We start from the raw sequence: 56,223 nt of genomic DNA, 5'->3' as shown, positions 1-56,223 counted from the left end.
TACAATGCCGGCATCCGGCCGTCGGAAGGTCACGGGCTGATGGTCACCAGCCATCGCGTCAATGTCGAGGCCTATCGTAGATATGGGCTGATCGGGCTGGACGACGACACCCACAAGGACATTGCCGGTTTCCATTTCAACAACACCACCAGCTATGTCTGGTGGAACACCGCATACGAGAAGGGCGAGCTGGCCACGGATGAAATGCTGGCAAAGCTCTCCGGTGCCGACCTGCTCGACCTGCTGGTTTCGAAGATCGGCCACTGGCATCCGGAGATCCTCAACCTCATCCGCCACACCGATCCGTCGACAGTGGCGCTGCTGCATGTCCACAGCTCCGAGCCTGTCGATCCATGGCCGACGAAACGGGTCACGCTGCTTGGCGACGCCATCCACGCCATGACCTATTTCCGCGCGCTCGGCGGCAACACCGCGATCTACGACGCCGGCTTGCTGGTGCCCGAACTCGTGGCCGCCAAACGCGGCGACAAGCCGCTTCTCCAGGCACTGTCGCACTACGAGGCCAGAATGCTGGAGCACGGCGCCAAAGCCGTGCGTTCTTCGCTGACGGCGATGCAGAAGAACGTGCTCTCAGGCCGCCGCCGTCAACAGGAAGCCGCCGAATAGCAGCCCGAAAAATCGCCTGACAGTGCTCCTACCTTACGCCGCTTCCACCAGGCTCGCCGACTGGAAGTCGTGCAAGAGGATGGCGATCTCGAAGCCGCGCCGCTGCAGCCAGTGCGCCGTCGTCGCCGCGCGGACGCCAAGCAGATCGTCGATCAGCACGATGCGGGCGCCGCGCACGGCGATGGTGCGATAGGCGACCCCGAGCAACTGCCCGCCCTCCGACGTGATCGACCCCGGAATATGCGCTTCGGCGAACTCTTCCGGCGTACGCACGTCAAGCAGGTAGGTTGTCCGCTTGTCGTCCCTCGCCCAGGCTGCGGCCGTCGCCGCATCGATGCGCGGAAAACCGTCGCCCTCGGCAAGCTTTGCGATGTGCTCCCCGGCGAAACGCTTGGCGTCCTCGCTGGCCGGACCATAGGCAGCGGTCCTGCCGGTTTCCAGCTCGAGGCCGGCCTCGCGCCACGCCTTGGTGCCGTCGTGCAGATAGGCGACCTTGTTGGGCACGCCGGCGTCGATCAGCGTCTGCGCGCCGATGATGGCGCGCGGCAGGCCGGCGCAGGAGACGACCACCTGCGTCTCCGGCGACGGCACCAGGTCGGCGAAGCGCAGCACCAGTTCGGCGCCCGGCACGCTGATGGCGCCCGGCACATGGTCCTTGTCGAACTCCGCCACCGTTCGACTGTCGAGGATCACCACGTCGGCGCCCTGGCCTTTGAGCGCTTCAAGTTCGTCTACGGTGATGACCGGCGTTCCCTTCTCGTCGCGGATCGCCAGCGAAAAATCGACGCCCGGCGTGTCGAAGGTCGGCAAGCCGTCCACGCCGCCTTTCGTCCATTCAGGAATTCCACCGGCCAGTGCGAAAAGCTGGCTGCGACCATGCCCGGACAACCGTTCGACAAGTTGCTCGGCAACGCAGCTGCCGTCATCGGCCAGCACGGTGCGCACCGATTTGCGCGGGATGAAGCGGTCGATCTCCGCTTCGACGTGATCCGCCGGCAGATTGGTGGCAAACAGCGGCGACGCGTATCCGACTGCCGCTCTGTCCCGGATATCCAGCACCGCCAGTTCCTCGCCATCGGCCAGCCATTGGCGAAAAATTTTCGAATCGATCGTGCTCGCGCTCATGAGGCCTTCCTCTGCTGATGTTCGGCAACGCCACGGACCGGACGCGCAAGGCCGAGATTCTCGCGCAGCGTGCTGCCTTCGTAAGCGGTGCGGAACAGGCCGCGCCGCTGCAGCTCCGGGATGACGAGATCGACGAAATCGGTGAGGCCCGTTGGCAGGATCGGCGGCATGACGTTGAAGCCGTCCGCCGCACCGCCGGTGAACCACTCTTCCATCATGTCGGCGACATCCTTTGGCGTGCCGACGATCTGGAAATGGCCACGTGCACCGGCAACGGCGAGGTACAATTGCCGGATCGTCAGGTTCCGGCTCGTCCCAGAGCTTCTGCGCCACGGCAACGAACTCTTCCGCGCGGTCGTAGCGGTCGGCATGGACGGGATGCTGGTCGCGGCTGAAATTCGCCGCCGCCGGAGCGTCGGCCGAGGTGACGACGTTCCAGCCTGTCCTGCCGCCGCTCAGATGGTCGATCGAGGCAAACAGCCGCGCCAGGTGGAACGGCTCCCAATAGGTGGTCGAGGCGGTTGCCACCAGCCCAATCCTCCGCGTGATGGTCGAGAGCGCCGACAACAGCGTCAGCGGCTCGAAATGCACGACATGGCCGGTGCGTTCAAAAGTCTCGATCGGCTGCTCGCCATTGCGCGCGCTGAGGCTGTCGGCAAGAAACACCATGTCGAAGAGGCCGCGCTCTGCGGTGCGCGCGGCGTCCGCGTAGTGCTGAAAACTCAGGCCCGGATTGGCCGGCACATCGGGATGGCGCCAGGCAGCTACATGATGGCCCGGTCCGCGGACGAAAGCGCCAAGCCTTATCTTTCGATCTTCAGTCATCAGCGGCTTTCAGGTTGATCGCAAAAGGGCGTTCCTATCTAGCGCCTGCCACCCCCACTGCGCGAAAGAATGCCTTTCGCCGACTGGCAATTATTGTTTTTTGACATCGGGTTGGGGCACAGCACGATGGTCGCCGCCGCAGTGATCGGCTAGAGCCACGCACCGTCGGCGTCACAAAGGTCCTTGATGCTTCATACCCCGTCCTCCCCACCGCGTTCGACCCCTCGTTCAATCATCATCATTGGCGGCGGCTTTGCCGGCGCGGTTGCCGCGATCAAGCTGCTCGACCGTTCGACCGAACCGCTGGCAATCACCATCATCGAGCGACGGGCAGAGCTCGGCCGCGGCGTCGCCTACAGCACCGTCGATCCACAACACCTCGTCAACGGCGCGGCGCGCATCTTCTCGCTGCACCCGGACGACCCAGATCACCTCGTCCGCTGGCTCCTGGCGAATGGGCCCAAGCATGGCTGGACACCGCCCGCGGATGTGCCTGACTCCAGCCCGCCGCGCTGGCTGTTCGGCAGCTATGTCCAGTCGGAGTTGACCAGAGCCGTCAGAGAAGCAGATCCGCGTTCCTTGCTGCGCCACATCAAGGCATCCGCCGTCGACATGCTGACCGGTCCGTCCGGAGTCTGCGTCGGCACCAGCGACGGCCAGCAATTGCTGGCCGATGAGGCCGTGCTGGCGACAGGTGTTTTTCAGAGCGAGCCGTCGGCCACCGAAGCACCAATCATCAACGATCACCGCTATGTCGCAAATCCCTGGGATTCGGCAGCACTGGACCGGCTCGCTGGCAGCAGGCAATTGCTGCTGATCGGCTCGAGTCTCAGCATGGTCGACTTCGTTGCCAGCATGGAGGCGCGCGGCTTCAAGGGCAGCTATCGCGTCGTGTCGCGGCGCGGACAGATCGTCGAGCCTCGGCGCAATACCGAAGCGTGGCGCGATTTTCTTGCCGGGCGGCCGCTGCCGAAAACCACGAGGGCGCTTCTTGCCTTGGTAAAGGCCGAACGCCGGGCCATCGAGGCCGCCGGGCTGGACTGGCAAGGGCTGCCTTTGACGATCCGGCCGTGGATCCTGGCTCTGTGGCAAGGCGCCACCGACAAGGAGCGCCTGAAGTTCGCACGCCATCTGCGCGCTTTCTGGGACGTCACCGCGCATCGAGCGGCGCCGCCGAGCTTTGAGCGCGTCGCACTGGCGCAAAGCCAAGGCCGTTGGGCGGGCGGCGCCGGACGGGTGCTGGCACTGCATCCGCGAGCCGGCGGCATTGTCGCCGAGATCCGCTGGCGCGATAGCGGCGCGGTCGAACGGCTGCGTTTCGACGGTGTCGTCAACTGCCGGGGCCATCAGGAGCATGACTGGCGGCGGATCGCCGATCCGTTTGTCCAGAGCCTGCTGGAGAACGGCATCGTCAGGCCGCATGCGACCGGGTTCGGCATCGACGCCACGCATGACGGCCAGGTGATTTCCGGCGACGGCAGGACCCACGGCAATCTGTTTGCCATCGGCCATCCGCTGCGCGGCGTCGCCTGGGAATCGAGTTCCATCGGCGAACAGCTGGCGCAAGCCATGGCCCTTGCCGGCCTTCTGGTCGGCTCCAGCCCAAGGCTGCGTGCTCTGGCCTGACCGTTCTGCACCTCAAGACCATAGAAACGAAAAGGGCCGCGTCGAGACGCGGCCCCTTTTCTTGCTGATGTCCGCCGGGTTCAGGCGTTCGGATCGATATATGCGTCTGCGAAACTGGCCGACAGGCCTTCAGCACCCGGCGCGTAATTCTTGACGGTCTTGCGGGCAATGATGATGGTCGGCGGTGCGATCAGATTGATGATCGGCAACTCGTCGGCGATGATCTCCTGGAACCTGAAGAACAGTTGCTTGCGCTTGGCATCGTCAAGCTCCACCGATGCGGCCTCCAGCAGCCGGTCGACCTCAGGGTTCTCGTAGTGCGCGCCGTTGGAGAATGGCAGCCCGATCTTGATGTTCTTCGACCAGTAGAGCCGTTGCGCGCCGGCGCTGGGGTCAAAGATGTTGCCGCAGGATTCCGTCGACAGGTCCCAGGTGCGATCGGTGTAGATGGTTTTGACATAGGTGCCGAAGTCGAACTTCTGGATCTCGGCGTCGATGCCGATCTTGGCTAGCGCCTGTTTGAGGAAGTCAGCATAGCCCCATGGGTTGTAGGGGTTGTTGGTGAGCCTGAGCTTGAAGCGGATGCCGTCCGCTCCGCGCTTGAAGCCAGCCTCGTCGAGCAGTTTTTCCGACAGCGCCGTATCGACGGTCGCCGCCTTCACATCGGGATCGAAATACTTCTTGTTGACGACGCTGATCGGTGTCGGCGACACTTGGCCATAGCCGTAGAACACGATGGCATTGATCGCATCCAGATCGATGGCATGCGCGATTGCCTGACGGACCTTCTTCTCCTTCAGGATCGGGTTTTCCAGGTTGATGATCAGCTGGTGCAGCGGGCCGCTATAGGCAAAGACGGTGCTATCGACGACGAACTGCGGCAACGCCTTGAACCGCTCCAGATCGGCAAACGCCACCGGGTTCGGGCCGATGTCGACTTCACCCGTCTCGAGTGCCGCGGCGCGCGCGCCGGGATCGGTGATGAAGCGGAAGATGATCCGGTCGAGATAGGGTTTTGGCGCATCCCAATAGGTCGGGTTCTTCTCGACGATGATGTGGCTGCCCTTGACCCATTCCTTGAGCACGAACGGTCCACTGCCGATGATCTGCTCGAAGGACGGATCGTCCGCCGGCTTCAGCTTCTCGTAGATGTGCTTGGGCACGACGGGCGATTCCGTCGCGGCCAGCCCCGAGATCAGCGCGGCGGACGGTTTAGACAGTTTGATTTTCACCACATGCGGATCCGACGTGTCGACGTCGGTGACATTCTGGAAGGTGATGCGTCCACGCGGATGCGCTTCACGCAGTCGCGAGATCGAAAAGGCCACGTCTTGCGATGTCAAATCATGGCCATCGCTGAATTTCACCCCCGGCCGCAGCTTGAAGACATATTCGAGCCCGTCATCGCTGATCGACCATTCGGTGGCCAGTTGCGGCCTTGGATTGAGGTCGTAGTCGTAGGCGAGCAGGCCGTCGAAAATCTTCGGCCCGATGGTGGCCGGTCCACCGGCGCTGGTGTTGATGGAAACGATCTGGTTGGGCTCGGGATAGTAGACGAAATTGAGCGTGCCGCCCGCCACCGGCTTGGCGTCTTCGGCAAAGGCCCCGGCAGGTAGGGCGGTACTCGCGCCGGCCAGCAGCAGGAACTGATTGAACAAGCGTCGGTTGATGGTCATGGTCGGTACTCCGCGTTTGCGCGATTTGTCTTTATGGGGAAAAGTCGGGATCGGTGGTTTCACGCACCGATCCAAGGCAAGGCAATCCGAGCGCCTATGCGTTTGGCGCGAGCCAGATCTGCGCGAAGCTGTTGTTGATGCCTTGCGCTCCGGGTGCGAAATCCCTGACCTTCTTGTTGGCAACAATCTGGGCACCGGCCGCAACGAGGTCGACCGACACCACGTCGTCATGGATGATGTGCTGGAACTTGTACCAGAGCTCGCGCCGTTTCGTTTCGTCGGGCTCGATTGCGGCGGCTTCGAGGATCTGGTCGACCTCGGGGTTCGCATAGTGGCTGGCGTTGGAGAAGACGAGGCCGATCTTGAAATTCTTCGACCAGTAGGCGCGCTGGACGCCGAGCGTCGGATCAAAGGTGTTCGACAGCGACTCAACCACCAGGTCCCAGGCGCGGTCGGTGTAGACGGTCTTCAGGAACGTCGACAGATCGAGCTTCAGGATCTCGGCGTCGATGCCGACCACTGCCAGCGACTGCCTGATGAAATCGGCATAGGACGCCGGCAGGAACGCGTTGTAGGCGAGCCGGAGCTTAAAGCGCGTGCCGTCGGCGCCGCGCGGATGGCCGGCATCGTCGAGCAGTTTCTCCGCCAGTTTGGGGTCGGGTTCGCGCGCCTTGATGCTGGGGTCATACCATTTGGGCAGTGCCGTGCTGATGGGACTTGGCGATACCTGCGCATAGCCATAGAGCGCAATGTCGACCAGCTTCTGCAGGTCGATCGCGTGGGCGATGGCCAGACGCACGTCGCGCTTGGTCAGGATTTCGTTCTCGTAGTTGAAGAACAATTGCTGCTGCGGGCCGGAATAGGCATAGGTGTTGGTGTCGACGACCAAAGCGGGGTTGGCCTTCAGCCGCTCGATATCGGCCAGCGGCACGGGATTGGCGCCGATATCGATCTCGCCGGTTTCAAGAGCCGCCGAGCGTGCCGCCGGGTCGAGAATGACATGCAGCACGACGCGGTCGAGGTAAGGCCTTGGCGCATCCCAATAGTTCGGATTGCGATCGAAGATCAGATGGCTGCCGGGCACCCATTCCTTGAGAACGAAGGGGCCGGTGCCGATCGTCTGTTCCAGCTTAGGCTGTTCTGCCGGCTTGAACGTTTCGTAGACATGCTTCGGCACGATCGGTGATTCCGAACTGCTCAGCGCCGTGATCAGATAGGGCGCCGGCTTCGAAAGCACGACAATGGCGGTGTGCGGATCGGGCGTCTCGACCGCTGTCACGTTCTGGTAGGTGATGCGGCCGCGCGGATGCGCCTCCTTCAGCCGGAAGATGGTGAAGGCAACATCTTCCGAGGTGAAGTCCTTGCTGTCATGCCACTTGACACCCTGGCGCAGCTTGAAGGTGTAGCGCAGGCCGTCATCGCTGATCGACCACTCCGTGGCCAGCAGCGGTTTCGGGGTGAGGTCGTAGGCGAAATCAAGCAGGCCTTCATTCACCTTGGGGCCGATCGCCTGGCCGGTGCCCGACGAGGTGTTGATGGCGATCAGCGACGTCGGATCGGGATAGTAGGCCCAGTTGAGCGTGCCGCCCTGAACGGGCGTGCCTTCGGCTGCAAAGGAAAGGCCGGGCAATGCGAAACTCGCACCCCCAAGCAGCAAGAGCTGGTTGAAATGACGACGATTGACAGACATGGTCTTGGGCTCCGGAAAACGGATTGCATCCGGCGGCCGAACGCACTCCGGCGCCTCGACGCAATGATCCCTGCCGTCGCGCAAAACCGGAAGAATGATTTTCTATCGTCGGCCGAAAGCGCCGCTTTGCACGACTGGTTCATTCCAGGCCTGCGAAGCCGACCGACACCCAAATCGGTGCTGCCCGTCTTATTTCTACAAGAATAGTAGACATTGCGATTTTTTAGATTTCCGTTCCCGCTGGCGCGACGCTGCGGCAAACGAAATTTTCCGCCGCGCGCTTTGGCGCAAAGCCCGCCCTCGTCGCGCCGGGTCCGAACGTGTTGAATGCGCCTCATGGTTGATGTCATTCGCGCCAAACCGAGGAAGCTACGACCGACGCTGGCGAGACTTCCGCCGCTGACCTCGCTTCGCGCCTTTGTCGCAACCGCCCGCCATCTGAGCTTTACGCGAGCGGCGGAAGAACTCCATGTCACGCCCGCCGCCATCGGCCAGCAGATCCGCCAGCTGGAGGATCACCTGGGGCAACCGCTGTTCCAGCGCAACCGGGGCGAGCTTTTGCTGACCTCGGCCGGTCAGGCGCTGATGCCCGGGCTCACCGAGGCTTTCGACGTCGTTGTCGAATCGGTCGCGCGTATTTCCGGCGACGAGGAGGATGCGCCGATCAAGGTGTCGGTCGCGCCCTCCTTCGCCAGCAAATGGCTGATCCCGCGCCTCGACGCGCTGCGTGAGGCGGTGCCCGGACTCGAAGTACTGGTCGATGCATCGACAAGGCTTGCCGACTTTGCCAGCGAAGATATCGACTGTGTCATCCGCTACGGCTCGGGCGCCTATAGCGGCCTCATCACGGAACGGCTGTTCTCGGAAGCGGTGCTGCCTGTCTGCAGCCCCGAATTTGCCCGCACGCACGGCCTCTTCCGTGGACCGGAAGGGCTGCGTAACGCGCCGATCCTGCATGAGGACGGGCCGGAGCGCGATCCAAGTTGCCCCGACTGGAAGGGCTGGCTGCGATCCAACGGCCTGTCCGGCCGCCTTGTCGACGGCGGCATACGGCTTAGCCAGTCCTCGCTGGTACTCGACGCCGCGGTTGCCGGCAAGGGCATCGGTCTCGGCAAATTCCGACTGGCCGAGCCTGACCTTGCGGCAGGGCGGCTGGTCAGCCCTTTCGGCTCGCCGCAGCCGGTCGAGTTTTCCTATTACTTCGCGACGACGCCACACAAGGCGAAGCTCGCGACCGTCGAGCGCTTCCATGGCTGGCTGAAGGCTGAGGCGCGAAGGGTTGGCGCACTCGACTTCACACCGCCGGCAGCACTGCCGGCGCGCATCGCCATCGTTGCCGCCGAATAGCCTTGGCTATTTAAGCTTGAAGCCCAGCGCCTTGAGCGCATCACCCAGGCGATCACGGCCTTTCAGCGCCGCAGTGCTGCCGATGCGGTTCGACATCAGTTCGGTCCAGTCGACAACGGGCATCGACTGCTCTTGCTGAAAGGTGCGAAGCGTCAGGTTGTACGCTGCGAGATCGTCCTGATCGAAGCCTGACTGATAGCGCTCGCGATGCAGCACAACACGCTGCGGCAGTCTGGGCTTGATGTCGGTCGCAGCCAGGAGATCGGGACAGCCAACGGTCAGGCCGAACACCGCCACGGTTTCCGGCGGCAGGCCGAGCTCTTGCGCCACGGCCTCAGGATGATTGCGCATGGCGCCGATGTAGCAGGAGCCGAGCCCGAGCGCATCGATTGCCACCACGGCATTCTGCGCGGCAAGTGCTGCGTCGATCACGGCCAGCAGAAAACTCTCATGATAATCGAGCCCCTCGCCCGCCCGGCTGTTTGCCTCGGCAATGGCGCGCAGCCGTGACAGGTCGGCCAGCCAAACCAGCAGCAACGGCGCCTGCTCGATATGGCGATTGACCGCCGCCAGTCCGGCAAGCCGCGCCTTGCGCGCCGGATCCTCGACGGCGATGACGCTCCACGCCTGCAGATTGGACGAGGTCGGCGCCGACTGGGCGGCAGCGATGATCAGTTCGAGCGTCCCTTCGGGCAGAGGCCTGGCGAGATAGTTGCGGACCGAGCGATGTGAAAGGATCGCCTCGAGGGCTTCGTTCCAGTTTGCAGTGTTCGCCTCTTGCGGCGCCCGGTAACGCCGCCTTAGTGCTGCTTCACCGCGCAGGTCGGCGTCGGAAGGGCGGATGCTGAAAGCGGCTGGCTGTGGCATTGTCGTCCCTATTTGGCGATCTGGCTCGTTCGGTGTTCTGACAACCCACGTCATTCAACAAACGCGGCTTGGACCCTATTGCGCAATAGCGGGAGCAACTGGTCGCCTTGCCGCTTGATCTCGGAAAGATACGGCGTGTCCGAGAGCACGAAATGCGTGATGCCCAGATCCCGGTACTTGCCGAGCGAACTGGCCACGTCGGCGGCCGAGCCGACCAGCCAGGTGGTGCCGGCGCCGCCGCCGCCATATTTGCCCGGCGCAGTGTAGAGATTGTCGTCCAGCACCTCGCCGCGCGTGTGCAGATCGAGCAGACGCTGCTGGCCTACCGCTACCGCCCGACCATGATCATTCCAGCCGGCGCCCTGGCCCTTTGCCATTTCGGCGACCTTCGCCTCGGCGTCCGCCCAGGCCTGCCCGGTGGTGTCGCGGACCAGCGTGGTGACCCGCAACCCGAATTGTAGAGGCGGGAGGTCCCGGTCAAGTTCCCGGCTCAAGGCCTTGAGCCGCTCGATCCGCTCCCGGACGCCGTCGAGCGGCTCGCCCCAGAACAGCTGGACATCGGCCTCGCTGGCCGAGACGCGCTCGGCCGCCTCCGACGCGCCGCCGAAATAGAGCCTGGGATGGCGACGGTTTCCACGGACAGGGATGCGGGGCATGACGGTAGACCCGGTGACCTTGAAGTGCTCGCCGGCAAAGGTGACGTTCTCTTCGGTCCAAAGTCTGCGAACCAGCCGCATGAACTCTCTGGTGCGGGCATAGCGATGGTTCTGCTCGCCTTCGCTGTCGCCATAGGCAGCGAGGTTGTCCTTGCCCGACACTATGTTGATACGCACGCGACCGCGGGTCAGCTGGTCGAGCGTGGCGACCGCGGATGCGAAGTGCGCTGGCCGCCAGTAACCCGGGCGGATCGCGATGAGCGGCTCGAAGGAGGTGGTCCGCGCGGCGAGCGCGGCGGCGACGGTAAACGTGTCGGGCCGACCCCAGCCGGTACCGATCAGCGCGCCCTTCCAGCCGTGTTCCTCAAGCGCCTTTGCGTGGCTGGTCAGCGTCTCCAGGCTGTTGTGGTCCTCGACGGCCGGCTCGCCGCGGTGACCGGGATCGACCTGATTCGGGATGTACCAGAGAAATTCGGGATCAGCGCTCATTGTCGGGCCTGTATTTTTGTCGGGCGTGGAGGTCAATGGCGGTACCTTCCGCGCCGTTATCGTTTGATGATCGTTCAATGGGTGGCCCCGAGCAACCCTGACGCCTTGTGTGGCTGCGGCGCGAAACGGCTTTCAGGCCTGATAAGGCCGAGATGGTCGCGCAGCGTGCGCCCTTCATAGTCGCTGCGAAACAGGCCGCGCCGGCGCAGGATCGGCACGACCGTATCGACAAAGACTTCCAGCCCGGTCGGCAGCACGTCAGGCATCAGGTTGAAGCCATCGGCGGCGCCGGCGACAAACCATCTTTCGATATCGTCGGCGATCTGCTCCGGCGTGCCGACAACGGTGCGGTGGCCGGTACTGCCGTTGAGCGCCCGGATCAGTTGGCGAACGGTGAAATCGTTGTTGCGGGCAAGTGCCAGCGTGGCCTTGAAGAAGGTGTGGCCGCCGTTGGGCGGCAGGGGGATGACGTCAGGCAGCTTCTCGTCGAGCCTCAGCCGCTCGCGGTCGATGCCGAGCACGCCCGACAGCCGCGTCAGGCTGTAGTCGAGCGGGATGCGGTCCCACAGTTCTTCCTGCCGCCGCTCCGCTTCCGCCTCGGTGCTGCCGATGATGGTAGCCAGACCGGCGAGGTTGAGCGGCACGCCGCCGCTTCTGCCACGGGCGACAGCCCGGGCCTTCAGCTCCTTTGCGTAGGCGAGCGCCTCCTCGAACGATTGCGACGCGGAAAACACCGCTTCGGCGTGGCGCGCGGCGAGCTCCTTGCCGTCATCGGAACCGCCGGCCTGGATGACCACCGGATGCCCTTGCGGCGAGCGCGGCACATTGTGCGGCCCATGCACCGAAAAATGCGCGCCCTCGTGCTCGATGGCGTGAACCTTGGCGGCATCGACGAAGCGCCCACTGGCGACGTCGCCGATGAAGGCATCGTCCTCCCAGCTGTCCCACAGCGCCTTGACTATTTCGGTGAATTCGGCGGCCCGCTCGTAGCGCCCGCCATGATCTATCGCGCCGGTCAGGCCGAAATTGCGGGCCGAGGCGGGATCGGCCGTGGTCACGATGTTCCAGCCGATGCGCCCGCCGCTGACATGGTCGAGCGTCGCGAAACGACGGGCGATGTTGTAGGGCTCGTTGAAGCTGGTCGATGCCGTCGCAATCAGGCCGATGCGCTCGGTCGCGGCGGCTATCGTCGCCAGCACGATGGTCGGTTCCAGCGATGTAATCGGCCGATAGTCATCCGAAATTGCCGCCTGATCGGCAAAGAATATAGCGTCGAGCTTGGCGCGCTCGGCGATCTTCGCCACCTGCACATAGTGGTCGACGGTGAAGGCGGCATAGGGGTCGACCCCGTCCATCCGCCATGCCGCCGGCGAGAAGCCGGCGTGCAGGATGTTGACATTGAGGTGGAGCTGTCGGCCGCTCATCGAAAGACGCCGGGCTCGGGATAGGCGCCAGTCAGATACCAGGTGCCGACGGTGCGGGCCTTGTATTCGGCGGGGTTGTGCAAGGTGTGGATGCGCGCATTGCGCCAGAAACGGTCGAAGCCGTATTTGCGCACCGCCGAGCGCGCGCCCATCACCTCGAAGATCTCGGCGGTGACTTCGAGCGCGACATTGCCGGCCAGCACGTTGGCCGCGGCAACTGCAACCGCCGCTTCCCCGCGCTCTTGCTCGGTCAACGCCTTGCCGCGCGCGATCGCATGATCGATCGCCGCCGCAGCGCGATCAGCCAGCACCGTTGCCGCCCGCGTCTTGACCCAGAGCTCGCCATATTGCCGCTTGATCCATGGATCGTCGATGTGGCGCTCGACGCCGGAATACATCCACGGTCGCGAGCTGTTGAGCGTGTAGTCGCGTGCCGCTAGCAGTGCGCCCTGGGCGGTACCGATGAAGACATTGAGCAGCACGCTTTGCTGCTGCAGCGGGCCGATGGTGCGGATCGGCAGCGACGCGTCTACCCAGCCGCGCACCAGTTCGTTGTCATGGATCCTAACATCCTTGTAGGCGACCTTGCCACTGCCGGTTTGCGTCTGGCCGATGCCGTCCCAGTCGTCGAGAATGGTGATGCCCTCACGATCCGCCGGGATGGCCGCGAACTTCCGCTCGCCGCTGACCTCGTCTTCCCAGGAGGTCGAAAGATAGTCGGCGACATGCGAGCCGGAGGCGAAGGGCTTGAAGCCGCTGACGATCGTCCACTCGCCATCCTTGCGGCCGAACAGCGTCTTGGAAAAGCTGTTGCCGGTGTTGCCCCAGAACCAGTCGCCCGCAGCCGAACGCCGCAGCAGATCGGCTGAGCGCGGTTCGTCCGAATTGAGCCTTGCGGCGATCAGCGCGCTGAAATGGTAGCCGTAGATGTGGCCGATCGAGCCGTCGACCTTGGCGAACTCGCGGCCGATCTTCAGCGCCGTCGAATAGGGTTCGCCGGCGCCGCCGAATTCCTTGGGAATGACGATACTGAGCAGGCCGCTCTCCTTGAGCAGGCGGATCTGTTCGACGGGCCTGCCGCCAAGCTGGTCGCGCTCGACCGCGTCGCGGGCAAAGATGTCGCGCAGCTCGACCGCCTTGGCGATCCATGGATTGGAGGTATCGGGATCGAAGCTCATCAGGTCACTCATGCAGATGCGGGAAGCCGTGGCGCTCGGCAAGCAGCGCAAGAATGCGCCTTGTGTCGTCGGCAAAGACCTTGCCCTTGGCGGTCGGTAGGTCGGCTGGCGGATCACTGCCGACGACCAGCACCGGCAGCGACTGGTGGCGTTCGCCGAGCGCATCGATCACCTTACCCCTCGGCCTTGCGAACGGCACGCGCTCGACGTCCAGCCTGGCAGCAAGATCGGGAAAGGCTGCGAGCAGCCCTTCGACCTTGTTGGAATAGGGGCAGACGAAGGTCTGGCCCGGATGCTTTGGGTCGGCGAAACCCGGCTGGATGAGAAAGAGCGTGTCGCGCGCCATCGGCTCATTCCTATTCCGCCGCCGCCGCGGCATGCCGCGAAAAACGGTTTGCCGGCCGCTTCAGGCCGAGATTGTCGCGCAAGGTGCTGCCCTCATACTCCCGACGGAACAGGCCACGGTGGCGCAGTTCCGGCACCACCAACTCGATGAAATCCTTCAAGCCGCCGGGCATGATCGGTGCCATGATGTTGAAGCCGTCGGCGCCGTAATTCTCAAAGCGCTCTTCCATCGTGTCGGCGATCTGTTGTGGCGTGCCGACCACCTGCCAGTGGCCGCGAGCGCCGGCGATGCGCAAATAGAGCTGCCGGATCGTCAGCTTCTCGCGCCGCGCCAGATCGATGACCAGCGCCTGCCGGCTCTTGCCGGCATTGGTCTCCGGCAGTTCCGGCACCGGCCCGTCGAGCGGATAGGCGGTCAGATCGAAGCCGCCGGCCAGCGCCGAGACCAGACCGAGGCCCACTTCCGGCTGGATGAGATCCTGCAGCTGTTCGAACTTTTCCTGCGCCTCGGCTTCGCTGCGGCCGACGACCGGAAAGATGCCTGGCAGGATTTTCAGATCATCCTCTGAACGGCCGTACTTACCGAGCCTGCCCTTGACGTCGGCATAGAAGGCGGTGGCTTCATCGAGCGTGATCTGCGCGGCGAAAATCGCTTCCGCGGTGCGCGCCGCCAGCTCCTTGCCGGGGCCGGACGCACCCGCCTGGACGACGACCGGATGGCCTTGCGGCGTGCGCGGCGTGTTCAGCGGACCGCGCACCTCGAAGTGCTGGCCCTTGTGGTTCAGCACATGCAGCTTCTCCTTGTCGAAATAGCGCCCGCTCACTTTGTCGCGCGGGAAGGCATCATCCTCCCAGCTGTCCCACAGCCCAAGCACGACATCGGCGAATTCCTCGGCGCGATCGTAGCGGTCGCCGTGCTGGATATGCGTATTGTGGCCGAAATTGAATGCCGCATCCGGATCGGACGAGGTGACGAGGTTCCAGCCGGCGCGCCCGCCGCTCAGATGGTCGAGCGACGCGAACTGGCGGGCCAGATTGTAGGGATCGGAATAGCTGGTCGAAGCCGTGGCGATCAGGCCGATGTTGGTGGTCACCGCCGACAGCGCCGACAGCAGCGTGATGGGCTCGAACGGATAGACGCCGCTATGCGCCTTGCGGCTGGCAGCCTCGAGATTGCTCAGCCGCGCCGCGACGCCATCGGCAAAGAAGATCGCATCGAATTTGGCCGCTTCCGCGAGCCTGGCCAGTTCGACATAGTCGCCGAGGCTGGTCCCCTCGGCCGCCTGTGGATGGCGCCATGCCGCCACATGGTGGCCGGTGAAGAGAAGAAACGCTCCAAGCTTGAGCTTGTCCTTGCGCCTGGCCATTTTCCGCGCCTCCTCAGCGATACAACCCGCCGACCGGGAATTCCCCGGTCAGCAACCAGGTGCCGATGGTGCGCTTCTTGTATTCGGCCGGGTTGTGCAGCGTGTGCGTGCGCACATTGCGCCAGAACCTGTCGTAGCCATTGGCCTTGGTGGCCGAGCGGGCGCCCATCACCTCGAAAAACTCGCTCGATGCGTCGAGACCGATTTGCCCGGCATAGACATTGGCGGTGGCAAGGTCGATCGCCGTCTGTCCGCGCTGCTCCAGGGTCAAGGCCTCGCCCTTGCCATAGGCGGCATCGAGGCTGCGCGCCGCCACATCGGCGAGTTCGGCGGCAGCCAGCGTGCGGATATAGAGATCGCCATATTTGCGCTGAACGAACGGATCGTCGGTGTGGTTCTCATAGCCGGAATAGACCCAGGGTCGCGATTGCGAGACCGTATAGTCGCGGCCGTCGCTCAGCGCTCCTTGCGCGCTGCCGACGAAGAGGTTGAGCAGGACCGCCTGCTGGAAGAGTGAAATCAGCGTCTGGAACGGCGTCAGCGGCACGGCGGGCGAGCCGATCAGTTCGTCATCACCGATATGCACATCCTTGAACGTGACTTTACCGGAACCCGTCTGCCGCTGGCCGACGCCATCCCAGTCATCCTCGATGACGATACCTTCACGATCGGCCGGGATCGCAGCTGCCAGGCGGTCCTGGCCGTCTTCCCATGCCACCTGGATATAGTCGGCGATGTGCGAGCCGGAAGAGAACGGCCGGAAGCCGTTCAGGATCCAGCCCGAGCCGTTGCGCCTGGCCGTAGAGGTCTTCGACATGGCGTTGCCGGAATTGCCCCAGACCCAGTTCTCGCGGGCCGAGCGTGTCAGCAGTTGGTCCTTCTGCGCGTCCGTACCGCGAAATAACACGCCGTTGAGCGGCAGATGATGGTAGCCGTAGAGATGGGCTAGCGAACCATCGGTGCGGGCAAATTCGCGCACGACGCGCAACACCGACAGCCAGGGCGCGCCCTTGCCGCCATAGTTTTTGGGAATCTGCGCCGACGGCAGTCCACTTTCCTTGAGCAGGCGGATCTGCTCGACCGGTCGTCCACCAGCCTTGTCGCGCGCCACCGCATCGCGATCGAAGATGGTGCGCAGCTCGACCGCCGTGGCGACGAACGGGTCGGAAAGGTCAGGGCTGAAGGTCATCGGCGTTTGTCCATGGAAATGCGTCTATTCCGCCGCAATGGTCTGTGCCGGTCGCCAGACGGCAGAGGCGTAGGCCTCCTCCCCGAACTCGGCCGGATGGCTGCCGGTTATCCGGCTCTCATGGCTGTCGAGATCGGCAAGGAAGAGATCGCGGCTGATGCGGGCGACGACAGCCGGCACGTCGCGCCTGATAGAGGGAACATCGCCGATCGGCAGGCCGAAACTGACGAAGCCGCCTGGATTGAAGACGTGGATGTTCCTCAGGAACGGCGCCTCCCCCAGCGCTTTCTCGAGGAATTCATGGCCGAGGCCGAGATAGGGATGGGCGCCGAAAAATTCATCCAGTTCGCCTTCCGCCGGCGCGTATTGGTCACGCCACAGCCGGATCGAGGCGGCGAAATTGCTAAATTCCGGCTTGCGCGTCGGGTCGGCGAAATAGCCGGTGCCGGCGATGACGAAGTCGAAAGCGAACGTCTCGGCGCCGATGTCGGTGACGACCTTGCCGCCGTCGATATCCGCATTCGTCCAGGGGGCACCGAGATGCAGGTGGAAATTCTTGTGCCGCACTACCCGCTCCACGGCATCGGGCGGTGGCGTCGAACCGGCCTCGCGGAAGCGCAGTGCCTGGCGCCAGCGCACCGGATCGGGCAAGCGCGGATAGTTGTCATAGGCGCCGGGATAACCCCGCACGCGGTTGATCGGCACGCTGGCGATACTGGTGCGCCGCGCGAACAGGCGCACCGATTGCGCGCCGGCCTCAAGGGCTGTCCCCGCCGCATCGAATGCCGAAGCCGCCGACCCGACGACAGCGACCGCTTTGCCCTTGAGCGAGGCAAAATCGATTGCTGCAGAACTGTGTGCGACAAAGCCCTGGGGCAGAGCAGCGAGCACCGCCGGTATCATTGGACCGCCGCTGCCGCCAAAGCCATTGGCCAGAATGATCTTCCGCGCCGTTTCGATCAATGGCGTGCCGCCGGCATCGAGGTGGAGGCGAAGATACCCGTCAGCCGGCTCGATGCGAAGGAGACGCGTGCCGTAGCGAATGCCAATGCCGAGAAAGTCGCGATACCATTTCAGGTAATTCGCCCAATCCGTCCGCGCGATGCGGTCGAAGCCTGCATAGGCTTCGGCACCATGGCGCGCTTCGTACCAGGATTGAAAGCTCAGGCCCGGCAGGCCGAGTTCCGGTCCCGGCAGGCCCTTTGGTGTTCGCAGCCGGTTCATCCGCGCATGCGTGAGCCAGATGCCGGCCTTGCCCTCATCCGGCGCCGCATCGATGACCGTGACCTTGCCGATGCCGGCCCGCCTCAACGCGAAGGCGAAGGTCGCGCCCGTCTGCCCGCCGCCAACGACAAAGACATTGTGGTCGATGCCCTCCCGATCCGGCACCCAATTTTGCGGATCGGGACCGATCAGTCGAAGTGTTTCGCGGGCGTCGTGATCTGGATCGGACGGTAAGGCCATTTCGGTCCTGGCTGAAGTTCAAGCGTTACACCAAACTCCGCCCCGGTCGGCAAACAGTCCAGAAATGTCTGCTTTGATTGCCCGGTAGTTTTTTTCACTTGCATCCAACGGCACAATCGGAGCGTCACCGGGCTGCTGCCGGATATTCGGCACCACCTGCAATCCGTGATGACAAGCGAACAATTGGCGCGCAGGGCTGACATAATCTGAACGCTCGGTTGCCCGCGTCGATTCCGCTGCAATTCTTGCCCGTTGAAAGGAGTACGCTGCGTTTCCGACACTTCACCCAAGTAGGGGTCGAGCCCACGTGTGTAAAAACGCGTCATGCACCCGAAAGGAGACCTCGAGGACTTCGATTGGTGGCGGCTCTCACCACGCCTTGAGCTGCACCGGCGTCAAGTACACGGCGCCGTCGCGGTCGCGATTGAGATCTATTTCAAAGCACGACCGATGGAAAACGATGCGGTTGGGGACATTACCGATTACCATTCTCATGATTTCCTCAGCCTTTACCTGTCCGGGCTGGGTAAGAGAATTCTGTCGGAATTGGCTGCCAGATCCGCACAGATCAACCGAACTGGCAAGCGCATTTTGAGACTGCGGCCGAGTTCAGAACCCGCCTAATTGCACGTCGTTGCCGCCGATTGCCGCAGGCATCCTTGCAGGGTATTTCGAACCCAGGGGGCTTGGGCTAGGTGTGACAGTGCCATCAACGAGACGGAGAAAATTGACGAACGGGCCCCAAAACCATTTTGCCCAGAAGCCATAGATTTACCCGATAACGCTCAACTCAAACTCAAATAATTAGGCGTAAGGTATTGATATATAATAAACTGGTGGGCCCGGAGGGACTCGAACCCCCAACCAAGCGGTTATGAGCCGCCGGCTCTAACCATTGAGCTACAGGCCCCACGCGCGCTGGATTAGTGTTTTTCCTTGCGCGGCACAAGGCTTTCCGGACGGGCTGGCCGAGATCGCCCAAATCAGCCCATATTCGCGCCCTAGTCGACAGGCGCGACTGGATCGCACACCGAGGAGATTTTCATGACCAGACATATTTTGCCGCTCGCACTTGCCGCCGCGATCGCTTTTCCGGCGATGGCAAGCGCTGCCGATTCGCTGCCCCCGCCCCGCATCATCGTGTCGGGTGAAGGCCAGTCGACCGTGGCGCCTGACCTGGCGCTGCTGACGCTCAGCGTCATGCGCGAGGCCAAGACCGCACGCGCGGCACTCGACGCCAACAACGACGCCATGGCCGCCGTGATCGCGGCAATGAAGTCGGCAGGGATCAAGGACCGCGACCTGCAGACCGCCGGCATCCAGATCAACCCGCGTTACAACTACACCAACAAACCGGACGGCAGCCAGGAAGCCGAGCTTGTCGCCTACCAGGTGACCAACACACTCTCGGTGCGCATCCGCGACATCGACAAAACAGGTGAGATTCTCGACAAGGCTGTGTCGCTCGGCGTCAATCAGGGCGGAGGCATTTCGTTCTCCAACGAGGATCCGAAAGCTGCCGTCACCGAAGCCCGCAAGAAGGCGGTCGCCGATGCCATGGCCAAGGCCAAGACGCTGGCCGAAGCCGCCGGCGTCAGCATAGGCCGGGTGCTGGAAATCACCGACCAGAACGTTGCGCCGGCGCCGATGCCGATCAATGCAAAGGCCTTCGATGCGGCAGGCGCCGCGGTTCCCGTGCAGGCCGGCGAGAATGCCTACGCCGTGCAGGTAACAGTGACATTCGAGCTTAAGTAGCAGGCCGCCGGGCTGGGCGCGGTTCTGCTGAACCCGTCGGCCGGAACCGCAGATTTCCGACATGAAAAACCCCGGAGGACTGGCCTCCGGGGTTTTTCGAGCCGCACCTTTCCGCGGAGGGAAAGGGGCTCCTGGCTGACCCTAGAAGGGTCATGCCGCTACTCCAGGTACTCCAGGCTGATCCTGGCAGAGGAACATGCCTCCGGATCGACCTTCGCAGAAGGTCGTATCCCAGACTGATCTTCGCAGAAGATCAGTCTGGTTCTCTTAGCGATAGATAACCGGGCAGCCGCGCTCATTGGCGAACACGACCACTACGCGATCGCCATACTGGCGGCCGGCGACCTTCACCACGCGGCGATTGACATCGACGATGCGGACGCGGTGCAGGCCCATGCGCTCGGCCTTGTCGAGGGCGCGGTCCGGCGAGCAGCGGCGCCAATTGCGGTCACGGCGAAAGCCGTCCTCATCGTCGCCGGTGTAGACGCCGACGCGGCGGTCATGGTTGTTGCCGAAGCCGAGATAGATCGAGTCCGCCTGGGCGGGCACTGCGGCAAGGGTGCCGAGAGCTACGAGACCCGAAAGGGCTGCCGTCTTGAATGAGTTGAACATTGTCTTCTCTCCTTGTTGAGGGCTTGCGCCCGTCTTGGTCGAACCGATGGGGGGAGAATGCTCCTTGCAATCTGAACTCTTCGCGAACCGGCCGTTCATTTTCGGTTAATCTGCCCGACAGGCCAAAAGCAACCGCCCCTTCCACCGCTGCAAACGATCCTGACCGTCAAAAACGTCCAATGGCGCGGAACGCCCTATGGCAACGTCCGTTCCAGAATGCTCAGGGCTCGTCGTCGAGCATATAGTCGAAATAATCGTCCGGCTCGGCCAGATCGGTCTCACTGGCGCGGACGCGGCCGCGCATGGAGATGCCGGCATCATGAACGGTCTCGGCACTTCCCGACACCAGCCTGTGCCACCAATAGAGGTCGTGCCCCTCGGCAACCAGCCGGTAGGCACAGGTTTTCGGCAGCCACGTGATGGTGCGCACATTCTGCGGCGTCAGCCCGACACAGTCCGGCACGCGCGCCAGCCGGTTGGCATAGTCAGAACAGCGGCAGCTTTGCCCATCGAACAGCCGGCAGCCGACTGATGTCCAGTAGATCTCGCCGGTATCCTCGTCCTCGAGTTTAGACAGGCAGCATTTTCCGCAGCCGTCGCACAGCGATTCCCACTCGGTGGGCGTCATCGCTTCCAGCGTCTTGGTCTTCCAGAACGGCGTTTCCATTATGGGTCGAGATGTGGCCTCCGCATGCGGCAAGGTCAAGCTGTTGTGTGACTTCAAGTTCCGGCCGCACCATAGGAAAAACATGAAGTTGCCTTCAAAACGCCGGTCAATCGTCCTTGGGTGCGGGTAATGCCTGCAAACCGGAACCAATCCGGTCAAGGACAGTTTGGGCAGGGATGGGACCCCACAAGGAGAATTTAAGATGAAACGCCAACCACGGGTACTGGCAGGTACGGCACTTGGCCTGCTTATGGCATCCGCGCCGTTGGGCGCATCCCCGTTGCAGGGCAACGCCGTTTTCGGCCCCTTGCAGCACACGGCCGCGCCACTGATCCTGGTCCAGGACGACCCTGCTGCAGATGGTCAGCAGACCGACCAGGAACTGCCGCGCAAAAAGAAACGCCAGCAGGCCGAACAGGCAGCGCCGGCCGCCGAGCAGCCTGCACCGGCTGCAGAGCAACCCGCCCCTGCCGCCGAGGAACAACAGCCGCGCAGGAAGAAGCGGGATCAGCAGCAGACCGAGCAGGCCCCGGCCGAACAGGCCGCACCTGCCGCCGAGGAACAGCAGCCGCGCAAAAAGAAGCGCAATCAACAGCAGCAGATCGAGGCGGCGCCTGCGGATGAGGGCGGCGCCCAGGCAGCGCCGGCGACCGATGAGCAGCCGCTCAAGCCACGCAAGAAGAAGCGTGACCAGCAGCAGATCGAGGCAGCACCGGCTGAACAACCGGCCGAACAGGTAGCTCCGGCAAATGAAGAACAGCCGCTAAAGCCACGCAAGAAGAAGCGCGACCAACAGCAGATCGAAGCGGCGCCCGCTGAACAGCCGGCCCAGCAGCCTGCCGAGCAGGCAGCGCCCACCGAACAGGTGGCGCCGGCAAACGACAACAAGTCGGGCAAGAAAAAGCGCAAGCAGGATCAGCAGATTGAGGCCGCGCCTGCCGACAAAGCGCCAGACGTCAAAGTTGCGCCTGCCGGAGAGCCCGCGCCGCAGGCCGAGCCGATTCAGCCCCCGGCCGATCAGCAAGCGGCTCCCGCCGAAGGTGAACAGCCGAAGGATCAGGCGAAAAAGCACGGCAAAAAAACTGTCGGCGAACAGCCGGTGACGGGCGAACAGCAGCCTGCGACCGGTGAACCACAGCCTGCGGAGCAACCGGCCAATGCCGAGCAGCCCGCGCAACGTGAGACGCCGGCGCAAGGCGAAGCCACGGCCAACCCCGACGAAGCACCCATCCTGGACAGCCAGAAGGATGCCAGGCGCAAGCACCGCAAGGACCAGGGCGGCAACAGCCAGAATGGCGACGGCCAAAATGGGAACGGCCAGAATGCTGGCGGCCAGACGGGCGAGCAGCCCGCGCAGGGCGGCACCGAGGCGCAAGCCCCGAAGCCGGCTCCGGTCGACCAGGGACCGCCGCCCACCGACGACAAGTCAGCTCAGCAGGCAATTCAGCCAGAAAAGATCGCCCCGGTGACGGAGGAAAAAGGCAAACGCGTCGAGCGTGCACCCGATGAGAACGTCCGCGACCGCCGGCGTCCGAAAGGCGTCGACGTCGTCAAGGAACTCGGCGACCGCGTCATCCTGCAGTTCAACAACCAGACGATCGTGGAAAGCAATGACGCTCCGCGCATGCACCGCGGCGCCAGGAATGTTTACTATGAGGAACTGTCGGGCGATCGCTCTCGGGAAATCGTCGAGCGCGACAATGGCATCCAGATCGTCACCATCCGCAACCGCAATGGCGACGTCATCAGGCGATCGCGCATCACGCCGGATGGGCACGAATATGTGCTGAGCTATGTCGACGAGCGCAGCTATGACGACGACAATGACTGGCGCGATCCCGGTGACGACCTGCCGCCGATGCGGCTCACCATCCCGCGCCGCGAGTACATCCTCGATTCGGAAGATGTCGAAAGCCCGGACGATTATTACGAGTTCCTCGAACAACCGCCGGTGGAGAAGGTCCAGCGCCTCTATTCCATCGACGAAGTGAAGCGTTCGGCGCGCGTGCGCGACATTGCCCGTCGCGTCGACCTCGATACATTGAACTTCGAGTTCGGCTCGGCCTCGATATCCGACACCGAAGTGCAGAAACTGGAAGGCGTCGCCACGGCCATGGAGAAACTGTTGAAGAAGAACCCGGCCGAAACCTTCCTGATCGAAGGCCACACCGATGCGGTTGGCACGCCGGAAGCAAACCTTGCTCTGTCCGACCGGCGCGCTGAGTCTGTCGCCGAAGCGCTGACCAATGCCTTCGGGATCCCGCCGGAAAACCTGACCACTCAGGGCTATGGCGAGGAATACCTGAAGGTCAACACCACGGCGCCCAACCGCGAGAACCGCCGTGTCGGCATCCGTCGCATCACCTCGCTGGTGGCACCGGTGGCGAGTAACAATTGATCTGCTTTCCAATGGCTTGAGCAGCTTTCTGGAATCAGATCGACAACAAGGACCCATCCCGGCAGATCGGGATGGGTCGAGCTGCGGACAGCAATCCCGGTTCAGCAAGAATTGTACTGGTATTAGAACCGGCTCATTGAATAGAGCGGCCGCCCTCCCCAGATTCAAGCCTGGGCGTTCCCTGCCCCGTCCCGACTCCAGCGGGATGCATTGAACCCCGCCGGCCCTCCCGGCGGGGTTTTTTTGCGTCGCAATTTGCCTTGCAAACTGCGGCAAGCTGATCGAAATACCCCAGTCGACCTCAGAAAGCTGACCGGAACCGCTGCATGAAACGTCTCGAACTCGCCATCGAATCGATCATCCTCGCCTCACGCTGGCTGCTGGTGGTTTTCTACATCGGGCTGGCCCTGGCGCTCGCCGTCTATGCGCTGTCCTTCGGCAAAAAACTCTACGAGTTCGTCATGGTCGCCTTCACACTCGACGACACCGACACCATCCTGAAGATGCTCGGCCTCATCGACGCCGCACTTGTCGCCTCGCTGGTGGTGATGGTGATCATCTCCGGCTACGAGAATTTCGTCAGCCGCTTCGACGACCAGGATGGCGGTGTGCACTGGCTGGGTACGATCGATGTCGGTTCGCTGAAGGTCAAGGTCGCCTCGACCATCGTCGCTATTTCCTCGATCCACCTGTTGCAGGTGTTCCTGAATTCGTCTTCCTATACGATCGACCAGCTGATGTGGCTGACCATCATCCACCTCGCTTTCGTCGTCTCGGCGCTGATGCTGGCCTATATCGACCGGCTGATGGGACTGAGCAAAGGCAAGAAGGGCGAGGAGTGATGAGCCCCTTTCTCCCCGTTCATGGGGAGGTGAGGCTGGTCCGCACAGCGGGCGAAAAGCCAATTGCTTGGTTTTTCGAAAAACGCCGGCAGGTGGATGAGGAAGCAGCGCCGTCGGCCCGTGATTTCCGTCAGTAGATGCTTTTGACGTTCGTCGGCGAATTGGCAAATACCGCGTCCGGCACGAAAAAGTCGCCGGCCAGCGGCCCGGTCGCGCCCGGCGCATAGACCGCGAAATCGGTCACGCCCTCGGCCCGCAGCACCTCTTCATCGATGTAGAAATTGCCTGATGTCTCGCGCGATGAGCGCATGAAGATGGCGTGTGCGGCATCGGCCATGATGTCGGGTAAGCGGCTCATCGCCGCCACCGTCGCGCCGCCGAGCAGATTGCGCACCGCAGCCGTGTCGATGGTCGAGATCGGCCACAGCGAATTGACCGCGATGCCGTCCTTGGCAAACTCGGCGCTCATCCCCAGCGTGCACATCGACATGCCGAACTTGGCCATGGTGTAGGCGACATGGTTCTTGAACCATTTGGCCTTCATGTCGAGCGGCGGCGCCAGATTCAAGATGTGAGGATTGCTTGCCAACTTCAGGTGCGGAATGCACATTTTCGACACCAGGAAGGTGCCGCGCGTGTTGATCTGGTGCATCAGATCGTAGCGCTTCATGTCCGTCTCCAGCGTGCCGGTGAGCTGGATGGCGCTGGCATTGTTGACGCAGATATCGATGCCGCCGAACTTTTCGACGGTCTTGGCAACCGCCTCAGCCACCTGCGCCTCCTCGCGGATGTCGCACAAAACAGGCAGCGCCTTGCCGCCGGCCTGCTCGATCTCCTCAGCTGCCGAGTAGATCGTGCCCGGCAGCTTCGGATGCGGCTCGGCGGTCTTGGCCGCGATCGTCACATTGGCGCCGTCGCGCGCAGCTCGCAGCGCGATCGAAAGACCGATGCCGCGCGACCCGCCGGAGATGAACAGCGTCTTTCCCTTGAGCGACATGTCTTGGCACCTCCCTTGCTACATCACTGACGCGAACCATTGCGCGGCGGCAATGCACTGCGCAAGGCCTCGGCAGCCTGCAACGGGTTACGCAACGTAGGCTCAAACGGAAAAGGGGGTTAGACCAGCACCAGGCCCTGCCGCATCGCGATCGCGATGGCATCCGTGCGGTTCGCAGCACCCAGCTTGATCAGGATCGCGGCGACATGGAATTTCGCCGTGTGCACGGAAATGTTCAGCCGCCGGGCGATCACCTTGTTGGGTGCGCCTTCGGCGAGCAGCGCCAGCACTTCCGTCTCGCGCGGTGATAGCGCTGGTCGAAGGGCGGCGCCGTCGTCAAAAGATTCCTCGCCAAACAGCCCGCTATCGGTTTCAGTTCCGCTCGCTATGTGATCGAAACCGCCATGACGATCCGGCGTCGAACGCCCATCCCTTGACACCCGGTAGCCGGCCGCCGCCAGTCTGACGGCAGCCGCGATCAGATTCGCATCCGACGCCAAAGGCAGCACGGCAAGCACCCGGTTTTCCGGCCGGCCAGCGCTCGCGGATAGCAGCACCCGTGGGATTGCGCTGTTGCCACCATCGGCCCGATCGAGCCAGGCCGCACTGTTCGCAACAGCGTCATCGACGACAGCGACGTCGACAATCCCGCTGCCGGCCACGACCGGAAGCAGATCGTCCGCCATCGCAAGCGAAGCCGACAGGCGCTCGGCACGCGCGGCATCGTGCAGCGCGATCAGCACCACGAGCTGGCGTCCGCCGCCCGCCACCTCCGGCCCACCCGCCTCCGATCCACTCGCCTCCGGCCTTGTCAGCGTCTCGCTTTCCATCGGCCCTCTCAGCTCAGCGGCTTTTCACCGACGGTCAGCGCGACATCGCGCTGCTCGCCGCCGCGCACCACGCCGAGCGTCACCGCGGCACCCGCGCTATCCGGCCCGAGCTTTCGGATCAGTTCGCGCGGGCCGTGCACGGCCTCGCCATTCCACGCCACGATGATGTCGCCCAGCGCAAGGCCGGCGGCCTTGGCCGGACCATTGTCGTCGAGGCTCATGACCATGGCGCCGCGCGCCGCGCCGTCACGGATCGGGTGCAGGCCGGCGCCGAGATAGCCGCGCGCGACATGGCCCTTTTCACGCAGCGTCGCCACGGCCCGCTCGACCGTCTCATAAGGCATGACCAGCGCACGACCACGCGGCCCGAACAGCAGCATGCCGATCAGCGCGCCCTTGGCGTCAAGCACCGGCCCGCCCTCGAAACGGCCGCCGGCATTGACGGCGAGATTGATGCGCCGATCAATGGTGCCGCCGCGCATCGAGCGCCAGGCGGGGCCGACCTCGCCGACCGAACCCGAGACGGCCAGCGCCGAACCCTGACTGCCGATGGCGATGGCAAGATTGCCGGGCCGTACCGCGTCAGCCTTGGCGAGCGCAGGCGCCGCGACCGCGCCGGCCGGCTTCAGAAGCGCTACGCCGGTCGACGGATCGCGACCGACCAGTTCGGCCTTCACCGCTTCGCCCGAAGCCAATGTCAATTCGATCTCCTCACCGGCCTCGACAGCTTCCTCGGCGGTGACGAAATAGCCGTCACGCCAGTGGAAGGCGCTGGCGGTGCGATGGTGATGGGTGGTGAAACTTGCCGTTGCCGGCGCAGCCTTGGCGGCGAGATCGGCGATGGCCTCGGAAAATGCATAAAGGTTGAAGTCACTCATGATGATCTCCTGGGTTTTCTCATGCCCCAGATATCGCTCGGCAGTGCGCCCGGAGGTACTCGTCTGACGGCTAGTTACTGGTTTGACTGGCCATCTGGTCAGGTCGCGGCAGTTCGAGCCGCTCCGCACATATAGTCATCATCGCGCCTGAAAACACGGAGCCCCGCCAATGGCCCTCGCCGCCCACAAATTCGAGACCGACGACACACTGCTCGACGCCTATTCGACGACAGTCGCCGACGCCGTCGACCGCATCGGCCCAGCCGTCTGCCGCATCGAGCGCGTCGGTGGCCAAGGTGGCCATGGCTCCGGCTTCGTCATCACCCCGGACGGGCTGGTGGTTACCAATTTCCATGTCGTTGGCGATGCCAAAACGGTGCGCGTGTCTATGCCCGACGGCGCCTCCAGCGAAGGCCGCGTACTAGGCCGCGACCCCGACACCGACATCGCGCTGGTGCGCGCCGATGGCAGCTTCACCGAAGTCGCGCCGCTCGGCGATTCCAAGCGGCTGCGGCGCGGCCAGATCGCCATTGCCATCGGCAATCCGCTCGGCTTCGAATGGACCGTAACGTCAGGCGTGGTCTCCGCACTTGGCCGTTCGATGCGCGCCTCGACCGGGCGGCTGATCGACGATGTCGTCCAGACCGATGCCGCGCTCAATCCCGGCAATTCCGGCGGACCGCTGGTGTCGTCGGCAGGCGAAGTCATCGGCGTCAACACCGCCATGATCCACGGCGCGCAAGGCATCGCCTTCGCGGTCGCTTCCAACACCGCCAACTTCGTCATTTCGGAGATCATCCGCTTCGGCCGCGTGCGGCGCGCCTTCATCGGCATCTCGGCCGACACCACCAGTTTGCCGCGCCGCGCAGCGCTCCTGTCGCAGGTGACCACTAGTACTGCGGTGCGGCTGCGCAGCGTCGAGAAAGACGGACCCGCGGCGAAGGCCGGCCTCAGGGAAGGCGACATCATCGCGGCGATAGACGGTCGCCCGGTCACCGGCGTCGACGACCTCGTGCGCATGCTCGACGCCGAACGCATCGGCCGCGAGACGCTATGCACAGTGGTGCGCCGCACCGGCGTCAGCCAGGTGACGGTGACGCCGGTAGCAAGGGCGAGCTGAGCCTTTATCGAGGCTTGAGCACCCGCCCGAGCAGCGACACCAGCAGTCGCGCAAGGTCACCGGTCGGGTCGAGGTCGGGATCGTAGATCGTCATGTCCAAGCCGGTGCAGCGCAGGTCCGCTGCCAGCGCCGACAGAATGGCAACGAGTTCATCGGGGTCGATGCCGGGGCTGCCGGGCGAATCCACCGCCGGCATCACCGTCTGGTCGAGCACATCGACATCGAGATGCAGCCAGTAGGGACAGCCGGCGCGCGCCAGCGTCGCTCTTGTCTTTTGCAACACTCCAGTCGCGCCGAGTTCCTGCGCGGCAAAGACGTCGATGCGCGTCACGGCGGTCGCATTGATGTCGGGCCAGGCAAAATCGGCATCGCGGCTCTCGCGTTCGCCGATCTGAACCACCGCCTCGTCGGCGACGAGCGGACCGACAACACCTGGCCATTGCGCCAGCAAAGCCTCGCCGCGTCCGGTGGCAAGTGCCAGATCCATGCCGGCAACCGAGCCGAGTGAGGCATTGACATCGTAGTTGCCGGGATGGCGGAAATCGCTGTGGCCATCGACATGGACCAGGGCGACTGCGCCCGAGCGCCGCGCGGCGACCAGTGCGCCAAGCAGGATCGAGCAGTCGCCGCCGATGATCAGCGGGAACTCGCCTTGCCCAAGCGCACGGGTGACGATCTCGGCAAGATCGAGGTTGAAGCGGCGGATCGCCGGACCATTACGCAGCCTAGTGCCCGGTTGCGGTTCGGTACTGTAGGCGGGTCTGTCGAGATCGACCACCCGCCCCGGCGCCAGCGACTCGATCAAACCAGCTTCGCTCAGCGCCTGCGGCGCACGCCAGGTGCCGGGCACATGGCCCGGCTCCAAGGGCCGAAGGCCGAGATTGGATGGCGCACGAACAAGGCAGATGTCACGCATGCGGCAGGCCCAGCTTCAACATCACCAACATAGACCGCATGGTGCGGGTCCGGCCACAGCGGCCGGAGCCGCTGCCGACATTTGCTGCCATCGTTCAGCCTTCCGCCGCGCCCGCCGCGAATTGCGCCTGAAATTCCGGGCCGAGCGGGATCGGCTTGATGATGTCGATCAGCACGCCATTGGGATCCCTGGTGATGAAGTGGCGCTGGCCGAAGGGTTCGTCGCGCAGCGGGCACAGGATCGGCAGGCCGGCCGCAACGATCCGTTCATAGACAGCGTCAGGATCCCTCACCTCGAAATTGATCAGCAGCCCCGATGTGCGGCCGCGCCCCTCCTCGGGGATCGTCTCGTGGTCGCCCTGGACGATACCGAGATTGACCCGGCGATCCTCGGCAGACTGCAGATGCACATACCAGTCGCTCGCAAACAGCGGCTTGAAGCGGAAGTGATTGATAAAGAAGGCTTTTGTGCCGGCTACGTCGCCCGTCATCAGCACCGGATAATAGCTCGTCGTCTTCATCTTTCTTTCTCCCGTCAGCCAACATACAGTTTGCATGTAATTCGAAATAACATACAGGCTGCATGTATGCAACGAGAAACCCCGCGCCGCTCCAACCGCGACCGCACCGAAGCGACGCGCGCCGACCTGATCGCCGCGGCGCGCAAACTGTTCATCGAAAAGTCCTATGCCGAGACCGGCACGCCGGAGATCGTTGCGGCCGCCGGCGTCACCCGCGGCGCGCTCTATCACCACTTTGCCGACAAGCAGGCGCTGTTTGCCGCTGTGGTCGAGCAGGAGGCGGCGGCGGTGGCGCAAGAGATCGAGCGCGCCTCGCCGCGTTCTTTGTTTGCCCGCGATGCGCTGATTGCCGGCTCGGACGCCTATCTCGCCGCCATGCGCGCGCCCGGCCGCACGCGGCTTTTGCTGCTCGACGGACCGGCCGTACTTGGCCGCGCCGCCATGGATGCGATCGACAATCGCCACGGCAACCGGTCGCTGCGCGAAGGCCTGGTTGCGGCAATGCGCGAACAGTCGATGACCAGACTGCCGGCCGATGCGCTGACCGCTTTGCTCGCCGCTGCCTTCGACCGCGCAGCACTTGCCGTCGAGGCCGGCGCCTCGGCCGAAGACTATCGCGCCGTGCTCATGGCTCTGATCGATGGGCTGTCTCCGGCTCATCCTCAGGCAGGTCGTCCGGGTCGAACTCGTTGAAGCAGCCGAGCTGGCGTTTGAACTGGTCGATCAGCCAGGCCGCCGCCGGTTTCGGGCTGCGGTCGGCGCGGTGCATGGCATAGAGCGATGAGCGCACCTCGCTAAAAGGTTCAAGGTCGAGTTCGACCAGCCTGCCGCTGGCCAAATCGTCCGCGATCAGCCAGCGCGGCAACCCTCCCCAGCCCAGCCCCTCGCGCATCAACGTATGCTTGATACGCACATCTGTCAGCCGCCATGTACGATAGGCAAAGACGCCGAAGTCGCGTCCCTTGGTGCGTTCCGACTGGTCGCTGACAACCAGCTGGGTGTGCTCTCGCGCATCCTCGAGCGCCACCGGTTTCGGCAGCAGTGCCAGAGGGTGGGTGGGGGCGGCAGCCAGCACGATCGACATGAAGCCGATGCGCACGAGATGCACGTCGACCTCGCCCAGCAAGCCACCGATGCCAAGATCCGACTGTCCGCTGACGACATGGTCGGGGATCAGACCGAGCGTGCCGATATGGAGTCGCATCATCACGGTCGGGAACTGCGCCTCGAACGCCTTCAGCACGCGCACCAGCACTGGCGAGGGCAGCGCCGCGTCAACCGACAGCGCAACTTCAGCCTCCAGCCCCTGATGGTGACCGTCGGCACGCGAACGGATGCGCTGCAGCACGCCGACCATGCGCCGGGCGTCCTCCAGCATCGCCCGGCCGATTTCGGTCAGCTGCGGCTCGCGCGTGCCCTCGCGCTCGAACAGTTTCAGGCCAAGCTGCGCTTCAAGATTGGCGATGCCGTAGCTGATGACGGACTGCGCGCGGTTAAGCTTGCGGCCGGCGGCTGAGAAGCTGCCGGTGTCGGCGACCGCAACCAGGATCTGCAATTGGTCGAGCGTCGGATTGGGCTGCACGGCATACCTATTTTATGGATGGATCATATAGATAATATACCAGTTTTTTGAATGGGTCGGTAGACCCATATCAGGCGGGAGAAATCAATTCCCACTGGAGAGAACCACTATGTCTATCCTGCTTGTAACCTCGAGCCCGCGCGGCGCTGCCTCGCACTCGACCCGTATCGCTACCGAATTCGCTGAAAAGCTCGTCGCCGCCGACCCGTCGAATACGCTCGTCGTACGCGACCTCGTGGCCAACCCGCTGCCGCATATCGACACCGATTATGCGACCGGCATCTACACCCCCGTTGAAGCCCGCACGCCGCGCCAGGCCGAAGTCGTCGGCGTCTCCGACATCGTGCTTGACGAACTGTTCGCAGCCGACACCGTGATCCTGGCCACCGGCTTCATCAACTTCAACATCTCCTCGACCCTGAAGTCCTGGGTCGATCACATCTCCCGCTCCGGCAAGAGCTTCTCTTATGGCGAGGGTGGTCCCAAGGGCCTCGTCACCGGCAAGAAGGTCTATATCGTACTCGCCTCGGGCGGCATCTATTCCGAAGGTGCGGCCGTGCAGTTCGATCACGCCATCCCCTATCTGCGCGGCGTGCTCGGCTTTCTCGGCATGACCGACGTCGACGTCATCCGGATCGAAGGCGTCGGCATGGGTCCCGACGCCGTGACCGCCGCGCTCGCCAATGCGACCGCCAAGGTCGATGCCGTGGTGGCCAAGACCGCGAGCGCGCAAATCGCCGCGTAAGCACACCCCGTCATTCGCATTGAAAAGGCAGGCGCTTCGGTGCCTGCCTTTTTCCTTGTCAGGCGGCGCGATAGGTTGCGTGTCGAAAACGGATCTATCGCGTTACTAGATTGCCGCGCAACGCCATTGGTTATTCGGCCTGTCTGCGTTATCGGTCGCTGATGTTCCTTTCCGTCGCGACAACCCATCATCCAGCCACAGATCTCGGCTTCTTGCTGCACAAGCATCCCGAACGTCTGCACGAGACTGACCTATCCTTCGGCAAGGCCTGGCTGTTCTATCCGGAGGCGACCGATGAGCGTTGTGAGGCTGTGCTTCTGCTCGATGTCGATCCGATAGGGCTCGTTCGGGGCAAAGGCCAGGCAGAGGGCTTGCTGGATCAATATGTAAACGACCGACCTTATACGGCATCGTCTTTTCTGTCTGTGGCTTTGAACAAGGTACTGCGGACAGCGATGACCGGCATCTCGAAGGAGCGCCAGCAACTGGCCGATAGCGACCTCCCGCTCGAAGCTGTGGTGACCCCGCTGCCGATGCGTGGCGGCGAGGCCCTGGTTCGAGATCTATTCGAACCGCTGGGATGGACCGTCAACCTGGCGCCGGTCGAAACTGTCGGATCTGGCGCGGGTGGACCACGATACGGTCATCTGAGGCTGACTGGCACCGGCCGCCTAAGCAGCCTGCTCAACCACCTTTATGTCCTGATCCCGGTGATGGACGACACCAAGCACTACTGGGTTGGCGAGGCCGAGATTGACAAGCTGCTGTCCAAGGGCGAGGGCTGGCTGGAAAACCACCCAGCCAAAGACCTGATCGTGCGCCGTTATCTGCGCAACCGAGGTGCGTTGGCCCGCATCGCCCTGGAGCGGCTGGCTCCGGAGACGGCCAATGAGGTCCTACCCCCCGAAGCCCGGGCTGCACCTGAGCAAGCGCTGGAGGCGCCCATCCGGCTGAACGACCTGCGCATGGACGCCGTGGTGCAAGCCATTCGGACGACCGGAGGGACCAGTGTTGCAGATTTGGGGTGTGGCGAAGGCAAGCTGCTCTATCGGCTCGTGCGCGAAAAATGGGTCCACAAGCTGTTCGGGCTCGACCCCGCTATTCGTGAACTGGAATGGGCCGCCAAGCGTCTCAAACTGAACGAGTTCGGGGGACCGCCTGAAGACCGGGTCACGCTGCTGCACGGATCGCTGACATATCGCGACAGCCGATGGGCGGAAGCCGACGTCGCGGTGCTGGTCGAGGTCATCGAACATCTCGACGAAGACCGGCTGCCAATGATCGAGCGTATTATCTTCGGCGAGACAGCGCCAAAATTCGTGATCGTGACTACGCCGAACGCTGACTACAACCCCTTGTTCCCCAGTCTGGCCGCCGGCGCTTTTCGCCATCCGGATCACCGTTTCGAATGGGGCCGGGTTCGGTTTGAAGCCTGGGCGGCCAGGATCGGCGAGATCTATGGCTATAGCGCCGCCTTAAGTGGCATCGGAGCCGTGGACCCCGTGCTCGGCGCGCCGACGCAGATGGCGGTGTTCACCCGATGAGAGAGCCAGACAAGACCGACCTCACCATCCCTGACTTCGCCCTCGTCGTGCTGATCGGCTCGACGGGATCGGGCAAGTCGACCTTCGCCGCCAGGCACTTCCTGCCGACCGAAATCATCTCGTCGGATCGCTGCCGCGCGTTCGTCAGCGACAACGAGACTGATCAGGATGTCTCGGCCGACGCTTTTGATTTGGTGCGCGAAATCGCCGGCAAACGGCTCAAGCATCGAAAGCTGGCCGTCATCGACGCGACCAATGTGCGACCCGCTGATCGCAAGGCGTGGGTCGAGCTGGCGCGCAAATGGCACGCTTTGCCGGTCGCCGTGTTCATCGATCCGGGTGTTGATGTTTGCATCGCCCGCAACGCCCTACGAGCCGATCGTCCCTTCGGCCCCGGCGTTGCCCAGCGCATGACGACCGAAATTCGCAAGGGCCTCGGCGGCCTGCAACGCGAAGGTTTCCGTCAGGTCTGGAAGCTCACCGGCGAGGCCAGTATCGACGCGGCCAAGGTCTCGCGTCAGCCTTTATGGACCGACAAGCGCGACGATTGCGGTCCTTTCGACGTCATAGGTGATGTCCATGGTTGCGCCGACGAACTTCAGACCTTGTTCCGTCAGCTCGGTTACAGCATCGCCTGGTCCGATGGCCATGGCGATCGGACCGTCACTGTGACGCCGCCAGAAGGCCGCAAGATCGTCTTTGTCGGCGACCTCGTCGATCGTGGTCCCAACGTGCCCGACGTCTTGCGCATCGCCATGAGCATGGTCGCGGCGGGAACCGCCTACTGTGTCCAGGGCAATCACGAACGCAAACTCAGCCGCTGGCTGGAAGGCCGCAAGGTCACGATCGCCCACGGCCTGCAGCAAACCATCGACCAGTTGGACGCTCAGGATCGCGGCCTGCGAGAGGCTTTGCCGGCCTTCCTCGACAGCCTGCGCAGCCACGTCTGGCTGGACGGCGGACGCCTCGCCGTGGCACATGCCGGACTCAAGGAAGAGATGATCGGGCGCGGTTCCGGCGCGGTGCGCGAGTTCGCCCTCTATGGCGAAACCACTGGCGAAATCGACGAATTTGGCCTGCCCGTCCGTGCCGACTGGGCAGCCGCCTATCGGGGCAAAACCAGCGTAGTATACGGGCACACGCCGGTGCTGTCGGCGGAGTGGGTCAACAACACGCTTTGCATAGACACCGGCTGCGTGTTCGGCGGCAAGCTGACTGCCTTGCGCTGGCCGGAACGCGAACTGGTCGACGTGCCGGCAATCGAGACCTGGTCCGAACCCGTGCGTCCCCTCGGTGGACCGGGCCTTGGCAAATCGGCACAGGCCGATGCCGACGGCGTGCTCGACTATCAGGATGTCTCTGGGCGACGCTGGATCGAGACCGAACTGAAAGGCAGGGTTGTCGTGGCCGAGGAGAACGCGTCGGCGGCACTTGAGGTGATGAGCCGCTTCGCGCTGTCGCCGCAGTGGCTGGTATATCTGCCGCCGACAATGTCGCCATCCAAGACCAGCAGCCAAGCCGGCTGGCTGGAACGCCCCGAGGAAGCCTTCAGTCATTTCCGCGAGCGTGGCGTCACCCAAATCCTGTGCGAAGAGAAGCACATGGGTTCGCGGGCAGTCATCGCTCTGTGCCGAAACGCGCAGACGGCGCGCGACCGGTTCGGGGTATCTGGCGACAAGACAGGCGCGATCTGGACCCGGACCGGACGCTCCTTTTTCAGCGACAGCGGCATGACGGAGCGCCTGCTCAATCGCCTGCGCGCCAGCGTCGACGCTGCGGATCTATGGCAGGAATTGAACAGCGACTGGTTGCTGCTGGACACCGAGATCATGCCATGGTCGGCCAAGGCAAGCAGCCTGATTGAAAGCCAGTACGCCCCAGTGGCAACGTCTGCGGCCGCTGGGCTCCAGGCCAGCCGCGAAGCGCTGGCCCGTGCGATGGCACGCGGCGTGGATACGGCTGCGCTCAAGGCTCGTATTGAGGACCGCGCCGCGCGTGCCGCCAGATACGCCACTGCCTGGGCGCCTTACGTGTGGCCGGTCTCGGGCGTCGACGACCTGAAAGTCGCGCCGTTCCACCTGCTGGCAAGTGAGGGATGCGTCTGGTTCGACCAGAACCACGTTTGGCACATGACGCTTGCGGACCGTCTGGCTGCCGGGGGCGGCGTGGTAACGCGAACGCAATGGCGGATGGTTGACCTGGCCGATGCCGGTTCTTGTGCGGAGGCCGTCGCCTGGTGGGAGACGCTGACCGACTCAGGCGGCGAAGGGATGGTAGTGAAGCCGCACGACTTCGTCAGCCGAAACAAGAAGGGGCTCATGCAACCGGCGCTGAAAGTGCGCGGCCAGGAGTATCTGCGCATCATCTATGGCCCCGAATACGATGCACGGGACAATCTCGTGCGCCTGCGCGAACGAGGCTTGGGTGGCAAGCGCAGCCTGGCGCTCAGAGAGTTCGCGCTCGGTCACGAGGCACTGAAGCGGTTTGTCGCCAAGGAACCGCTGCGACGTGTTCACGAGTGTGTTTTCGGCGTGCTGGCGCTGGAGAGCGAGCCAATCGATCCGAGGCTGTAGGCTACCCGAACATCCTCTCGCCTTGCTCGTCGACCAGTTGCATGCCCTTCTTGATCGAGATGTCGACGGCGTCGTCCAGTCCGGCAAAGCGATCGGCGCGGATGAATTTGTGTTCCTTCATCACGCCGTCGACTTCCTTCGAAACCACGCCGCAGGTCTGGTATTGGCCCCCCTCCGCCTTGTAGGGCGTGGCGCTGATCAAAAATCCCTTGTGCTCAACCTGCTTTGCCGGTGCTGCACTCTTGGGCTCGCCCCCCTCACCGCCACCACCGAAAAGACGCTTCAGAAAAGACATGGGGCTTCCTCCAACGGCAATCATCCTGCACCACGTCTCGCGGTGCAGGATGATTTTCAGTACCGTTCCTCAGTCGAACGGGCAAGCGTTCTCGCCAGGGGTCAACCGCGCGATAGCGCTTCCAGGGCTTCAGCGGCGGCTTCCAGGACTGCAATCGCCTCGGCCTGCTTTTCAGCCGACGCGTCGACGAGATCGCCGAGCGCGGCACGCAGCCGGTGACGCACGGCGCGGAACTCCTCGCGGGCTTCCGAGCGACCCCGTCCACCACGCCGTCCGCCTTCCTCGCCGTCGTCGTTCCAGCCGAACCAGTCCCGCGCTTTCGCCATCTTGCGGCCGAAGCGCTCGAGATGCTCCAGCACGCCGTCGATCATCTCGCGGTTCTCGGCAAGATGCGCCTGGCCCGCCTCGGTGATCGAAAACACCTTCTTGTTGCCGTCGGCGGCTGAAGCCGCATAGCCGGCCTCTTCCAGGAAGGTCAGCGTCGGATAGACGACGCCCGGGCTCGGGCTGTAGATGCCGCTGGTGCGCTCTTCCAGCGCCTTGATGATGTCGTAGCCGTGGCGAGGCGCCTCGGCCAGCAGCGACAGCGTGATCAGCTTGAGATCGCCGTCGGCCAGCATGCGCCCGGCGCGAAACATGTCGCCCGGGCCGCCGCGTCCACCGCCACGTCCGCCGTGGCCGAACGGACCAAAGCCGCCGCCCCCTCTTCCACCAAATTTGCCTGCCATGTGCAGGAATGCGCGCTCGGCGCGCTCGCCAAAGGGATGATGTCTATGCATGAATTGCTCCTTGAGTTATATCTTACGATACATCTTAATTAGGCTTGCCCCGCCGACGAGTCAAGATATATCTTACGATGTATCTAAAGGCGGCGCCAGAAGGTTGATTTCGCCGCCGCCGGCAGCTAGAAAGCGCGTGAGGGCCAAAACCTCTCCGTAAGCGTCTGACGTCAAGCAACGCATCCACCCCGGTCTTTCCGGGCAGTTCCGCCGGAAACCCGGCGCAATGGATGCCAAATGCGACGGACCGGATGTTTCAGGAAAATCCAAAAATGACCACGAACCGTAAGCGCGGCAAGCTGCCGGCGCGCTATGCCGCGATCGTCAGCCCGCTGGTGCTGTCGCTGCTGATGACCTTCATCGTCTCGTTCATATCGACGCTGAAAAGCCTTGGACTGCAACCTGATTTGCCGGCTGTCTGGCTCACTGCCTGGGGCCTGTCCTGGCTGGTAGCGTTCCCAACGTTGCTCATGGTGCTGCCGGCGGTGCGCCGCATTGTCGGCTGGCTTTGCGAGCCGGCGTCCCGGTAACGCCCATGACGGTGAGGCCCGCAGATTCTTCGGGCCTTGCCTCGCTACCAGCGGCCCTTGCGCCGGTTCCAGGCATAGAGAAGATCGGCGAAACGATCATAGGCCAAGCGCGTCAGCGGCAGCGCGACCGGATTGCCGAAGAGCGTCGCCAGCCAGCCGTCGCCCGGCGTCGCCCGCCAGACGGCAACCGCGACATCGGCGCCGACCAGCAGCCTGCCTTCGGCATCGGTGGCATGCAGCCGGCGGCGTATGTCCTCCAGCGAGGCGCTGTAGCCAGAGAGCGCCGCCGGTTCGAGGTTGATGTCGCGGAATTCGATCCGCCCGGCCTTGATCGCCTCGATCAGCCGCCGTTTCTGCCGGGTGATGCCGCCATCGCAAACCGGGCAGCGTGTGTTGTACCAGACGGTCAGCGCAGGCTTGGACATGGCGCGACTATCACCCTGACGGCACGGCCCCGCAATATGACGCCGAGCCGCACGGACCCGCGCCCAGCGCTATCCAAGCGAGGCGACGATCTCGCGATAGGCAAATTCCGGGAAAGCCTTGAGCGTTCGCGTCTTGACGCTGCCACCCGTTGCCAGCATCAGGGCGAAACGAGCAAGCACAGCATCGTCGGGCGCCTCGATAATCGCCACCATGTCATATTCGCCCATAGTCAGGTAAAACGCCTTGAACGAGCCGCCCATGTCGGCCAGTTGCTTCTTGGCGGCATCGAGCCGCTTCGGCGACTCTCGGATATTTCTGGCGCCCTGTTCCGTCCAGTTCATCAGCAGGATGTAGGTTGTCATCACACACCTCCCTCCGGGGCCACGGAGCACGGCTGAGGACATCAGCCGGGGCGGACATCCGGTTTTTCGCCCAGAACATGCATCCGACCAGGCAAGTATCCTCCCGACGGAGATGGGCGACAAGAGCCTTCACCCGGGCAACAAAAAGGGCGCCATCGGCGCCCTTTTCGAATGCTGGTCTGTTGCCGGTATCAGCTGTCGAGGAAGCTCCTCAGCTTGCGGCTCCGGCTCGGGTGCTTGAGCTTGCGCAGCGCCTTGGCTTCGATCTGGCGGATACGCTCGCGCGTCACCGAGAACTGCTGGCCGACTTCTTCCAGCGTGTGGTCGGTGTTCATGCCGATGCCGAAGCGCATGCGCAGCACCCGCTCCTCGCGCGGCGTCAGCGAGGCGAGCACCCGCGTGGTGGTCTCGCGCAGATTGGCTTGGATCGCCGCATCGATCGGCAGGATCGCCATCTTGTCCTCGATGAAATCGCCCAGATGCGAATCCTCTTCGTCACCCACAGGCGTTTCGAGCGAGATCGGCTCCTTGGCGATCTTCAAGACCTTGCGCACTTTTTCGAGCGGCATTGCGAGCTTTTCTGCCAGTTCCTCCGGCGTCGGCTCGCGGCCGATTTCATGCAGCATCTGGCGCGACGTGCGCACAATCTTGTTGATCGTTTCGATCATGTGCACCGGGATGCGGATGGTGCGCGCCTGGTCGGCAATCGAACGCGTGATCGCCTGCCGGATCCACCATGTCGCATAGGTAGAGAACTTGTAGCCGCGGCGGTATTCGAATTTGTCGACCGCCTTCATCAAGCCGATATTGCCTTCCTGGATCAGGTCGAGGAACTGCAGGCCGCGATTCGTGTATTTCTTGGCGATGGAAATGACGAGGCGCAGGTTGGCCTCGACCATTTCCTTCTTGGCGATAGCGGCTTCGCGCTCGCCCTTCTGCACCTGGTTGACGATCTTGCGGAATTCCAGGATCGAGATCGCCGTCTCGGTGGCGAGGTTCTGGATTTCCGAACGCAGATCCTTGATCGCGTCCTTCTCGTTCTTGGTGAATTCCTTCCAGCCGCGCGAGGTCAGATTGCCGATCGAGCGCGTCCAGTTCGGGTCGAGCTCGGAGCCCTGATATTCCTTGAGGAACTCCTCGCGGCGCACGCCATAGCTTTCGGCCAGGCGCAGCAGCTTGCCTTCGTTCTGCACCAGCCGCTTGTTGATGTCGTAGAGCTGCTCGACCAGCGCCTCGATGCGCGCCGTGTTGAGCGACAGCGACTTCACCGCCTTGATCAGCTGGTCCTTCAGCTCCTTCAGGCGGCGGTCCTGGCTTGGCGACAGCGTGCCGGTCGCGGCCAGACGGTTCTCGACCTGCTGGTCCTGCAGCTTGCGCAGCTTCTTGTAGGTGTCGGCGATGACGTCGAGCGTCTCCATCACCTGCGGGCGCAGTTCCGCTTCCATCGCCGCCAGCGACAGGCTCGCCTCGTCCTCGTCTTCCTCGTCGTCATCGACCAGGCCGCGCGTGTCGGCGCCGACATTGGTGATGTCGTCTTCCTCGTCGCGTCCACGCCTCGGCTTGTCCTCGGCCTTGGGCGCCTCCTCGATGCGCTCGACCACCGGCGCCTGCTTGGCTTCGGGGCCGGCATAGGTGGCTTCGAGGTCGATGATCTCGCGCAGCAGGATCTTGGATTCGTTGAGCTCGTCACGCCAGATGATGATGGCCTGGAAGGTCAGCGGGCTTTCGCAGAGGCCCGCAATCATCGTCTCGCGGCCGGCCTCGATGCGCTTGGCGATCGCGATTTCGCCCTCGCGCGACAGGAGCTCGACCGAGCCCATCTCGCGCAGATACATGCGCACCGGGTCATCGGTGCGGTCGGTCGGCTCTTTCTTGGTGGTCGTGGCGGCGACGGCGGTGCCGGTCTGCTCGGCCAGCTCGTTGGCGTCTTCCTCGGCGTCGGCATTGCTGTCGGCGGCCTCGGGCTCCTCGCTCTGATCGTCGTCCTCGACCACGTTGATGCCCATGTCGGACAGCATCGCATTGATGTCTTCGATGCGATCCGGATCGGTCTCTTCCGACGGCAAAACCGCGTTCAGTTCGTCGAGAGTCACATAGCCGCGCTTCTTGGCGGCCTTGATCATCTTCTTGACAGCATCATCGGAAAGGTCGAGCAGAGGCCCATCGGTGGCGCCTTCACGTTCGGTCTCGACCTCTTCCTTTTCCTTTGTCGCCATAGTCTTTATCTTCTCCTAGCGGCCGAGCATCGAAGCCGCGTAGCTGCCGCACCGGTCAAACTACATGCGCTGGTGGCGCTTAACCGGGCCGGTAACCGAATCAACTCTTTTGTTTGTTCATATCGTGCCCCCAAAACCGGTTTTCACTTTTGGGCGATATGCATTAAGTCCAGATTAACCCTGATATCTGTGGCAGGCTGACAGCCTGTCCAGTGATCAGCACCTCGCGTCAGTGCATTTCCATCGACGCCGGCACGGGTTAAGGTTTCGAATCGTCCTGATTCCGTCATTCTGCCAGAAGGTCAAGCGCCTCTCGCATGATTCGCATCAAAAAAGCGAATCAATTACCCGACTTAGAGGCGTCGATTCGACGCGCAGCACGTACATCATCCATTCTTGCGCAGGTTTCGACCTACACGCGCCCACCCCTGCCCGAGGACACACCGAAGCCTTCGATCAGCGCTTCCGTTGCTTGTACATCACGGAATTGCGCCTGGATCTCGATGAGGTGCCGGTAGTTTTCGTCAGTGGGATCGCTGGCGAGCGCTGCTTCCGCCTGTTTCAGCTCCTTATGTAAGGTGCGCGCGCTGCGCTGCAAGTGCAGCGCCTGGTTGAAGGCGTCGCGGGCATCGTCAAGCGCTGCGGTTTCCAGCGCGGGCCATTGCCTGGCCCGTTGGATCAGCGCCACGGCGCGCCCCCAGATATCGCTGCAGCCGGCACGTTCGATGGTGGCGATCACCGCGCTACGGTCATTGGCCATGTCGTGCGCCATCGCATCGAGGATGGCGGCGTGCAGCCGCTGCAGATCGGTGTTGGCGAGATCGAGGAACTCGACATGGGCGAAGTTCTCGTCGATCAGCGCCGGATGGTTGACGAGGGCTACGATGATCGTCGCCTCGCGCACCGACATCATCTCGCCACCGCGTTTGACCATGGCGGAGCGGCCGAGGCTTTCGGTGATCGCGGCGCGCGCGCCTGCCCCGCTGCCTTTGGCGAACTGTCCGCCGGGTGCGGGCGTTTTGCCCTGCCCCGGTTTCCAGTCCTGGCGACCTTGCCGCACTTCGCGCTGGGCGCTGAAGAAGGTCAGCTCCCGCTCGCGCATCCACTGCTGGTAGTGGTAGCGCTGGCTCTCATCGCGGATGCGGCTGGTCAGTTCGCGCAGCGTCTTTGTCAGCCCCGCCCGCCGCTCCGGCGTGTCGAAGACGCCACCGGATGTCTCACGCATCCACAACAAATCAGCGAGAGGCCGCGCTTCCGCCAGCACGGCACGAAACGCGTCCGGCCCTTCTGCCTTGACCAGATCGTCGGGATCCTTGCCCTCCGGCAACAGCGCAAAGCGCACCGACCGCCCGGCCTGCACCGACGGCAGCGCGAGATCCGCGGCGCGCCACGCCGCCTTCAGCCCGGCCTGGTCGCCGTCGAAGCACAGCATCGGCTCAGGCGCCATGCGCCACAGAAGTTCGAGTTGGTTTTCGGTGAGCGCGGTGCCGAGCGGCGCCACGGCATTCTCGAAGCCGGCCTGCGCCAGCGCAATCACGTCCATATAGCCTTCGACGGCAATCACCGTGCCGCCTTTCGCCAGCGCTTTGCGGGCGCGGGCGAAATTGTAGAGCACGTTGCCCTTGTGGAAGAGCTCGGTGTCGGGCGAATTCATGTATTTGGCCAGCGCATCGGGCGCCAGTGCGCGGCCGCCAAAGGCGATGATCTTGCCGCGAGAATCCGGGATCGGGAACATGATGCGATCGCGGAACCAGTCATAGGAGACCGGGATGTCGTCGCCATGACGCACCAGCCCGCAGGCCTCGATGTCGGCCTTGGGCACACCCTTCGCGGCAAGATGTTCCTTCAGCGCATTGCGGCTGTCGGGCGCAAAGCCCAGCCGGAACGATTGCTGCGTCGCCGGCGTCAGCCCGCGATCCCTGAGATAGGCGCGGGCTTTTGCACCCTCCGGTCCTTGCAGCCGCTCCTGGAAGAAGGCAGTCGCCATCTCCATGACATCGGTCAGACTGGCGCGTTCCTTCTCACGCTGTTCCTCCCGCTCGTCGCGCACCGGCATCGGCACGCCGGCCATGTCAGCGATCTTCTCGACCGCTTCGGGAAAGCTTAGTCCGTCGAGTTCGGTCAGGAACTTGAAATGATCGCCCGACACCGAACAGCCGAAACAGTGATAGCGGCCCTTCTTGTCCTCGCAGTGGAAGGAGGGGCTCTTTTCGCCATGGAACGGACAACAGGCCCAATAGTCGCCGCGCGAGGCATTGGTCTTCCTCCTGTCCCATGCGACGCGCTGGCCGATGACCTGGGAGATCGGCACCAGGTCGCGTATCTCATCGAGAAAGGTGGGCGGAAAGCGCATTGGGGAACTCGTTTGTCCCTCATATAATCATGCGCGCGGAATCCGACGACCCTTATTGCGGACCATACCCGGTTTCCACAGCCAAAAAGCCCGGTTTCTACAGCCAAAAGAAAGGCGGCCGTTTAGGGCCGCCTCCTTTCAAGTCTCGGCATTGCGCCGGCGAGGCCGGGCTAATGCGCGGCAATGGCGCCGAAGATGATGCCGGACAGGACACTGACCAGCACATAGTCGTTGCCGACGCGGATCCATTCCTGGCCGCGGCCGGGGCGATGCAGGCCATAGCGGCCATAATCGCGGATCGGCTGGTGCCGCTTCCAGCTGGAATATTTCCGGCCATTGCGCCAATGGCTGCGCTTGACGACCACCGTCTTCTTCACGACGCGCTTCCTGACATCGACATGCTTGCCGGGCCTCTGCCAGTCGACCCGCGTGTAATTCGACTGCGGTGCGACCGGTGCGTTCACCGGTGCGGCCTGGCCGGTAAGCGAAGTGGCGGCCAGCATCGAGAAAGCGAGGGCGGAAAGAACAACACGTTTCATAGCGGGGCTCCTTGGTTGTCGATGCCTAGGGAATAGCGCCCGAAGGATGAACCGAAACTGAACACTAGCATTACATTTACGTAATGAAATCCTGTGCTTATCCTGGTTATTTGAACATCATCGCAAAGGCGATTGCCAGGAGCACGGCAAACCGGGACGATCCGCTGCCATCATCAGGGATGCGCCATGCAACCATTTTCGCATCCGTCCATTTTCCGACACGCCCTGTCGCGCCGCGACGGCTCTTGAAATCGACAAGATTTTATTACCCGGCTAAAATATTCCGGGATATTGTTCAAGACTGTCATGACCATGATTCGCAGCCCCGTTTTCCTCCCTGCACTGCGCGCCCTCCGCGTCGCGGTCCCTGTCTGCGTGCGGGTTTCGAAATGAGCGGCTCCGTCGTCCTGCTGCATCTGGCGGGCGCGGTGGCGCTGATGTTGTTTGCCACCCGCATGGTCAAGACAGGCGTCGAGCGCGCCTATGGCGACGTGCTGCGTCACCGGCTGCGCTCCACCATGCGCAATCCGATCATGGCGGTTTTGGCCGGCTGCGGCCTGTCCATCGCGCTGCAGAGCTCGACCGCCGTCACGCTTCTCGTCGGCTCCTTCGCCGGCGCCGGCATCGTCTCGGGCATGTCGGGCCAATTGGCTGTGCGCGGCGCCGAGATCGGCTCGGCGCTGGTGGTCAAGCTCTTGACCTTCGATCTGACTCTGCTGGTGCCGATCTGCCTCGTCGCCGGCACGGTCATGTTCATGGCCACCGAGCGGCGCGACTGGCGCCAGTTCGGCCGCATCCTGGTCGGCATCGGCCTTCTGGTACTGTCGCTGGAGATGATCGGCCAGGCCTCGGAGCCGCTGCGCCAGAGCACGCTGATGCCGCTCATCATCGAATATTTCTCCAGCGACTACGTCACCGCCTATCTGCTCGCCGCGCTCGTCACCTGGCTGTTCCACTCCTCGATCGCCGCCGTGCTTTTGATGGTCACGCTGGCCGGCCGCGGCTTCATCCCGCCCGAACTCGGCATCGTGCTGGTGCTCGGCGTCAATCTCGGCTCGTCGATCATCGCGCCGCTGCTCACCCGAAGTGCCGAACCTGGCGTGCGCGTCGTGCCGATCGGCAATCTGTTGATGCGCGGCATGGGCTCGCTGGTGATGCTGATCCTGTTCATGACGCTGAAGCCGCCGGTCGCCTTCCTCGGCGCCACCGTGCCCGACCAGATCGTCAACGCCCACATACTGTTCAATGTGCTGATCCTGCTCGCCGGCCTGCCGCTTGCCAGCCTGATCTATCGTGCCTCTGAGAAGATCGTCGCAATGGGCACCAAGCCAGGGACGGCTACAGAGCTCGATGTGGTCGAACTCTCCGCCCTCAACGACGGCGCGCTCGACGTTCCGAGCCAGGCGCTGGCCAACGCCACCCGCGAGGTGGTGCGCGTCTGCGAGACGGTCGAGATCATGCTCAAGCGCATCATCGAGCTGTATGAAAGCGCCGACGGCGACAAGATCAAGGCGCTGGCCGCCCTTGACGACCGCGTCGACAGGAAGCACGCCGCGATCAAGCTCTATCTGGCCAAATTGACCAGGAACTCGCTCACAGAGGACGAGGCGCTGCGCTGCCAGGAGCTGATAGGCGCCTGCGTCAAGCTCGAGCAGGTCGGCGACATCATCGTGCGCAACATGCTGGTGCATGTGAAGAAGAAGTTCGAGCGCGGGCTGGAGTTCACGCCCGAGGGCTGGAGCGAGCTGCTCGCCTTTCACACCTCGGTGCTGGCCAATGCCAGGCTTGCCTTCAACGTGCTGGTGTCGCGCGACCCTGAGACCGCCCGCCAGCTGGTGCTGGAAAAGGACCGGCTGCGCGACCGCGAAAAGGAAACCAGCGCCAGCCATTTCGTGCGCCTGCGCGACGGCACCGCCAAGAGCGTCGAGACAAGTTCCATCCACCTCGACACCATCCGCGACCTGAAGCAGATCAACTCGCTGCTGGCGTCGATGGCCTACCCGGTGCTGGAAGAGCGCGGCCTGCTCGGCGGCTCCAGGTTGAAGGCGAGCTGATCAAGAAAACCTAAACCCGCCGCAAAAATTTCTGCATTGCCGGCAAGCGCCATCCATGATTTGAGGCCAACTCATTCAAGGATCGCTCCCGCGCCATGCTTCCGCTCATTGCCCTGTTCATCGCCGCCTTCGCTTTCGGCACCACCGAATTCGTCATTGCCGGCGTGCTGCCGCAAGTGGCCGACGGCCTTGGCGTTTCGATCCCGACCTCCGGCTATCTCGTCTCAGGCTATGCCGGCGGCATCGCGATTGGCGGGCCATTGCTGGCGCTCGCCACCAAGGGCATTTCCCGCAAGACGCTGCTGCTTTGCCTGACCGTCGCCTTCACCATCGGCCAGGCCGCTTGCGCGCTGGCGCCCGATTTTACCTCGATGCTGCTCTTGCGCATTGCGGTCGCCGTCGCACACGGCGCCTATTTCGGCGTCGCCATGGTGGTGGCTGTCGGCCTCGTGCCCGAGGACAAGCGCGGCATGGCCGTGGCTGTGATCCTCTCCGGCCTCACCGTATCCAATGTCATCGGCGTCCCGGCCGGCACCGCAATCGGCAATCTCTGGGGCTGGCGCGCCACCTTCTGGGTGATGTGCGCGCTTGGCGTGGTAGCCTTTGCCGCCATGGCTGCGCTTTTGCCGCGCACGACAGGCGCATCAAGGCCATCCGCCAGTCTTGGCAGCGAGGTTCGCGTGCTGGCGCGCCAGCAAGTCTGGACCTCGCTGATCCTGATGCTGACGTTGATGATCGGCCAGTTCGGCCTGTTCACCTACATCACCCCGACACTGCTTGAGGTGACCCATCTCGACGAGAGCCTGATCCCCTGGGTGCTGCTGCTCAACGGCGTCGGCGCCACCGTCGGTGTGTTTCTCGGCGGCAAGCTTTCCGATTGGAAGCTGATGCCGTCGCTGATCACCATGCTTGCGCTGCAGGCGGTGATGTTGGGCGTGATCTATGCCGTCAGCCCCTACCCCGTGCCGATGGTCATCGCCATCGTTATCTGGGGTGGCCTCAACTTCGCCATAGGCACGCCGATCCAGACCCGCATCCTGGCCTGGACGGCCGACGCCTCCAACCTCGCCTCCTCGCTCATCCCCTCCGGCTTCAATGTCGGCATCGCGCTCGCCGCGTCGCTGGGCGCTGCCATGCTCAATGCCGGCTACGGCTATCGCAGCCTGCCGGTTGTGGGCGCTGCCGCCATGCTGGTGGCGGTGGTGGTGGCACTTGCCTCCTACATCTGGGAGGGGCGCAGCCGGGCAGCGCCGCCGCTGCCGGCACCGGCCGAATAGCGTCGGACTACAAATCGATCCGGAACAACAAACTCTCGGCGCCGCCATACGCGGCGTCCTTGATGAACGGACCGACCACACGGCCGCCATTGGCCAGCACCACCTTCTGCGAGGCCGGATTGTCGAGGTCGGTGGTGATCTCGACATATGGCAAACCAACAGCCCTCGCCTCGTCCAGCATCAGCCGCAGCGCCTCGGTCGCATAGCCTCGTCCGCGCTTCCACGGCACCACGGCATAGCCGATATGGCCGAGCACATGCGACGGCAGCGCGGCCGTACCCGGCTGCCAGCGAAAGCCGATCGAGCCGGCGGCCTCGCCGTCCCAGATCCAGCGCCGGAAGCCCGGCAGCCGCGGCACGGTCGTGCCGTCCGGCAAGGTAATCGGGCCTCCTTTGGCCTCGGGATCGTCGAGGCTGGCAAGGAACGCCGCGGGATCCTCGTCGATCGCCGCAAGTTGCTCGCGCGTCGCTTCCATCAGCCGGACATTGTCCGGCGACCAGCCACGCTCGAGCGCCGCCTTGTAGGAGGGCAGATGTTCGAGCGTGGGTTTGACGATTTCGATCATGGTGGGTCTCTCCGGCAGGTCAAGGCTTGCTCGCTTAAGCCGGTGCGGACCGTTTCTTGCCCAGAGGTAATGCCCCTGCTCTCCTTCGCCATTGAAGTGGTGTCGGCTCCTACTGCAGCAGGCCTTTGACGATGCCGCTAGCCTTGCCGAAATCCATCTGGCCGGCATATTTCTGCTTCAGCACAGCGATCACCTTGCCCATGTCCTTCTGGCTGGTCGCACCGGTCGCAACGATCGCCTCGCGCGCCGCTGCAGTCACCGCCGCCTCGTCCAACTGCGTCGGCAGGAAGCCGCGGATGATCTCCATCTCGCCACGCTCCTGCGCCGCCAGTTCCGGGCGCTTGCCGTCCTCGAACGCCTTGGCCGATTCCTCGCGCTGCTTCACCATTTTGGCCAGGATCTGCAGGATCTCCTCGTCGCTGGCGGGGTCCTTGGCCGAGCCGCGATTGGCTATGTCGCGGTCGTGAATGGCGGCCTGGATGAGCCGCAGTGTCGGCAGCCGGTGCTTGTCCTGCGCCTTCATCGCGCTCTTCAGGGATTCGGCGATTTTTGCGCGCATGATGCTTTCTCCTTCGAACGGTGCGGACAATAACGGTGGCGAACTCGTAAAGCAAACACGCCAAGCCTCTGATATTGTTCGACGAAACAAATGCTCGCCGTTTTTGGCACGGGCATCATTGACCGCTCTGGCGCCTTCCCCTATGTACTCGGCCTTGCACAAGACAAAGAATTGATGCGCGCAGGCTCGAGAGATCGGCCGCGCCGTTTGCTGCGCAGATGGCCCGCCATCGAAGCGCGCAGCGTGACAGGAGCGTCGCCATGGCCGAGATGACCCCCGGACTGACCCCGCCTTGGGCAACCGAAAAGCCGACCGCCCTTCTGGTGCTGGCCGACGGCACCGTCATCGAGGGTCGCGGCCTCGGCGCCACCGGTTCCGCCGTTGCCGAAGTCTGCTTCAACACCGCGCTCACCGGCTACCAGGAAATTCTCACCGACCCGTCCTATGCCGGCCAGATCGTCACCTTCACCTTCCCGCATATCGGCAACATCGGCACCAATGACGAGGACATCGAGGACTTGAACCCGGTCGCCCGTGCCGGCGCCGTCGGCGCGGTGTTCAAGGCCGATGTCACCAACCCGTCCAACTACCGCGCCGGCACCGGGCTGGACCAGTGGCTGAAGAAGCGCGGCATCGTCGCGCTGTCGGGCATCGACACCCGGGCGCTGACCGCGCTGATCCGCGAAAAGGGCATGCCCAATGCCGTCATTGCGCACGCGCCCGACGGCATCTTCGACCTCGACGATTTGAAGCGGCGGGCCGCCGCCTGGTCGGGCCTGATCGGGCTTGACCTCGCCAAGGAAGTCACCTCCGGCCAGTCCTCGGTCTGGCGTGGAACGCCCTGGGTGTGGAACGAAGGCTTTGGCGAACAGGCCGAGCCGTCGATGCACGTCGTCGCCATCGACTACGGCGTCAAGCGTAACATCCTTCGCCTGCTTTCCGGCCTCGGCGCCAAGGTCACCGTGGTTCCGGCCGGTACCGGTTCGGAAGAAATCCTGGCCATGCAGCCCGACGGCATCTTCCTCTCCAACGGCCCCGGCGACCCGGAAGCCACCGGCGACTACGCGGTGCCGGTCATCCAGGACCTGCTCAAGACCGATATTCCGGTGTTCGGCATCTGCCTCGGCCACCAGATGCTGGCCCTGGCGCTCGGCGGCAAGACCGCCAAGATGCACCAGGGCCATCACGGCGCCAACCACCCGGTCAAGGATCATACCACCGGCAAGGTCGAGATCGTCTCGATGAACCACGGCTTTGCCGTCGATGCCGACTCCTTGCCCGAGGGCGTCGAGGAAACCCATGTCTCGCTGTTCGATGGCTCGAACTGCGGCATCGCGCTGACCGGACGTCCGGTGTTCTCGGTCCAGCACCACCCCGAGGCCTCGCCCGGCCCGCAGGACTCGCACTATCTGTTCCGCCGCTTCGTCAACCTGATCCGCGAAAAGCGCGGCGAGGAACTGCTGGCCGAACGGGTTTGATTTTACAGGTCTTCGTCTAGCCGTTGCCCAGATCGTGATGCTCCGAATAGCCGGAGTTACAAACGCGGCGCGATTGCCCTTGTCTTGGTCAATGGAATAAACCGGTCACCGGTCTGTTTGTGACGGCTCGAAGCGACGAAGGCTTCGAGAGCGCCGACGGCAATCCCGTGAGCCCAAGCCCTCCTCATCGCTTCGCTTGCGCGCCGCATTAAGGGACGAAGCACACACCTATGGCGGGTTCGAAGTTCGCGCCTGGGTGACCTTACGCCACCGGCCGACCTTCGCTGGCCTCCAGTATGGCGAACCATTGCTGGCGGCCGAGGTCGATCTCCAGCGCCTTGACCATGACGGCCAGCCGCTCGGGCTTCATCGTGCCGAGCACCGGCGCCAGCCGCGCCGGATGACGCAGCAGCCAGGCGGCGACGGCGGCGAGATCGCCGGCGCCGATCTCGGCAGCCACCGCCGCGATTGCCGCCCTGACCCGCGCCTCGCGCCCTTCCTTGCCGGTGAACAGCAAGCCGCCGCCGAGCGGCGACCAGATCATCGGCGCATAGCCGAGGCGTTGCGCGTGATCGAGGCTGCCATCCACCAGCGCATTGGTTTTCAGCACCGACATCTCGATCTGGTTGGTGGCCAAGGCAAACGGCAGCCGCGAAGCCAGAAGGTCGAACTGCGACGGCGTGTAATTGGAGACCCCGACCGCTCTCACCTTGCCCGACTTGACCAGCCCGGCAAGGGCCGCCGCCGTCTCGTCGGCATCCATCAGCGGATCCGGCCGGTGCAGCAGCAACAGGTCGAGATAGTCGGTGCCGAGATTGGCGAGCGAACGGTCGACCGAGGCGGCAATGTGGGCCGCACTGGTGTCGTAATGCTTCAGCCGGTTCTGAGGCCGGTTGGCCGATGCCAGAATGATGTCGCATTTCGAGATCAGCTCGATGCTGTCGCGCTTGCCCTTCCAGCGCGACAAGCCGGCGCCAAAGGCAGCTTCCACCTGGTAATGCCCGTAAATATCGGCATGGTCGAAGCTGGTAAGGCCGAGATCGACCGCAGTGCCGATCAGCCGCGCGATCTGGTCGGCGTCCGGGCGCGCGGCGCTGTCGAGCAGGCGCCAGGCGCCGAACACCAGCCGCGACAGCGACAAACCGTCCTTGGTCAGCTCTATGCGGCTGTCATGGCTCATATCTGGGCTCCATCTTCCGCAGCGCCGGTGGCAACGCTTCTCACCGCCGTCGGCCTCGCAACTTTCGTCACAAAGACAATGACGGCAAGCGTCAGGAAGCACGCGCCAACCAGATAGGGGGCGCCGCCGAACACTACGGGCGCATTCGGTCCGGTGAACCAGGAAAAGATCGCGGTGTAGAGCAGCGGCGTGATGATCGAGGTGATCGAGAAGATCGACGTCATCGCACCCTGCAATTCGCCTTGCGCCGATGGCGGCACCTTGGCGGCGGCAAGGCTTCTCAGCGGCGGATCGGCCAGTGCTTCGAGGCAGCCGACGACGATCACCGCATAGATCATCCAGCCTTGCGAGGCGAAGGCGTAGCCGAAGGCGCTGGCCGCAGTAAATGTCAGGCCGATCACCGCCGTCCTCCATTCGCCAAGTTTGGGGATCACGCGCGGCAGCACCGTCGCCATGACGATCGCCCCACACAGGCCGAAGGCGCCGAGCGAGAAGCCGATCTGCTGCTCGCTCCAGCCATAACGATAATTGGACACGAACGACCACACCGCAGGATACATCATGTGGCCGAGCGTCATCAGGAAGAAGGCGAGCCCGATCCAGCCGATGCCCTGATATTGGCGCATCTGCAGCAGCGTGCCGACCGGGTTGGCGCGTTTCCACTCGAAGCGGCGGCGGTGCTTTTCATCGAGCGTTTCAGGCAGGAAGAACATGGCGATGAGGAAGTTCACGAAGGCAAGCCCGGCGGCAAAGTAAAACGGCACTCGCGGCCCGAACGTGCCGAGCAGCCCGCCCAGCACCGGCCCAATGACGAAGCCGACGCCGAAGGCGATGCCGAGCAGACCGAAATTCTTCGCCCGGTTGTCGTCGTTCGAGATGTCGGCAATGAAGGCCGACGTCGTCGAATAGCTGGCGCCCGAAACGCCGGCCAGCACGCGGCCGATGAACAGCATCGGATAGGACCAGGCGATGGCGCAGATCAGATTGTCGATCGAGAATGTAAGCACCGAGGCAAGCAGGATCGGCCGCCGCCCGAAGCGGTCGCTCAACCCGCCCATGATTGGCGCGAAGAAGAACTGCATCGCCGCATAGACGAAGAACAGCCAGCCGCCTTCGATCGCCGCTTCGCTGATGCCGACGCCGGAAAGCTCCCTGAGAAAGGCCGGCAACACCGGCATGATCATGCCGAAGCCGATAATGTCGAGCAGCAGCGTGGTGAAGACGAGCGCAAGGCCCCGCCTGGCGGTTTTGGGGTCGATCATGATGGCGTCTGCTCCCTGAGACCGCCCTTGGGCGGGCGCCCGTTATAGGCGAGGCGCCACTTTGGAACAATAGGAGAACGCCTCAGGCGTTCTCCTCCTGACATCTGTTGCCGGTGGTGAATCGGCCCGCCGACGGATGCGCTTTGAACCGCGGTCGGCTGGAACTTGCGAGCGCCTCAAACCGGACCGGTCAGCGTGTTGCAATCCGACAGCTTGCCGCTCTTGTAGCCGCGCGCCAGCCAGGTCTGCCTTTGCTGCGACGTCCCGTGGTTGAAGCTTTCCGGAACGACATAGCCCTGCATCTTCTTCTGCAGCGTATCGTCGCCGATCTGCTTGGCGGCGTTGAGCGCCTCTTCGATGTCGCCCTGTTCCAGAATGCCCTTCTGCGCGGTGAAATGCGCCCAAACGCCGGCGAAGCAGTCGGCCTGCAGCTCGATGCGCACCGACATCTGGTTGGCTTCCGCCTCACCCATCGACTGCCGCATCTGGTTGAACTTGGGCAGGATGCCGGTGAGGTTCTGCACATGGTGACCGACTTCATGGGCGATCACATATGCCTGGGCGAAATCCCCCGAGGCGCCGAACTGCTGGTCGAGCTGCTGGAAGAAGGTGGTGTCGAGGTAGACCTTGTGGTCGCCGGGACAATAGAACGGTCCGGCTGCCGTCGAGGCGGAGCCGCAGGCCGAGCGGATCTGGCCGCTGAACAGCACAAGCTTCGGGTCCTCGTATTTCAGGCCCTGCGACTGGAAGATGCCGGTCCAGGTCTCTTCGGTCTCGGCCAGCACGGTCGCCACGAACTGCTTCATCTCGTCGGAAGCAGGCGTGCCGGCGCCGTCGTCCTGGCCGCCGCTGTTGTCGGTAATCTGGCCACCGCCACCCGGCAGCACGCCGCCGCCGTCGCCGCTGCCCAGGATCTGCGACGGGTCGAAGCCGAAATACCATCCGGCCAGCACCACGAGGACGACCAGCAATATGCTGCCGCCGCCGCCGGTGCGGCCGCCGATCGGGATGCGGAACTGGCCAGGGCTGCCGCCGCCGAAACCACCACCGCCGCCGCTGTCGCTGCGCTCGTCCTCGACATTGTCACTCTGACGGCGGCCCTTCCAGAGCATGGCAACTCCCCGTATGCAAATTTCGGCTGGCGTGGCCGATGTCGTGGCCCAGTCCGACCCAACAGACAATTATCGCAATGGTTGCGCCAAGTCACAGTATTTTTCGTGGCGGCGGCATCGTGTTCGCACTCTGGTCGAGGCGGCATGCGCGCTGTAGCATCCGGTTCGAACGGGGGTGTCGGGGACTTGCGGACGATCGGTCGATTTCTGCTGCTGGCGGTGGTGCTATGCCTCGGCCCGTCGCCGGCGCGCGCCGTGACGCTCGATTCCAGCGTCGCCGTAACCGATCCCGAGACATTGCAGGCGCTTGAGCGTGGCGGCCTCTCGATCAGCCGCCTGCTCGGCCCGGCGCTGGGTCTCACGCGCGAGGTCGACAATCGGGGCCTGTTTTCGGTGCGCGCGCTGACCCCTGTGCGCAACGCCGTCAAGCAGGAGATCGCCGACGAGCCTGCCAATAGCCCCGATCCTTACGTCGCGGCCATGGCCAAGTCGAAGGACACCAGCCAGAAATTCAACCCGAAATACATCGACGATGACGGCTCGACGCTCGACCTGACCGGCGTCGTCAACCGCATGGACCGCGGCTATCTCGGCCACACCGAATGCGGCGAGATCAGGCTGATCTACCGCTTCCACTATTCGGTGGCGGAGAAGCCCACGAAGGGAAAGACAGCGCAACGCATCTCGTCGCGGCTGCCGCTGACCATGGGTCTGGTCTTCAACGCCAGGCCCGGCGAGGCTCGCCCCCGCGCTTCGAGAGACCGTCCAAGCGCCACCGCCGTTTCCTGTGCCGAAATCGCCAAGCGCTGGCTCGCCGCCGGCCAGAAGAACCTTGCGCCCGAGCAACTGGCAGCCTGGCTGCGCTCCGACGAAGGGCCGCTCTCCAACGCCATGCTGAATTCGTCGCAGATCATGCGGCTTGAGCTGAACATGCAGGTTCTCCGGCTGTCGGCCTCGAGCCGCCGCGACTTCGGTGGCCACGCCGAATATCTCCTCAAGATTTTCAAATGGGACCCAACGACGTCCACCTTCCAGGAATCGAAGATGGAGAACCAGATCGACCGGAAAGTGGTTCTGGCCGACCGGCCGGCCTTCGCCAAATGGCTGCTCACCGACCGCAACCTCTACGACCTCGATCGCGGCCGGTTGGTCATCGACGACAAGTTCCTGGCGACCAGCGCCGTCTCGGTCGCACCCGGCGGCATGGCCAGGTCGCAAAACAATATCGCCTATGGGCTGCTCGACGATGCCGACATCGACAAGGCACTGCAGGACTATGTCGCCAAGGGCAACGAGCTGCGCAGCGTGAAATCGGTGGCCGGCTTCAATCTGCGTCTCAACGAAATGACCTGCACCGGCTGCCACCAGACGCACGGCATTGCCGGCTTCCATTACACCGGCGCCGATCCGGCCAGCGAGCCGCGCCGCAACGCCGTCTTCGTCCCCGGCTCGGCGGTGTTCTTCGCCGACCTGCCTCGCCGCCGCGCCATCGTCGAGGACTTCGCCGCCGGCGGCCATCCGGATTTCTCACGCGGCTTCGCCGCCCGTCCGGACGCTAAACTCGCCGAAGCGCTGAAAGGCACCGATCTCTACAATGGCTGGGGCTCGATCTGCTACAGCGGCAAGGATGCCAGCTTCAAGGACTGGAGCTGCGGCGAAAGCCTGCGCTGCGCCGGCGTCCATGAAAGCGACATCCATCCGGGCTTCGGCACCTGCGTCAGCGAGGCGGCCACCGCAGTCGGCGACCCCGTCGAGTTCGGCGAGATTAAGATGTCGAGCTGGGGCAGCGACAAATATTGCCGCCTGTCGCCGGCCACCGCAAAAGCCTGCGCCATCGATCCGGCGCGCGACAAGAAACCGGTAATCAAGCTCGCCGGCTATGGCGCGGCGCGCCAACGCTACGACAACCCCGAGCAGAAGACCGGTGGCTTTCCCGGGGGCATGCTGCGCAAGGCAAGCTGCGACAAGCTTCCCGACGAGGCGACTTGCGGCCGCCTCGCCAAGACCGGTTTCAACGACTGCATCGCGTCGGGCAAGGACCACAAATTCTGCACCAAGGAATTCACCAAGACCGCCGGCCTGCGCGCCTGCGACAAGGCGCATCCCTGCCGCGAGGACTATATCTGCACCGCCGGCTACGACGATCTGGCCGCAGCCAAGCCTGGCAAGGGCTCCTGCATTCCGCCCTATTTCATATTCCAGTTCCGCGTCGACGGCCATCCGCGCAGTTGGGTGCAGGACACCGAGGAATGAGCGGCAGGTTGCCGCTTGCGAACAGAACTCAGATCTTCTGCTTGGTGCCGGCGCTTTTGCCGTCCGAGCTTTTGGAGCGTTCCTCGAAACGCGCGGCGCCCTTTTTCAGCGCATGGCCGGTTTCGACCTCGGTCTTGCGTTCGTCCTTTGCCGCTGCCTGCCTCAAACCCTCGGCCGCCTGCTTGCCCTTCGCGGTCGGTGCCTGTTCGACGCCCATGTTTTCCTCCTTGGCGCGCGACAATGACGCGCAACGTCAGGAGCAACGAGCCTGACGTGCGGAGGTTCCAGTGGTGCGGCCCCGGCACCCCTCAGCGCGGCGCGATCATCGCCTTGCGAAAGGCTTCCAGCGTCTCGGCGCTGACATGATGCTCGATGCCCTCGGCATCGATGCGCGCCGTCTCGGCGCTGACACCGAGCGAACGCAAAAACGCTTCTACCGTCTGGTGGCGGATGCGGCTCTCTTCCGCCACCTTGCGCCCGGCGTCGGTCAGGAACACACCGCGATAGGGTTTTCTGGAAACGAGCCCGTCGGCGCACAGCCTGGTCAGCATCTTGGCCACCGTCGGCTGGGCGACACCGAGCCGCGCAGCAATATCGACCTGACGCGCCTCATTGCCGTCCTCGATCAGGTCGGCGATCAGCTCGACATAATCCTCGACCAGCGCGCCGCGGCGCGCTTCGCGCTGCTGCCGGAACCCTTTCGAATGAATCTCGGCGTCAGGCAGCGGCTCCTCGCGTCCAACCGGTCTGTGCTTCAGCGCCAACACGCGCTCCTTCCTATCTTTTGACAAGAATCGGCTTTGGGCAAAGCAATCGCCCTTTGCCATTCATAGCACGGGCTTAACTGTTCCAGCCGTTTATTTCCATTCCATGGTAGGCGCAACCGGCGTTTGCGATCCCCGGCCGGCCTGCCGGTCGGCGCAACAGGAAGCACATACAATGAAATATAGCCTATTGCATAATGTTGAGCCCTGGCATAGATAGGATGACGTCAACCGATCCACCCAGTGGAAAGCCCTCCATGTCCGAAGCTGACGCTACCTTGGGATCATCCTGGCGATTTGACAGGCCGGAGGACAATCCTCCCAGCCTGCGCGAGGTGAACTCCA

General features: G+C 63.5%; 51 protein-coding genes, 1 tRNA gene and 1 pseudogene (2 of these 53 running past the window's edge). 18 read left to right on the top strand and 35 right to left on the bottom strand.

The window, feature by feature from the left end; translation table 11 throughout:
• On the top strand, window positions 1-627 hold the 3' portion of the coding sequence (locus tag NKI64_RS07695; protein ID WP_352667310.1) for an FAD-dependent oxidoreductase. 636 nt of this gene lie to the left of the window's left edge; only the last 627 of its 1,263 coding nucleotides appear in the window; its start codon lies beyond the left edge, outside the window; its stop codon occupies window positions 625-627.
• 33 nt (window positions 628-660) lie between these two features.
• On the opposite strand, the gene NKI64_RS07690 is transcribed toward NKI64_RS07695, so the two are convergent.
• On the bottom strand, window positions 661-1,752 hold the full coding sequence (locus tag NKI64_RS07690; protein ID WP_352594883.1) for a rhodanese-like domain-containing protein: 1,092 nt from the start codon (window positions 1,750-1,752) through the stop codon (window positions 661-663).
• A pseudogene (locus NKI64_RS07685) lies at window positions 1,749-2,580 on the bottom strand (LLM class flavin-dependent oxidoreductase). The gene NKI64_RS07690 and the pseudogene NKI64_RS07685 overlap by 4 nt, the downstream one beginning before the upstream one ends.
• A 183-nt stretch (window positions 2,581-2,763) precedes the next feature.
• Here NKI64_RS07685 and NKI64_RS07680 point away from each other — a divergent pair.
• A complete protein-coding gene (locus NKI64_RS07680) occupies window positions 2,764-4,203 on the top strand; it encodes an FAD/NAD(P)-binding protein (RefSeq protein WP_352667307.1) in 1,440 nt (479 codons plus the stop codon).
• 80 nt (window positions 4,204-4,283) lie between these two features.
• On the opposite strand, the gene NKI64_RS07675 is transcribed toward NKI64_RS07680, so the two are convergent.
• Both NKI64_RS07675 and NKI64_RS07670 read right to left on the bottom strand, forming a co-directional pair.
• On the bottom strand, window positions 4,284-5,879 hold the full coding sequence (locus NKI64_RS07675) for an ABC transporter substrate-binding protein (protein WP_352667304.1): 1,596 nt from the start codon (window positions 5,877-5,879) through the stop codon (window positions 4,284-4,286).
• A gap of 94 nt (window positions 5,880-5,973) precedes the next feature.
• Window positions 5,974-7,569, bottom strand: a complete 1,596-nt coding sequence (locus tag NKI64_RS07670; protein WP_023824720.1) for an ABC transporter substrate-binding protein — start codon at window positions 7,567-7,569, stop codon at window positions 5,974-5,976.
• A gap of 336 nt (window positions 7,570-7,905) precedes the next feature.
• Here NKI64_RS07670 and gcvA point away from each other — a divergent pair, with 336 nt between their 5' ends.
• Window positions 7,906-8,916, top strand: a complete 1,011-nt coding sequence (gene gcvA, locus NKI64_RS07665; protein WP_352594876.1) for a transcriptional regulator GcvA — start codon at window positions 7,906-7,908, stop codon at window positions 8,914-8,916.
• A 6-nt stretch (window positions 8,917-8,922) separates the two neighbouring features.
• Here the strand turns inward: gcvA and NKI64_RS07660 are convergent, their stop codons facing one another.
• The 8 genes from NKI64_RS07660 to NKI64_RS07625 all read right to left on the bottom strand — a co-directional run bounded on the left by NKI64_RS07660 (window position 8,923) and on the right by NKI64_RS07625 (window position 17,895).
• Window positions 8,923-9,783, bottom strand: coding sequence for an NADPH-dependent oxidoreductase (locus tag NKI64_RS07660; protein ID WP_023727406.1), 861 nt, complete (start codon window positions 9,781-9,783; stop codon window positions 8,923-8,925).
• A gap of 50 nt (window positions 9,784-9,833) precedes the next feature.
• A complete protein-coding gene (locus tag NKI64_RS07655) occupies window positions 9,834-10,928 on the bottom strand; it encodes an LLM class flavin-dependent oxidoreductase (RefSeq protein ID WP_023727407.1) in 1,095 nt (364 codons plus the stop codon).
• Between the two features lie 74 nt (window positions 10,929-11,002).
• Window positions 11,003-12,352, bottom strand: coding sequence for an LLM class flavin-dependent oxidoreductase (locus NKI64_RS07650; protein WP_352667299.1), 1,350 nt, complete (start codon window positions 12,350-12,352; stop codon window positions 11,003-11,005).
• Entirely contained in the window at window positions 12,349-13,530 is a 1,182-nt protein-coding gene (locus NKI64_RS07645; protein ID WP_352594871.1) for an acyl-CoA dehydrogenase family protein, read from the bottom strand. The genes NKI64_RS07650 and NKI64_RS07645 overlap by 4 nt, the downstream gene beginning before the upstream one ends.
• Before the next feature lie 4 nt (window positions 13,531-13,534).
• Window positions 13,535-13,876 (bottom strand): DUF3088 domain-containing protein, encoded by a 342-nt coding sequence (locus tag NKI64_RS07640; RefSeq protein ID WP_023670853.1) that lies wholly within the window; start codon window positions 13,874-13,876, stop codon window positions 13,535-13,537.
• A 10-nt stretch (window positions 13,877-13,886) separates the two neighbouring features.
• Window positions 13,887-15,242 carry an LLM class flavin-dependent oxidoreductase gene (locus NKI64_RS07635; RefSeq protein WP_352594870.1) on the bottom strand — a complete coding sequence of 452 codons (1,356 nt, stop codon included), beginning with the start codon at window positions 15,240-15,242 and terminating at the stop codon, window positions 13,887-13,889.
• Between the two features lie 13 nt (window positions 15,243-15,255).
• A complete protein-coding gene (locus tag NKI64_RS07630) occupies window positions 15,256-16,431 on the bottom strand; it encodes an acyl-CoA dehydrogenase family protein (protein WP_352667294.1) in 1,176 nt (391 codons plus the stop codon).
• A 24-nt stretch (window positions 16,432-16,455) separates the two neighbouring features.
• A complete protein-coding gene (locus NKI64_RS07625; protein ID WP_023701140.1) occupies window positions 16,456-17,895 on the bottom strand; it encodes an NAD(P)-binding domain-containing protein in 1,440 nt (479 codons plus the stop codon).
• Between the two features lie 324 nt (window positions 17,896-18,219).
• Here NKI64_RS07625 and NKI64_RS07620 point away from each other — a divergent pair, with 324 nt between their 5' ends.
• Window positions 18,220-18,519, top strand: coding sequence for a hypothetical protein (locus NKI64_RS07620; RefSeq protein ID WP_023670849.1), 300 nt, complete (start codon window positions 18,220-18,222; stop codon window positions 18,517-18,519).
• Between the two features lie 210 nt (window positions 18,520-18,729).
• On the opposite strand, the gene NKI64_RS07615 is transcribed toward NKI64_RS07620, so the two are convergent.
• A tRNA-Ile gene (locus NKI64_RS07615) sits at window positions 18,730-18,805 on the bottom strand.
• 134 nt (window positions 18,806-18,939) lie between these two features.
• On the opposite strand from NKI64_RS07615, the gene NKI64_RS07610 reads away from it, so the two are divergent.
• Window positions 18,940-19,650, top strand: a complete 711-nt coding sequence (locus NKI64_RS07610; RefSeq protein ID WP_023672467.1) for an SIMPL domain-containing protein — start codon at window positions 18,940-18,942, stop codon at window positions 19,648-19,650.
• 267 nt (window positions 19,651-19,917) lie between these two features.
• Here NKI64_RS07610 and NKI64_RS07605 read toward each other — a convergent pair whose 3' ends face one another.
• A complete protein-coding gene (locus tag NKI64_RS07605; RefSeq protein WP_023672466.1) occupies window positions 19,918-20,262 on the bottom strand; it encodes a hypothetical protein in 345 nt (114 codons plus the stop codon).
• A 220-nt stretch (window positions 20,263-20,482) separates the two neighbouring features.
• Window positions 20,483-20,929: a YcgN family cysteine cluster protein gene (locus NKI64_RS07600; RefSeq protein ID WP_023672465.1), complete on the bottom strand. Its 447-nt coding sequence runs from the start codon at window positions 20,927-20,929 to the stop codon at window positions 20,483-20,485.
• A gap of 202 nt (window positions 20,930-21,131) precedes the next feature.
• On the opposite strand from NKI64_RS07600, the gene NKI64_RS07595 reads away from it, so the two are divergent.
• Complete coding sequence (locus NKI64_RS07595) at window positions 21,132-23,327, top strand: OmpA family protein (RefSeq protein ID WP_023691506.1); 2,196 nt, start codon at window positions 21,132-21,134, stop codon at window positions 23,325-23,327.
• Window positions 23,328-23,653: 326 nt separating this feature from the next.
• Window positions 23,654-24,169, top strand: a complete 516-nt coding sequence (locus tag NKI64_RS07590) for a TIGR00645 family protein (protein WP_023672463.1) — start codon at window positions 23,654-23,656, stop codon at window positions 24,167-24,169.
• Window positions 24,170-24,299: 130 nt separating this feature from the next.
• Here NKI64_RS07590 and NKI64_RS07585 read toward each other — a convergent pair whose 3' ends face one another.
• The 3 genes from NKI64_RS07585 to NKI64_RS07575 all read right to left on the bottom strand — a co-directional run bounded on the left by NKI64_RS07585 (window position 24,300) and on the right by NKI64_RS07575 (window position 26,874).
• Window positions 24,300-25,166, bottom strand: coding sequence for an SDR family oxidoreductase (locus NKI64_RS07585; protein WP_023672462.1), 867 nt, complete (start codon window positions 25,164-25,166; stop codon window positions 24,300-24,302).
• Between the two features lie 119 nt (window positions 25,167-25,285).
• Window positions 25,286-25,996, bottom strand: a complete 711-nt coding sequence (locus NKI64_RS07580; protein ID WP_198020319.1) for a helix-turn-helix transcriptional regulator — start codon at window positions 25,994-25,996, stop codon at window positions 25,286-25,288.
• Between the two features lie 8 nt (window positions 25,997-26,004).
• Window positions 26,005-26,874 carry a S1C family serine protease gene (locus tag NKI64_RS07575; protein WP_352667287.1) on the bottom strand — a complete coding sequence of 290 codons (870 nt, stop codon included), beginning with the start codon at window positions 26,872-26,874 and terminating at the stop codon, window positions 26,005-26,007.
• A 169-nt stretch (window positions 26,875-27,043) separates the two neighbouring features.
• Here NKI64_RS07575 and NKI64_RS07570 point away from each other — a divergent pair, with 169 nt between their 5' ends.
• Window positions 27,044-27,994 (top strand): S1C family serine protease, encoded by a 951-nt coding sequence (locus NKI64_RS07570; RefSeq protein WP_023705829.1) that lies wholly within the window; start codon window positions 27,044-27,046, stop codon window positions 27,992-27,994.
• A 4-nt stretch (window positions 27,995-27,998) separates the two neighbouring features.
• On the opposite strand, the gene NKI64_RS07565 is transcribed toward NKI64_RS07570, so the two are convergent.
• Both NKI64_RS07565 and NKI64_RS07560 read right to left on the bottom strand, forming a co-directional pair.
• Window positions 27,999-28,910 (bottom strand): arginase family protein, encoded by a 912-nt coding sequence (locus NKI64_RS07565; protein ID WP_352667284.1) that lies wholly within the window; start codon window positions 28,908-28,910, stop codon window positions 27,999-28,001.
• A 94-nt stretch (window positions 28,911-29,004) separates the two neighbouring features.
• Window positions 29,005-29,430, bottom strand: coding sequence for a VOC family protein (locus tag NKI64_RS07560; RefSeq protein WP_352667281.1), 426 nt, complete (start codon window positions 29,428-29,430; stop codon window positions 29,005-29,007).
• Between the two features lie 66 nt (window positions 29,431-29,496).
• Here NKI64_RS07560 and NKI64_RS07555 point away from each other — a divergent pair, with 66 nt between their 5' ends.
• Window positions 29,497-30,123 carry a TetR/AcrR family transcriptional regulator gene (locus NKI64_RS07555; RefSeq protein WP_352667278.1) on the top strand — a complete coding sequence of 209 codons (627 nt, stop codon included), beginning with the start codon at window positions 29,497-29,499 and terminating at the stop codon, window positions 30,121-30,123.
• Here NKI64_RS07555 and NKI64_RS07550 read toward each other — a convergent pair.
• A complete protein-coding gene (locus NKI64_RS07550) occupies window positions 30,056-31,012 on the bottom strand; it encodes a LysR family transcriptional regulator (RefSeq protein ID WP_023683802.1) in 957 nt (318 codons plus the stop codon). The two genes, NKI64_RS07555 and NKI64_RS07550, sit on opposite strands and share 68 nt — an antisense overlap.
• 109 nt (window positions 31,013-31,121) lie before the next feature.
• Here NKI64_RS07550 and NKI64_RS07545 point away from each other — a divergent pair, with 109 nt between their 5' ends.
• The 3 genes from NKI64_RS07545 to NKI64_RS07535 all read left to right on the top strand — a co-directional run bounded on the left by NKI64_RS07545 (window position 31,122) and on the right by NKI64_RS07535 (window position 35,874).
• Window positions 31,122-31,757 carry an FMN-dependent NADH-azoreductase gene (locus NKI64_RS07545; RefSeq protein ID WP_023672454.1) on the top strand — a complete coding sequence of 212 codons (636 nt, stop codon included), beginning with the start codon at window positions 31,122-31,124 and terminating at the stop codon, window positions 31,755-31,757.
• Window positions 31,758-31,867: 110 nt separating this feature from the next.
• Window positions 31,868-33,301: a 3' terminal RNA ribose 2'-O-methyltransferase Hen1 gene (locus NKI64_RS07540; RefSeq protein ID WP_245260141.1), complete on the top strand. Its 1,434-nt coding sequence runs from the start codon at window positions 31,868-31,870 to the stop codon at window positions 33,299-33,301.
• Window positions 33,298-35,874 (top strand): polynucleotide kinase-phosphatase, encoded by a 2,577-nt coding sequence (locus NKI64_RS07535; protein WP_352667274.1) that lies wholly within the window; start codon window positions 33,298-33,300, stop codon window positions 35,872-35,874. The genes NKI64_RS07540 and NKI64_RS07535 overlap by 4 nt, the downstream gene beginning before the upstream one ends.
• Before the next feature lies 1 nt (window position 35,875).
• On the opposite strand, the gene NKI64_RS07530 is transcribed toward NKI64_RS07535, so the two are convergent.
• Both NKI64_RS07530 and NKI64_RS07525 read right to left on the bottom strand, forming a co-directional pair.
• Window positions 35,876-36,169: an HlyU family transcriptional regulator gene (locus NKI64_RS07530; protein ID WP_023672451.1), complete on the bottom strand. Its 294-nt coding sequence runs from the start codon at window positions 36,167-36,169 to the stop codon at window positions 35,876-35,878.
• Between the two features lie 101 nt (window positions 36,170-36,270).
• Window positions 36,271-36,948 (bottom strand): PadR family transcriptional regulator, encoded by a 678-nt coding sequence (locus NKI64_RS07525; RefSeq protein ID WP_023734953.1) that lies wholly within the window; start codon window positions 36,946-36,948, stop codon window positions 36,271-36,273.
• Window positions 36,949-37,220: 272 nt separating this feature from the next.
• On the opposite strand from NKI64_RS07525, the gene NKI64_RS07520 reads away from it, so the two are divergent.
• Window positions 37,221-37,478, top strand: coding sequence for a DUF2798 domain-containing protein (locus tag NKI64_RS07520; protein ID WP_023683797.1), 258 nt, complete (start codon window positions 37,221-37,223; stop codon window positions 37,476-37,478).
• A gap of 44 nt (window positions 37,479-37,522) precedes the next feature.
• Here the strand turns inward: NKI64_RS07520 and NKI64_RS07515 are convergent, their stop codons facing one another.
• From NKI64_RS07515 to NKI64_RS07495, 5 genes are all read right to left on the bottom strand, one after another.
• Entirely contained in the window at window positions 37,523-37,903 is a 381-nt protein-coding gene (locus NKI64_RS07515; RefSeq protein ID WP_023733293.1) for a thiol-disulfide oxidoreductase DCC family protein, read from the bottom strand.
• 69 nt (window positions 37,904-37,972) lie between these two features.
• Window positions 37,973-38,266, bottom strand: coding sequence for a GYD domain-containing protein (locus NKI64_RS07510; RefSeq protein ID WP_023733294.1), 294 nt, complete (start codon window positions 38,264-38,266; stop codon window positions 37,973-37,975).
• A gap of 191 nt (window positions 38,267-38,457) precedes the next feature.
• Window positions 38,458-40,482, bottom strand: coding sequence for an RNA polymerase sigma factor RpoD (rpoD, locus tag NKI64_RS07505; RefSeq protein WP_023672446.1), 2,025 nt, complete (start codon window positions 40,480-40,482; stop codon window positions 38,458-38,460).
• Window positions 40,483-40,894: 412 nt separating this feature from the next.
• Entirely contained in the window at window positions 40,895-42,835 is a 1,941-nt protein-coding gene (gene dnaG, locus NKI64_RS07500) for a DNA primase (protein ID WP_352667269.1), read from the bottom strand.
• Between the two features lie 170 nt (window positions 42,836-43,005).
• Window positions 43,006-43,374, bottom strand: a complete 369-nt coding sequence (locus NKI64_RS07495) for an RcnB family protein (protein ID WP_352667266.1) — start codon at window positions 43,372-43,374, stop codon at window positions 43,006-43,008.
• Between the two features lie 389 nt (window positions 43,375-43,763).
• On the opposite strand from NKI64_RS07495, the gene NKI64_RS07490 reads away from it, so the two are divergent.
• Window positions 43,764-45,428 (top strand): Na/Pi cotransporter family protein, encoded by a 1,665-nt coding sequence (locus NKI64_RS07490; RefSeq protein WP_352667263.1) that lies wholly within the window; start codon window positions 43,764-43,766, stop codon window positions 45,426-45,428.
• Window positions 45,429-45,523: 95 nt separating this feature from the next.
• Window positions 45,524-46,705: an MFS transporter gene (locus NKI64_RS07485; protein WP_352521312.1), complete on the top strand. Its 1,182-nt coding sequence runs from the start codon at window positions 45,524-45,526 to the stop codon at window positions 46,703-46,705.
• Window positions 46,706-46,712: 7 nt separating this feature from the next.
• Here NKI64_RS07485 and NKI64_RS07480 read toward each other — a convergent pair whose 3' ends face one another.
• Window positions 46,713-47,270 carry a GNAT family N-acetyltransferase gene (locus tag NKI64_RS07480; RefSeq protein ID WP_023683792.1) on the bottom strand — a complete coding sequence of 186 codons (558 nt, stop codon included), beginning with the start codon at window positions 47,268-47,270 and terminating at the stop codon, window positions 46,713-46,715.
• 109 nt (window positions 47,271-47,379) lie between these two features.
• Window positions 47,380-47,829, bottom strand: a complete 450-nt coding sequence (locus tag NKI64_RS07475; RefSeq protein WP_352667259.1) for a GatB/YqeY domain-containing protein — start codon at window positions 47,827-47,829, stop codon at window positions 47,380-47,382.
• A 260-nt stretch (window positions 47,830-48,089) separates the two neighbouring features.
• On the opposite strand from NKI64_RS07475, the gene carA reads away from it, so the two are divergent.
• On the top strand, window positions 48,090-49,307 hold the full coding sequence (gene carA / locus NKI64_RS07470) for a glutamine-hydrolyzing carbamoyl-phosphate synthase small subunit (protein ID WP_031197557.1): 1,218 nt from the start codon (window positions 48,090-48,092) through the stop codon (window positions 49,305-49,307).
• Between the two features lie 262 nt (window positions 49,308-49,569).
• On the opposite strand, the gene NKI64_RS07465 is transcribed toward carA, so the two are convergent.
• The 3 genes from NKI64_RS07465 to ypfJ all read right to left on the bottom strand — a co-directional run bounded on the left by NKI64_RS07465 (window position 49,570) and on the right by ypfJ (window position 52,861).
• Complete coding sequence (locus NKI64_RS07465; RefSeq protein ID WP_352667255.1) at window positions 49,570-50,487, bottom strand: aldo/keto reductase; 918 nt, start codon at window positions 50,485-50,487, stop codon at window positions 49,570-49,572.
• A complete protein-coding gene (locus NKI64_RS07460) occupies window positions 50,484-51,749 on the bottom strand; it encodes a TCR/Tet family MFS transporter (protein ID WP_023733296.1) in 1,266 nt (421 codons plus the stop codon). The genes NKI64_RS07465 and NKI64_RS07460 overlap by 4 nt, the downstream gene beginning before the upstream one ends.
• A gap of 176 nt (window positions 51,750-51,925) precedes the next feature.
• Window positions 51,926-52,861: a KPN_02809 family neutral zinc metallopeptidase gene (ypfJ, locus tag NKI64_RS07455; RefSeq protein ID WP_023672436.1), complete on the bottom strand. Its 936-nt coding sequence runs from the start codon at window positions 52,859-52,861 to the stop codon at window positions 51,926-51,928.
• Window positions 52,862-53,047: 186 nt separating this feature from the next.
• On the opposite strand from ypfJ, the gene NKI64_RS07450 reads away from it, so the two are divergent.
• On the top strand, window positions 53,048-55,114 hold the full coding sequence (locus NKI64_RS07450) for a hypothetical protein (protein ID WP_031215366.1): 2,067 nt from the start codon (window positions 53,048-53,050) through the stop codon (window positions 55,112-55,114).
• Window positions 55,115-55,142: 28 nt separating this feature from the next.
• On the opposite strand, the gene NKI64_RS07445 is transcribed toward NKI64_RS07450, so the two are convergent.
• Window positions 55,143-55,331: a hypothetical protein gene (locus NKI64_RS07445; protein WP_023672434.1), complete on the bottom strand. Its 189-nt coding sequence runs from the start codon at window positions 55,329-55,331 to the stop codon at window positions 55,143-55,145.
• Window positions 55,332-55,422: 91 nt separating this feature from the next.
• Window positions 55,423-55,878 (bottom strand): manganese-binding transcriptional regulator MntR, encoded by a 456-nt coding sequence (mntR, locus tag NKI64_RS07440; RefSeq protein ID WP_023672433.1) that lies wholly within the window; start codon window positions 55,876-55,878, stop codon window positions 55,423-55,425.
• A gap of 257 nt (window positions 55,879-56,135) precedes the next feature.
• Here mntR and NKI64_RS07435 point away from each other — a divergent pair, with 257 nt between their 5' ends.
• Window positions 56,136-56,223, top strand: the start of a protein-coding gene (locus NKI64_RS07435) for an Nramp family divalent metal transporter (RefSeq protein ID WP_023691522.1). Its footprint extends 1,271 nt past the window's final position; 88 of the gene's 1,359 nt are visible here — the first part of the coding sequence; its start codon is at window positions 56,136-56,138; its stop codon lies off the right edge, out of view.

This window comes from Mesorhizobium sp. M0478, from assembly GCF_040321305.1.
GTDB lineage: Bacteria > Pseudomonadota > Alphaproteobacteria > Rhizobiales > Rhizobiaceae > Mesorhizobium.
Note: the sequence above shows the minus strand (reverse complement) of the source record. Positions and strands in the feature narration are given on the sequence as shown.

Excerpts from the sequence above, each read along its gene's own strand:
- NKI64_RS07690 (WP_352594883.1), bottom strand. The coding sequence starts at position 1,752 with ATGAGCGCGAGCACGATCGATTCGAAAATTTTTCGCCAATGGCTGGCC.
- NKI64_RS07680 (WP_352667307.1), top strand. The coding sequence starts at position 2,764 with ATGCTTCATACCCCGTCCTCCCCACCGCGTTCGACCCCTCGTTCAATC.
- NKI64_RS07675 (WP_352667304.1), bottom strand. The coding sequence starts at position 5,879 with ATGACCATCAACCGACGCTTGTTCAATCAGTTCCTGCTGCTGGCCGGC.
- NKI64_RS07670 (WP_023824720.1), bottom strand. The coding sequence starts at position 7,569 with ATGTCTGTCAATCGTCGTCATTTCAACCAGCTCTTGCTGCTTGGGGGT.
- gcvA (WP_352594876.1), top strand. The coding sequence starts at position 7,906 with ATGGTTGATGTCATTCGCGCCAAACCGAGGAAGCTACGACCGACGCTG.
- NKI64_RS07660 (WP_023727406.1), bottom strand. The coding sequence starts at position 9,783 with ATGCCACAGCCAGCCGCTTTCAGCATCCGCCCTTCCGACGCCGACCTG.
- NKI64_RS07655 (WP_023727407.1), bottom strand. The coding sequence starts at position 10,928 with ATGAGCGCTGATCCCGAATTTCTCTGGTACATCCCGAATCAGGTCGAT.
- NKI64_RS07650 (WP_352667299.1), bottom strand. The coding sequence starts at position 12,352 with ATGAGCGGCCGACAGCTCCACCTCAATGTCAACATCCTGCACGCCGGC.
- NKI64_RS07645 (WP_352594871.1), bottom strand. The coding sequence starts at position 13,530 with ATGAGCTTCGATCCCGATACCTCCAATCCATGGATCGCCAAGGCGGTC.
- NKI64_RS07640 (WP_023670853.1), bottom strand. The coding sequence starts at position 13,876 with ATGGCGCGCGACACGCTCTTTCTCATCCAGCCGGGTTTCGCCGACCCA.
- NKI64_RS07635 (WP_352594870.1), bottom strand. The coding sequence starts at position 15,242 with ATGGCCAGGCGCAAGGACAAGCTCAAGCTTGGAGCGTTTCTTCTCTTC.
- NKI64_RS07630 (WP_352667294.1), bottom strand. The coding sequence starts at position 16,431 with ATGACCTTCAGCCCTGACCTTTCCGACCCGTTCGTCGCCACGGCGGTC.
- NKI64_RS07625 (WP_023701140.1), bottom strand. The coding sequence starts at position 17,895 with ATGGCCTTACCGTCCGATCCAGATCACGACGCCCGCGAAACACTTCGA.
- NKI64_RS07620 (WP_023670849.1), top strand. The coding sequence starts at position 18,220 with ATGCACCCGAAAGGAGACCTCGAGGACTTCGATTGGTGGCGGCTCTCA.
- NKI64_RS07610 (WP_023672467.1), top strand. The coding sequence starts at position 18,940 with ATGACCAGACATATTTTGCCGCTCGCACTTGCCGCCGCGATCGCTTTT.
- NKI64_RS07605 (WP_023672466.1), bottom strand. The coding sequence starts at position 20,262 with ATGTTCAACTCATTCAAGACGGCAGCCCTTTCGGGTCTCGTAGCTCTC.
- NKI64_RS07600 (WP_023672465.1), bottom strand. The coding sequence starts at position 20,929 with ATGGAAACGCCGTTCTGGAAGACCAAGACGCTGGAAGCGATGACGCCC.
- NKI64_RS07595 (WP_023691506.1), top strand. The coding sequence starts at position 21,132 with ATGAAACGCCAACCACGGGTACTGGCAGGTACGGCACTTGGCCTGCTT.
- NKI64_RS07590 (WP_023672463.1), top strand. The coding sequence starts at position 23,654 with ATGAAACGTCTCGAACTCGCCATCGAATCGATCATCCTCGCCTCACGC.
- NKI64_RS07585 (WP_023672462.1), bottom strand. The coding sequence starts at position 25,166 with ATGTCGCTCAAGGGAAAGACGCTGTTCATCTCCGGCGGGTCGCGCGGC.
- NKI64_RS07580 (WP_198020319.1), bottom strand. The coding sequence starts at position 25,996 with ATGGAAAGCGAGACGCTGACAAGGCCGGAGGCGAGTGGATCGGAGGCG.
- NKI64_RS07575 (WP_352667287.1), bottom strand. The coding sequence starts at position 26,874 with ATGAGTGACTTCAACCTTTATGCATTTTCCGAGGCCATCGCCGATCTC.
- NKI64_RS07570 (WP_023705829.1), top strand. The coding sequence starts at position 27,044 with ATGGCCCTCGCCGCCCACAAATTCGAGACCGACGACACACTGCTCGAC.
- NKI64_RS07565 (WP_352667284.1), bottom strand. The coding sequence starts at position 28,910 with ATGCGTGACATCTGCCTTGTTCGTGCGCCATCCAATCTCGGCCTTCGG.
- NKI64_RS07560 (WP_352667281.1), bottom strand. The coding sequence starts at position 29,430 with ATGAAGACGACGAGCTATTATCCGGTGCTGATGACGGGCGACGTAGCC.
- NKI64_RS07555 (WP_352667278.1), top strand. The coding sequence starts at position 29,497 with ATGCAACGAGAAACCCCGCGCCGCTCCAACCGCGACCGCACCGAAGCG.
- NKI64_RS07545 (WP_023672454.1), top strand. The coding sequence starts at position 31,122 with ATGTCTATCCTGCTTGTAACCTCGAGCCCGCGCGGCGCTGCCTCGCAC.
- NKI64_RS07535 (WP_352667274.1), top strand. The coding sequence starts at position 33,298 with ATGAGAGAGCCAGACAAGACCGACCTCACCATCCCTGACTTCGCCCTC.
- NKI64_RS07530 (WP_023672451.1), bottom strand. The coding sequence starts at position 36,169 with ATGTCTTTTCTGAAGCGTCTTTTCGGTGGTGGCGGTGAGGGGGGCGAG.
- NKI64_RS07525 (WP_023734953.1), bottom strand. The coding sequence starts at position 36,948 with ATGCATAGACATCATCCCTTTGGCGAGCGCGCCGAGCGCGCATTCCTG.
- NKI64_RS07520 (WP_023683797.1), top strand. The coding sequence starts at position 37,221 with ATGACCACGAACCGTAAGCGCGGCAAGCTGCCGGCGCGCTATGCCGCG.
- NKI64_RS07515 (WP_023733293.1), bottom strand. The coding sequence starts at position 37,903 with ATGTCCAAGCCTGCGCTGACCGTCTGGTACAACACACGCTGCCCGGTT.
- NKI64_RS07510 (WP_023733294.1), bottom strand. The coding sequence starts at position 38,266 with ATGACAACCTACATCCTGCTGATGAACTGGACGGAACAGGGCGCCAGA.
- rpoD (WP_023672446.1), bottom strand. The coding sequence starts at position 40,482 with ATGGCGACAAAGGAAAAGGAAGAGGTCGAGACCGAACGTGAAGGCGCC.
- dnaG (WP_352667269.1), bottom strand. The coding sequence starts at position 42,835 with ATGCGCTTTCCGCCCACCTTTCTCGATGAGATACGCGACCTGGTGCCG.
- NKI64_RS07495 (WP_352667266.1), bottom strand. The coding sequence starts at position 43,374 with ATGAAACGTGTTGTTCTTTCCGCCCTCGCTTTCTCGATGCTGGCCGCC.
- NKI64_RS07490 (WP_352667263.1), top strand. The coding sequence starts at position 43,764 with ATGAGCGGCTCCGTCGTCCTGCTGCATCTGGCGGGCGCGGTGGCGCTG.
- NKI64_RS07485 (WP_352521312.1), top strand. The coding sequence starts at position 45,524 with ATGCTTCCGCTCATTGCCCTGTTCATCGCCGCCTTCGCTTTCGGCACC.
- NKI64_RS07480 (WP_023683792.1), bottom strand. The coding sequence starts at position 47,270 with ATGATCGAAATCGTCAAACCCACGCTCGAACATCTGCCCTCCTACAAG.
- NKI64_RS07475 (WP_352667259.1), bottom strand. The coding sequence starts at position 47,829 with ATGCGCGCAAAAATCGCCGAATCCCTGAAGAGCGCGATGAAGGCGCAG.
- carA (WP_031197557.1), top strand. The coding sequence starts at position 48,090 with ATGGCCGAGATGACCCCCGGACTGACCCCGCCTTGGGCAACCGAAAAG.
- NKI64_RS07465 (WP_352667255.1), bottom strand. The coding sequence starts at position 50,487 with ATGAGCCATGACAGCCGCATAGAGCTGACCAAGGACGGTTTGTCGCTG.
- NKI64_RS07460 (WP_023733296.1), bottom strand. The coding sequence starts at position 51,749 with ATGATCGACCCCAAAACCGCCAGGCGGGGCCTTGCGCTCGTCTTCACC.
- ypfJ (WP_023672436.1), bottom strand. The coding sequence starts at position 52,861 with ATGCTCTGGAAGGGCCGCCGTCAGAGTGACAATGTCGAGGACGAGCGC.
- NKI64_RS07445 (WP_023672434.1), bottom strand. The coding sequence starts at position 55,331 with ATGGGCGTCGAACAGGCACCGACCGCGAAGGGCAAGCAGGCGGCCGAG.